Origin of the sequence: Mesorhizobium sp. M1329, assembly GCF_040318035.1 — a bacterium.
Classification (GTDB): Bacteria; Pseudomonadota; Alphaproteobacteria; order Rhizobiales; family Rhizobiaceae; genus Mesorhizobium.
This window is the reverse complement of record NZ_JAMYLN010000018.1, coordinates 1-57,059: the sequence shown is the minus strand read 5'-3', so window position 1 is coordinate 57,059 and position 57,059 is coordinate 1. Positions and strand designations below refer to the sequence as shown.

Here is a 57,059-nt window from a genome sequence, read left to right as displayed (position 1 = left end):
AGATGATCGGCATGGCCGCACCATGCCAGATTTTGTTCACGGTTTGAACCCGGTTTTTGCGGGCGATTGTATGGTTGACAAACCCAAGGTGCGGATTCGTTAAGGACGAGACAGGCCGGCACCGATTTGACTCGCTAATCCCTGACTAAAGCGTACTGAAGGAACGTCGCTGGCCAATTTGAACGGGCGCCTGGCGCTTGGAAGAGTCGATCACGCTTTCGCCCCACAAGGGAAAAGCAAATGTCACACGACACTTCAATCGACCCCAGGCAGCTTTCAATGCTCGCTACCGTGCTCAAAGGCTACTGCGACGAAGCTGGAATCCCCGAATGGCACCCCGCACGGCAACACTTCGGGCGGCGTCTCATGAGCCTGTTCCAATCCGGAGTAATTGAGCCTGACGCTCTGAAAGCCAAGATGAACGATGGCTATGAAGATTGGCTAGGCGAGATCGGCGCAACCGGTCCTTTCATACCGCCCAAACTATCGTCCGAAGACCGTCTCGTAGGCGACAATATCTTGCCCGGATCGGCTCGTAGAGGCAGACCAGCAGGCTGACGCTACCCACCCTTAGGGGTCCCTTAGGGGGGAAACGAAAACGCCGCTCGACCGGAAGGGAGCGGCGTTTACCAAGTGTGGTGTCCTACTCTAGACGAAACCCCGATTGGTCGGGGTCGTCGGATTCGCACCGACGTTTCCAGCTTGTTCGCTATCATTTTGTAGATAGTGATCGCCCATCGTCCTTACAAGCGCCATCGGCGCTACCCAGCCGTAGGGGAATGGCTAGGCGATTACCTGGCTGACAAACCTATCTGCAAAATACTGTGGAGCGGTCGCCACAAGGCCCGCTCTTCCACAAGGCGGGCCGCTCGCGTTATGAATGCGGTTCCTACTGGTGAGGGGAGCTATGTTTTCGCGAGGCGTCGCGGTTGATCTAATATTCACCGCTGCATGCCCGATAGTGGTCGCAGCGTAATCAAAAAGGTGGCGAAGCATGGTTACTGAGAATGCAAGTTTGACGGTCGAGCAGACTAGGCTCAATAGGATGCTCACGCGGGGCGTCGTATTTTCCGTCATTTGGCTCGCCGGTTTCGGGTCTTCTTATGCACTCTATCAGGGGCTTCTGGCGCGACGGATGATAAAAATGAATCCCGTACTTCGGGGAAATGGCCGCGCCTGGTGGTGCATCATTGTGGGAGGGCTTGGGGCCGCAGTCTTATGTGCGATAGTTGGCGCCGGCATTTTCAACGCCATGACACAACCCTAGGTCTGCCGATCCGGTGTGGGGCCATATTGATGTGTAGGTCCCGTTCAATGAGTGCTTCCGGCGTCATCCTCCCATCGTTGGCCGTCATTTTCCGCCCGAAAGTTTGAAGCTTGCTGATTCATATCCTGTTCTGTCGCCGGGCCGCCCCAGATATGGCAACTCAGATTTGCCATTGTCATCGACCCAGCCCTCTAGCTAACCGGAATCATGCCCTCCAGAGCAATGATCCTCGTCTTTGCGCAGCGTTCGCGGATGACTTTGAGGCGGCCGTATTCCGGAGAGTCGTACCATGCCAGGAGGGACGCCATATCAGGGAATTCGACAATGACGAGGCGATGAGGTTCCCAATCGCCTTCCAGAACTTTGGTGGCTCCGCCGCGAGCGATGTACCTGCCCCCGTAGCGGGCTTCGGTTGCCGGCACGTCACGGCGGTATTCCTCGAAAACGGCGGCGTCGGTGATGTCGACATCGGCAATGAGATATGCGGCCATTGACTTTACTCCCCTTGGGAAAGGCAATTGAAACAGGTCTATTAGCGGTCCCGCAACTAAGCCACCGGTACTACGCCTCGGAAACGGACTCGCGTTCTCCCGGATTGGGGCGCTTAACTGTCTTGGTGGGGGCAGCTCTGGGAGGAGACGAACCATGCCGATGTATCTCACGCGATTCAGCTACAGGCCCGAAACCTGGGCGCGCTTGATGGATAATCCCGAGGATAGACGCGAGGCTGCCCGTTCTTACATCGAGTCGGTCGGCGGCAAGCTGCACGGGTTCTGGTATGCCTTCGGAGAGTACGATGGCTGGAACCTGTGGGAGGCGCCGGACAATGTATCCATGGCATCCGTCATGCTCGCCATCGGTGCGGGAGGCGCGCTCAGCTCGTACGAGACCACCGTCCTGTTAAGTGTCGAAGAGACGATGGAGGCGCTGGGGAAAGCCAAGTCGATCCGGTATCGCCCACCGGGATCGTGACCGCCGCCCGCGCTTTGCGGAGTGTCGAAGGCTGGGCAACGCTTGCTCTGGAACGGCGCACGTTCCTACACCTTTGCGCAAAAAATGTCCGCTGCACCCTCTTGGCAGCGCCGGCAGCTTGCGCTTTCAATGTCGGCCACGGGTTACAGCATGACGGAAGATGACGACCGGAAATCGGCGACGCCGGAGGAAATCCGCTCGGCCATCAAAGGATGGGCGGTGCTTGGGGCAATCATCGTTGCCGTGTTTGGTGCCGCCTACGTCATGATCGATAGTTGAATGGCCGACGCTCCTGGTCGCCCCGATGGACTGCCTGAAAAGATCGGCACGGTCCTTGGTGCATTGGTTGGTGATCGGCACGTTCGGGCTTCTGGCCTGGATCGTACTTCGCGGCGTCCTTTATTAGACCCGGCCCGTCAGGATTATCTCCTGCAGCGGCCGCGTCTCAGGCCGATCTCCTCGAAGGGGCGGATGGTCTTGGCCGGCAGGCCAGAGCGCCGGGCAGCGCCACCGACGTTCACGGCGATTTCCTCGTCTCCGGCTCTTGTTCTTGGCCCATTGATTTTGCAGCATAATCCTGCGGGGGCTGTTGCCGAAATGCCATAGTCGCAGGTTTACCAGCACGCAAGCCCAAGGATATAGGCATCGCCCGCTTGGCAAGCAAAGCAAATGCCAGCATGAATGAAGATGAAAAAAGCGGCCGACTCGAGCCGCTGTTGTTTGGGCAGGCATCGGACCTTTTCATGCGCATGAAGTCACTTGCAATCGTCGCGGCCCTGGCGCTGTCGACGGCTGTCGCCGGTTGCAGCACCATCGGCTCGCAGATCTTCACCAACAATTACGGCGCGGTGACCGACGCCGGCTATCACCTGCCGCGCGTTCCGATCGAAAAGGTGCCGTTCAAATACCGCCGGCAGATCGTCGATTACGACACCAAGGAAAAGCCGGGCACCATCATCGTCGATACGCAGAACAAGTTCCTCTATTTCGTCATGGGCGACGGCGAAGCGATGCGCTACGGCATCGGCGTCGGCCGTGAGGGTTTCGAATGGCGCGGCACCGCCCATATCGCGCTGAAGCGCGAATGGCCGACCTGGACGCCGCCTTCGCAGATGATCAGGCGCCAGCCGGAGCTGGCCAAGTTCGCCGGCGGCATGGAGCCGGGATTGAAGAACCCGCTCGGCGCGCGCGCCATGTACCTGTTCAACAAGGGCGGCGACATGGGCTACCGCCTGCATGGCAGCCCGGAATGGAATTCGATCGGCAAGGCGATGTCGTCGGGCTGCATCCGGCTGATGAACCAGGACATTATCGACCTCTACGACCGCACCTCGGTCGGCGCCAAGGTCATTGTGATATAGAACCCTTATACGCGGACCGTCTAGGCAACAACACAGACGTCGCAAACAGAAAACCGGGCACTTTGGCCCGGTTTTTTGTTGTCTATCGATGTTGACGAAGAAACGGCGCGTCAGGAGACCTGTTCGACATGCTGCACTTCCGGCACAAAGTGTCGGAGCAGGTTCTGGATACCGTGCTTCAGCGTCGCGGTCGACGACGGGCAGCCGGCGCAGGCGCCCTTCATGTGCAGGAACACTGTGCCGTTCTCGAAACCGCGGAAAGTGATGTCGCCGCCGTCCTGGGCCACCGCCGGGCGCACCCGCGTATCGAGCAACTCCTTGATGGTGACGACCAGCTCCTCGTCGGCCTTGTCGTAGAATTCGCCGGTCTGGCTGGTCTCGGCGGCGGGGCCGGCTTTGGCCATCACCGGGGCACCGGACATGAAATGCTCCATGATGGCGCCGAGGATAGCCGGCTTCAGATGCTGCCAGTCGGGGCCGTCCTTGGTCACGGTGATGAAATCGTAGCCGAAGAAGACGCCGGTGACGCCGGGGATCTCGAACAGCCGGCCGGCCAGCGGCGAAGCCGTCGCGGCACTGTCGGCATCGCGGAAATCGGCGGTGCCTTCTTGCAGCACTTCCTTGCCGGGCAGGAATTTCAGCGTCGCCGGGTTTGGCGTCGACTCGGTCTGGATGAACATGGCCGTCTCCGTGCCCGTTTCGGGCAGCTAGTTTGGAATAATTCTAATTAGGCTTTATCCGCCCGACATTCAAGCGAAAGGCATCGCGGGAACGGCTGGCGGGCGGAATGTTTTGCTAACTCGCTGAAACGATTGGAGATGTGTTGAGATTCAGGTCAGGCCGAGTCGAAAATGGTGGGTTCCGAGAACCGGAGCGGAGCGTACTTTTGGGTACGTGAGCACCGGAAGCGGAGGAAGCCGCCATTTGCAGGCCGGCCTCACCTGAATATCAGCGCATCTCAGGCGAGGCTGTCGATCTCCTCGTCCGACAGGTTCTGCGGCACCACCGTGACCGGGATGGGAAAGGCGGCGCCCTTGCCGGCGACCGCGCCGACCAGCGGCCCGGGTCCTTCCTTGCCGGCGCCTGCCGCCAGCACCAGGATGGCGATGTCCTGGTCTTCCTCGATCAGCTTGTGGATCTCTTCGGTCGGCTTGCCCTCGCGAACCACCAGCTCCGGCTCGATGCCGAGCTTCTGGCGCACCTTGTTGGCGTAGCTGTCCAGTGCGGCGCGCGCCGTGGCGTTCGCCTCCTCGCGCATGATCTTCTCGACGCCCAGCCAGTGCTGGAAATCATCCGGCTCGATGACATAGAGCAGCACCAGCACGCCGCCCGTGCTTTGCGCCCGCTTCGAGGCGTAGGCGACGGCGCGCTCGCATTCGGGCGTGTCGTCGATGATCGCCAGGAACTTGCGGCGATGACCGGCTTCGCGGCTGAGGCGTTTGGAGACCATATTCACCCTGTTCGATGGTTTCGGTCGCAATCTGCCACCGCCACAGCCCGCCCGCAAGCGACCGGCGGCTGTGGCGATATTGGTGCAGCTCAGCCCTGCAGCAGACCGATAATGTCGCGCACGGTCTTCATCGTCGCTTCGGCCAATGCGCCGGCACGCTCGCCGCCATCCCGCAGCACCGCGTCGACATAGGCGCGGTCGCCGGAGATGCGGCGCATCTCGCCGGCGATCGGCGCCAGCTTTTCCACCGCAAGGTCGGCCAGTGCCGGCTTGAACACCGAAAACTGCTGGCCGCCATATTCCGTCAGCACCGCCTCTTTCGATATTTCGGCGAGGCCGGCATAGATGCCGACGAGGTTTTCCGCTTCCGGCCGGCCGGCAAGCCCGTCCAGTTCGCCGGGCAAAGCCTCCGGATCGGTCTTGGCCTTGCGGATCTTCTTCGAAATGGCATCGGCATCGTCGGTCAGATTGATGCGCGACAGGTCCGACGGGTCGGACTTCGACATCTTCTTCGAACCGTCGCGCAGCGACATGATGCGCGCCGCTGGGCCGCCGATGACCGGCTCGGTCAGCGGGAAATAGCCGTTCACCGTCTCCTCGCCGACCTGCATCTCGACGCCGACGCCAAGCGATGCGATGCGGTCCGAAAAGTCGTTGTTGAATTTCTGCGCAATGTCGCGGGTCAGTTCCAGATGCTGCTTCTGGTCGTCGCCGACCGGCACATGGGTGGCGCGGTAGACGAGGATGTCGGCGGCCATCAGGGAGGGATAGGCGAGCAGGCCGAGCGAGGCGTTCTCGCGGTCCTTGCCGGCCTTGTCCTTGAACTGCGTCATGCGGTTCATCCAGCCGATGCGCGCCACGCAGTTGAAGATCCAGGCAAGCTCGGCGTGCTGCATCACCCGTGACTGGTTGAAGACGATGTGCTTGGTCGGATCGATGCCCGAGGCGAGAAACGCCGCGGTGATCGAACGCGTCTGGTCCTGAAGATCCTCATGGACGAGCTGTGCGGTCAGCGAATGCAGGTCGACGACGCAATAGATGCAGTCGGAGGTGTCCTGCAGGGCGACGAATTTCTTGATGGCGCCGAGATAGTTGCCGAGATGCAGATTGCCGGTTGGCTGAACGCCGGAAAAGACGAGCGGCTTGAAGGGGGACTGGTTGAGGTCGGTCATGGTGTTTCCCTGGCTTGTGGAGGGCCGTTTCGCGCGCGGCGAAAGTCTTGCGACGGCGCGCTTATGGACGAGAGCGAGGAGACGATCAAGAGGGGCGTTGGCCAGGGCGCGCAGGGCTTTGGCCTTGGCCGAACAGAAGGCTGTTTGAGGGGATGGCGCCGACCAGAAACAAAAACCCGCCTCGGCGGGCGGGTCGCTGGAGCCAATTAGCACCATACCGAAATTAGTAGCATAGCTGCCGGCACAAAGCAAGAACAAAATTGGCGCTGACGAATTTTCCGCCTCATGAATCCGGAGATTGCTCCTTGACCGGCTGGGATCCCTTCCGGCCGATATTGCGGCGGATCATGCCGAAATCTGCGCCGCCGATGGCGAAGGCGGTGACGAAGTAGAGCAGCGCCCCGCCGGCGACGAGCGCAAGCAGGGTTACCGCCTTGATCACCAGAGGCGAGCCGGAAGCCAGCCTTGCGGCGAACCAGTGTTCGGCAAAATAGAGCGCCGCCGCCATCACCGCCGCCGACAGCACCAGCCGCGGGATGCGTTTCATGAGCGGCACGTCGCGGCCCCAATGGCCGCGCCGGATCAGCACGGCGAGCAGCATCGCCGCATTGACCCAGCCGGCGACGGCGGAGGCAACGGCAATGCCGGGCGCGCCCATCGTCGGAAACAGCGTCAGTGCCGTCGTAATGTTAATCGCCACCGAGATGGCGGCGAAAATCATCGGCGTGCGCGTGTCCTCGCGGGCGAAATAACCAGGGGTGAACGCCTTGATCAGCACGAAGGCCGGCAGGCCGAGGCCGAAGATCGCCAGGATTGCCGCGACCGTCGGCGTCGAATTGTTGGCGGCAAAGGCGCCGCGCTCATAGACCAGCCGCACGATCGGCTCGGACATGACCAGCAGTGCGGCGGCCGCCGGCAAGGTCATGAACAAAGTGAACTCGACCGAGCGGTTCTGCAGATTGGCGGCCTCGACCAGATTGCCCGATTTCAGCGCCCGCGACAGTTCCGGCAGAAGCACGATGGCGACGGCGACGCCGACGACGCCCAACGGCAGCTGGTAGACGCGGTCGGCATAGGCCAGCGACGACACCGCGCTGTCCTGCGCCGACGCGATCGCCGTACCGATCAGCTGGTTGATCTGGGTGATGCCGCCGGTGATCGCCGCCGGCAGCGCCAGGATCAGCAGCCGCTTGACGTTCGGCGTCATCTTCGGCCGCCGGAAGCCTATCGAAATGCCGGCATGGCGCACCGCCGCCCACACGATCGCCAGCTGCACCAGGCCGGCCGCCAGCACGCCCCAGGCCAGACCGAAACCGACGGTGCGGGCATCCGAACCCTTGTACCAGGCATAGGCAAGCACGGCGATGAGGATGACGTTGAGGAACACCGGCGCCACCGCGGCAGCGAAATAGCGGCGCAGCGAATTCAGCATGCCGGCCATCATGGCGCTGAGCGACATGCAGATCAGGTAGGGGAACATGACGGTCGCCAGTGCCACCGTCGTCTCGAATTTTCCCGGCGTGTCGGCAAAGCCCGGCGCCACCAGGTAGCGCACGATCAGCGGCATCGCCAGTTCCATGGCGATGGTCAGCGCCAGAAGCGCCGTGAACAGGACGCCGAACACCTCTTCGGAAAAGCGCTTGGCGCCGTCGGTGCCGTGCGTCTCGATCTCCTTGGCGAACAGCGGCACGAAGGCGGCATTGAAGGCGCCTTCGGCGAACAGCCGGCGAAAGGTGTTGGGGAACTGGAAGGCGGCGTTGAAGGCGTCGGCGATCGGCCCGGTGCCGAGTGCGGCAGCCATCAGCATCTCGCGGCCGAAACCGAGGGCGCGGCTCATCAGCGTGCCGGAAGCGACCGTGGCGAATTTCTTGACAAGGCTCATGCGCTTGAAGACTGCCTGTGCGATTGGGGCAAATGGAAGGTAACAGTCACTCGGCGGCCGTTTTGGTCTTGCCGCGCTCGGACGCCGTGCCATCGAGCACCGCGATCAGCCTGTTGCGGATAGTCGCGGTGCGCGACGGGCTGTCGATCTTCTGGCCGGTGAGATCGGTGACGTAGAATGTGTCGATGACCTTTTCGCCGAAGGTGGTGATGTGGGCCGAGGCGATGTCGAGCGACAGGTCCGACAACATGCCGGTGATCTCCGACAGAAGGCCCGGCCTGTCCAGCCCCTCGACCTCGATCACCGAGAAACGGTTCGACAGCGTGTTGCGGATCTCGGCGCGTGGCGGGATACGGAAAACCTTGGCGCCGCGCCGTGGCTTGGTGCGCTTCTCGATCATTTCGGGCAGCCAGCTCTTGCCCGACAGCACATCCTCGATCAGTCGGCCGACACGCTCGGCGCGGCGGCGCTCGTCCTCGTCGCGGTCGAACTCCCTCGAGATCAGGATGGTGTCGAGCGCCCGACCATCCGAGGTGGTGAAGATCTGCGCGTCGACGATGTTGCCGCCGGCCGCCGCACAGGCGCCGGCAATCACCGAAAGCAGGCGCGGATGGTCCTGCGCCAGCACGGTGATCTCGGTCACCGCCTCGAACTGGTGGGTTTTCACCATTGTGGCGAGCTTCTTGCCGGCGTGATCGGCCTCGCGGATGAATTCGGCATGGCGCACCTGGTCGGGAAGATCGACCGCCAGCAGATAATTCTCGTAGTGCTGGCCGACATAACGCTTGCGGGCCTTTTCCGGCCAGTCGGCAAGCGCCTCGGCCAGTTGCTCGCGCGCCGCCGCCGTCCGCTTGGCGCGCGACACCTCCGAAAACCCGCCGGTCAACAAAAGCTCGGTCTCGTAGTAGAGCGTGCGCAGCAGCTGGCCTTTCCAGCCGTTCCAGACCCCAGGCCCGACACCGCGGATATCGCAGACGGTAAGCACAAGCAGCATCTTCAGCCGCTCCACCGACTGCACAATGGCGGCAAAATCCTCGATCGTCTTGCGGTCGTTGAGATCGCGGGTCTGTGCCGTCATCGACATGACGAGGTGGTTCTCGACCAGCCAGGCGACCGTTTCGGTGTCAGCCGGCGAGAGCCCCATATGCGGGCAGATGCGCCGGGCGATCCTGGCGCCGGCTTGCGAATGGTCTTCCGGCCTGCCCTTGGCGATGTCGTGCAGCAGCACGGCGACATAGAGCGCCTCGCGGCTCTTCTTCAGCCCCGGCATCAGCGAGTGGGAAAGCGGATGGACCTTTTCGCCGTCGCCGCGTTCGATCTCGGCCAGCACGCCGATGCAGCGGATCAGGTGCTCGTCCACCGTGTAGTGGTGGTACATCGAGAACTGCATCATGGCGACGATCTTGCCGAAATCCGGGATCAGCTTGGCCAGCAGTCCGGCCTCGTTCATGCGCCGCAAATTGAGCTCGGCGTTGCGGTCCGAGGTCAAGATATCGAGGAACAGCCGGTTGGCCTCTTCGTCGCGCCTGAGCGCCTTGCCGACGAGGCCGAGCGAGCGGGTCAGAAGCTTCAGCGCATCGGGGTGGAATTCCAGGCCGTGCTTGTCGGCGAACCAGAACAGCCTGAGGAGATTGACTGGGTCGCGTTCGAACACCTCGTCATCGGCAATGTTGATGCGGTGGTTGTCGACGATGAAATCGGCCGTGCCGGCGAGCTTGCGCTTGCGTCGCGAAAAGGTGAGAAAGATGCGGTTGAAGCCCGGCACATGCTTGGCCTGCTCCTCCTCGAGCGCGGCGCAGAAAATGCGGGTCAGGTCACCGACGTCCTTGGCGACGAGGAAGTAGTGCTTCATGAAGCGTTCGACCGCCGACAGGCCGGGATGGGTGGTGTAGCCGAGCCGCTCGGCGATATCGCGCTGGATGTCGAAATGCAGCCGCTCCTCGGCCTTGCCGGTGAGGAAATGCATGTGGCAGCGCACCGCCCACAGGAAGTCCTCGGCCTTCTGGAATTCCCGGTATTCGGCGTCGGTAAAGACGCCCTTGTCGATCAGTTCCTCGCCGGTGCGCACCCGGTAGAAATATTTGGCGATCCAGAACAGCGTCTGCAGGTCGCGCAGGCCGCCTTTGCCGTCCTTGACGTTGGGCTCGACCAGGTAGCGGCTCTCGCCGGCCTTGGCGTGACGCTCGTCGCGTTCGGCGAGCTTGGCCTGGACATATTCGGGCCCGGTGGTGCGCACCACCTCGTGGTCGAAGCGCTGCAGAAGCTCGTCATAGAGCTTTTGCTCGCCCCAAAGGAAGCGCGCCTCCAGGATCGAGGTGCGGATGGTGATGTCGGTGCGCGACAGCCTGAGGCATTCGTCGATGTTGCGGGTGGCGTGGCCGACCTTCAGGCCGAGGTCCCACAGCATGTAGAGCATATATTCGACGATCTGCTCGCCCCATGGCGTCTGCTTGTAGGGCAGCAGGAACAGCAGGTCGATGTCGGACCCCGGCGCCAGCGTGCCGCGGCCATAGCCACCGACGGCGACGACCGCCATGCGCTCGGCCGATGACGGGTTTTTGACTCGATAGACATGGGTGGCAGCGAAATCGTAGAGCGCGCGGATGATCTCATCCATCAGATGCGACAGCCGGGCGGCGCAGGCGGTGCCGCTGCCGTCGTCCATCAGCATGCGTTCGGCGATCGCGCGGCCGTCGGCGAGCCGGCTTTTGAGCAGCTTGAGAACGCCGCTGCGCGCGGCCTTGCCCGAACCATCGCCTGCCGTGGCCGCGGTCAGTTCGGTCATCTCGCGGCGCAAGGCTTCGCCGTCGATTAGTTCCTCGAGCTTCAGGGATATTCTTGCCATGAATGCCGTTCGGCCTCGCCGTTTCGGCGGCGTCTATAGCGCGTTTTCGCGGCGCTGGGTATGGGGCGGACGGACGCGTTCTCCACGGCCGCCGACAGGACGATCATCTCGCGCCCGCGGTCGGTTCGGCTAGGGCTTAGGCGCGAAAAATAGAAAACAGCCCTTGACCTTCCAGTTACTGGAAGCACTACCTCCGCCCCAACATCGAAATACAGGGGCTTTCGGCATGACGCATTCCGATCACCATCATCACGCCCATGGCAATTGCTGCTCGGCAAAGGGCGCCTCCTCTGCTGCAGACGCCGTCGTCCGCGATCCGGTCTGCGGCATGACCGTCGATCCGGCCGCCGGCAAGCCGACGGCCGAGCATGGCGGCCATCGCTATCATTTCTGCAGTGAAAGCTGCCGTTCGAAATTCGTCGCCGAACCCCAGAAATATCTGACCGCAACCGATCCCGTCTGCGGCATGAGCGTCGACCGCGCCACGGCCAGGCACTTCTTGCGGCACGAGGGCCAAGGCTTCTATTTCTGCTCCGCCGGTTGCCAGGCGAAGTTCGAGGCCGAGCCGGCAAAATATCTCGGCGACAGGCCGGCGCCGCAGGCGATGCCGAAAGGCACGCAATACACCTGCCCGATGCATCCCGAAATCATCCGCGACAAGCCCGGCTCCTGCCCGATCTGCGGCATGGCACTGGAGCCGATGGGGGTGCCGACCGGCGACGAGGGACCGAACCCCGAACTGGTCGACTTCACCAGGCGCTTCTGGGTGAGCGCGGTGCTGTCCGTCCCATTGCTGGTCATCGCCATGGCGCCGATGCTCGGCCTGACGTTCCAGGCCTTCATCGACGACCGTGCGAAGGTCTGGCTGGAACTGGCGCTGGCCAGCCCCGTGGTGCTGTGGGCGGCATTCCCGTTCTTCCACCGCGGCTGGGATTCGATCCGCAATCGCAGCCCCAACATGTGGACGCTGATTTCGCTCGGCGTCGGTGCCGCCTATCTCTACAGCGTCGTCGCCACACTGTTTCCAGGCCTCTTTCCACACCAGTTCCGCGGCCATGACGGCACCGTGCCGGTCTATTTCGAGGCGGCGGCGGTAATCGTCGCGCTGGTGTTCCTCGGCCAGGTGCTGGAATTGCGCGCCCGCGAGAAAACCGGCTCGGCGATCCGTGCGCTGCTCGACCTGGCGCCGAAGACGGCGCGGCTGATCGGCTCGGACGGTTCCGAAAACGACGTGCCGCTCGAAACCGTCAAGGCCGGTGACCGCTTGCGCGTCCGGCCTGGCGATGCCGTGCCGGTCGACGGCATTGTGCTCGAAGGGCGTTCTTCCATCGACGAATCGATGATCACGGGCGAGCCGCTGCCGGTCGAAAAGACCGAAGGCGACAACCTCACCGGCGGCACGCTCAACAAGAACGGCTCGCTGATCATGCGCGCCGAAAAGATCGGCGCCGAGACGACGCTGGCGCGCATCGTCGAGCTGGTCGCCAAGGCGCAGCGTTCGCGCGCGCCGATCCAGGGGCTGGCCGACCGCGTCTCGTTCTACTTCGTCCCGGCCGTCGTGCTGGTTGCCATCATTGCGTTTATCGCCTGGGCGATCGTCGGACCGGAACCCAGCCTGGTCTTTGCCATCGTCTCGGCGGTCTCGGTGCTGATTATCGCCTGTCCGTGTGCGCTCGGCCTTGCGACGCCAATGTCGATCATGACCGCCACCGGGCGCGGCGCGCATGCCGGCGTGCTGATCAAGGAAGCGGCGGCGCTTGAGCGCTTTGCCTCGGTCGACACGCTGATCGTCGACAAGACGGGAACGCTGACCGAAGGCCGGCCGCGGCTGACCGACGTCATTGCCGTCGAAGGCATGGCACAGGACGAGCTGCTGGCGCTCGCCGCCGGTCTGGAAAAAGGCTCCGAGCATCCGCTGGCCGAGGCGATCGTCGAAGGCGCCCGCGAACGCGGCGTCAAAGTCCCGGACGCGAGCGGTTTCGAGGCGGTTACCGGCAAGGGGGTTTCCGGCACGGTTTCCGGACAGAAGGTGGCGCTCGGCAATGCCGCGATGATAGCCGATCTCGGCATCGATACGGCTTCGGTCCTGGCCAGCGCCGAGGCGCTGCAGGCCGACGGCAAGACCGTGATGTTCGCCGCTGTCGCAGGCAAGCTCGCCGGTCTCGTTGCCGTTGCCGACCCGATCAAGGCGACCACCGCCGAGGCGATCAAGGCGCTGCATGACAGTGGGCTGAAGATCGTCATGGCGACCGGTGATAACGAGCGCACCGCCAAGGCCATCGCAGCCAAGCTCGGCATCGACGCGGTGCGTGCAGGGCTCTTGCCCGAACAGAAGAACGCGCTGGTCGAGGAGTTGCGCGCCAGCGGTGCCGGCGTCGCCATGGCCGGCGATGGAGTCAACGATGCGCCCGCACTTGCCGCCGCCGATGTCGGCATCGCCATGGGCACAGGCGCCGATGTTGCGGTCGAAAGTGCGGGAATTACGCTGGTCAAGGGCGATCTCAACGGCATCGTCAGGGCCCGAATGCTGGCCCGCGCGACGATCCGCAACATCCGCCAGAACCTGTTTTTCGCTTTCCTCTACAATGTGCTTGGCGTGCCGGTAGCTGCCGGCGTGCTTTATCCGCTCACCGGCACGCTGTTGTCGCCGATGATCGCGGCAGCGGCGATGAGCCTGTCTTCGGTTTCGGTGATAGCCAACGCATTGCGGCTCAGGACGTTGAAACTCTGAGTAAAACTTCCAGATAGACCCTGTTCGAAAAAGGAGACAATGAATGACCTTGGCCAAGAAGATCGTGCTTTTGATGATGGCGGCGGGAATGCTGCTTGCTGTTTTCCTCGAAAGCGTTCCGGCACAAGCCGAGGAGATGAAGCACGACATGGGCGCAATGGGCGCGCAGAGCCCCTCGACCGAGGGCTACAAGGCGGCGATGGACAAGATGCATACCGACATGATGGCGATCGAATATTCCGGCAATGCCGATGTCGATTTCGCCCGCGGCATGATCCCGCATCACCAGGCGGCCATCGACATGGCCAAGATCGAGCTCGCCAATGGCAAGGATCCGGAAATGCGCAAGCTGGCCGAAGCGGTGATTGCCGCGCAGCAAGCCGAGATCAAGCAGATGCAGGATTGGCTCGCCGCCCATCCGGTGAAGTAGGCGTCACGCTATCAGAGCGAATCCGGGGAAGAGGCTTCACCTGGATTCGCTTTGGCGGCTATGATGTCGCCTAACTGGAGCATGCCATGCCATCGACGATACGAACGACCACCCTGCCGTGCGGCGAAGCCGTGCCGGTGCTCGGCCAGGGCACCTGGAAGATGGGCGAAGACCGCCGCCGCCGTGGCGACGAGGCCAATGCCCTGAAACTCGGGCTGGATCTCGGCATGACGCTGATCGACACCGCCGAAATGTATGCCAGCGGCGGCGCCGAGGAGGTGGTGGCGGAGGCCATCGCCGGGCGCCGCGACGAGGTTTTCCTGGTCTCCAAAGTGCTGCCGTCCAATGCCTCGCGCACCGGCGTGAAACGGGCCTGCGAGAACAGCCTGAGGCATCTCGCCACCGACCGCATCGATCTTTATCTGCTGCATTGGCCGGGCAGCGTGCCTTTGATGGAAACGGTAGAGGCATTCGAAGCGTTGAAGGCAGCCGGCAAGATCCGCCACTGGGGCGTCAGCAATTTCGATACCGGCGAGATGGAGGAGCTGGTCCGGTTGCCGGCCGGCGGCAATGTCCAGACCAACCAGGTGCTCTACAATCTGTCGCAGCGCGGCGTCGAGTTCGACCTCGCCCCGTGGAGCCGGCAACGCGGCATGCCGCTGATGGCCTATTCGCCGGTCGATCAGGGGGTATTGGCGCGCAACGCCAGGTTAGATGCCATCGCCGATCGCCACGGTGCGACGCCGGCGCAGATCGCGCTGGCCTGGGTGATGGCACAGGACGGGGTGATCGCCATTCCCAAAGCTAGCCGCCCGGAGCATATCCGGCAGAATGTCGCGGCGTTGGACATCGAGCTCACGAGCGGAGATTTCGCCGAAATTGACCGCGCCTTCCAACCGCCGAGGCGGAAGCGTGGTTTGGCGATGATTTGAGGGGGAGGACCAGAAACTGAGGTTGCGTTCCTTCACACCCCCCTCTGTCCTGCCGGACATCTCCCCCGCAAGGGGGGAGATTGGCAGCTTGATCGACAGCACGTCTTCTTCGGCGTTGGAAGCTAGCGAAGGCAGTCATGACATCCGATCTCCCCCCTTGCGGGGGAGATGTCCGGCAGGACAGAGGGGGGTGTGAAGCAACGCCATCAGACGAACAATAGCCGAGACTACTTCCCAGCCATCCCCCTCAGCCGGTACAGCGCCTCCAGCGCCTCGCGTGGCGTCATCTCGTCGGGATTGATCTCCGCTAGCGCCGCGCCCAGCCCATCACTCTTCGCCGGCTTCGACGCTTCCCGCTGCGCCGCCACGGAAAACAGCGGCAGGTCGTCGACCAGGCGGTTGGCCTTGCCCGAAACCTCGCCGGCTTCGAGCTGGTGCAGCACTTCCTTGGCCCGGCCGACGACGGCTTCCGGCAGGCCGGCCAGCCGCGCCACCTGGACGCCGTAGGAACGGTCGGCGGCACCCTTGCCGACCTCGTGCAGGAAGACCACGTCGCCTTCCCATTCCTTGACCCGCATGGTGACGTTGGAGAGCCGCGGCAGTTTTCCGGCGAGCGCCGTCATCTCGTGGAAATGCGTGGCGAAGATCGCCCGGCAGCGGTTTTTCTCGTGCAAATATTCGACCGCCGCCCAGGCGATCGACAGGCCGTCGAAGGTGGCGGTGCCGCGGCCGATCTCGTCGAGGATGACCAGTGCGCGTTCGCCGGCCTGGTTGAGGATCGCCGCCGTCTCGACCATCTCGACCATGAAGGTCGAGCGACCGCGCGCCAGGTCGTCGGAGGCGCCGACCCGCGAAAACAGCCGGTCGACGACGCCGATATGGGCTGATGCCGCCGGCACGAAGGAGCCGGTCTGGGCAAGGATGGCAATCAGCGCGTTTTGCCTGAGGAAGGTGGATTTGCCGCCCATATTGGGACCGGTCAGCAGCCAGATCGCGCCGGCCTTAGCATCGCCTTGCGGCGACAGATCGCAATCATTGGCGACGAACGGGCCTTCGCCGGAACGCCGCAGCGCCTGTTCGACCACCGGATGGCGTCCACCGGCAATCTCGAAGGCAAGGCTGGCATCGACCAGGGGGCGGCACCAGGCCTCGCTTTCGGAAAGCAGGGCAAGTGCGGCCGAAACGTCGAGCACGGCGAGCGCTTCGGCGCCGGCGCGGATCCTGTCGGCCTGGCCGACGACTTCGGCCGTCAGCGCCTCGAAGGCGGCAAGCTCGATCGCCAGCGCCCGGTCGGCGGCGTTGGCGATCTTGGTTTCCAGTTCTGCGAGTTCCGTGGTGGTGAAGCGCATGGCGTTGGCCATCGTCTGGCGATGGATGAAGCGCGCCTTGGCGCCGTCGCTGCCGGTCATCAGCGCATGGTGATTGGCGGTGACTTCGATATAGTAGCCGAGCACATTGTTGTGCCTGATCTTCAGCGAGCGAATGCCGGTCTCGTCGATCAGCGAGCGTTCCAGCCCGGCGATGACCTTTCGCGACTCGTCACGCAACGCCCGCATCTCGTCGAGTTCGGCGTGGTAGCCGGAACGGACGAAGCCGCCGTCGCGCTTGAGCAACGGCAGCTCGTCGCCGAGCGCCTGTGCCAGATGCGTCGCCAGCTCACCGGGCAGTGCCTTGATAGCTCCCAACGCCGCGGTCAGTTCGCCCGGCAAGGCGGTTTGCCCGAACAGTTCGGCGATGGCGCCGGCCGCTTCGAAACCGGCGCGCAGCGCGCCGAGGTCGCGCGGGCCGCCGCGGTTGAGCGCCAGCCTGGACAGCGCGCGCGGCATGTCGGCGACGCTCTTCAGGCTTGCCCGCACCGCCTGGCAGAGGCGCGTCTCGGAGCGGAAGAACGACACCGAGTCCAGCCTTGCTGCGATTGCCGCCGGGTCGGTCAGCGGCGCCATCAGCCGGTCGGCGAGCAGCCTTGCGCCGCCACCGGTCACCGTGCGGTCGATCGCCTTGAACAGCGACCCGTCGCGGCTGCCGGACAGCGTGCGCAGCAGCTCCAGATTGGCGCGCGTCGCCGGGTCGATGAACAGGGTCGAACCCTGCTCCTCGCGCTGCGGCCGCGACAGCGGCGGCCGCTCGGCTTTCTGCGTCTTCTCGACATAGGCGATGACGCCTGAGATCGCCGACAGCTCGGCGCGCGAAAATGTGCCGAAACTGTCAGGCGTCGCCACCTCGAAGAAGCGGGCGATACGGCCGGCAGCGGATGCCGAATCGAACAGCGACGGCGGCTGCGGGCTGGCGACGCGGCCGAGCACGTCAAATACCGGTTTCAGCTCCGGGTCGTAAAACACCGGCTCGGCGACGATAAGCTCGCGCGGGTCGACACGGAAGAGATCGGCGAGCAGCCGGTCGGCGGTGGTTTCGGCGACGCGGAAGACACCGGTCGAGATCTCGATCCAGGCCAAGGCGAAAGCGTGATCACTGCTGCCGCCCTTGACCCGTCCCAGCGCCATCAGAAAACTCGATTCCGACGGCGCCAGCAGTTTGTCCTCGGTGATGGTGCCTGGCGTCACCAGCCGGACGACGTCGCGGCGCACCACCGATTTGCCGCCGCGCTTCTTCGCCTCGGCCGGATCCTCGATCTGCTCGCAGACGGCGACGCGGAACCCCTGGCCGATCAGCTTCTGCAGATAATCGTCGGCGGCATGCACCGGCACGCCGCACATCGGGATGTCGAGCCCCTGGTGCTTGCCGCGCTTGGTGAGCACGATGCCGAGTGCCCGGCTCGCCTTCTCGGCATCGTCGAAGAACAGCTCGTAGAAATCGCCCATGCGGTAGAACAGCAGCGAATCCGGGTTCGCTGCCTTGATCTCGATATACTGCTCCATCATCGGCGTCGCCGGCGCGACGGCCGGCGTGGCGTTGTCGCTTCGAATGGGCGTCTCGTCGTTCAAGAAGCTGCTTCCAAAATTTTGCAAGCCATGCTTGGCGGTTTACAGCGGCGAAGTGTAGCCTTAATCCCGAACCTTCCACAAAAGAAAGCATGCGCACCTATCGCAAGCGGTGCCGTACGGGCGAGGAAACCAAAAGTACCATGGCCAAGAAAACCGAAAGCAACGGGCCCTCCGTCAGCGCCCAGGAGGCGTTGGAATTCCATGCCATGGGGCGTCCGGGCAAGCTGGAGATCGTCGCCACAAAACCAATGGCGACCCAGCGCGATCTCAGCCTTGCCTATTCGCCGGGCGTCGCCGTTCCGGTTCTCGCCATCGCCGAGGACCCGAGCCGCGCCTTCGACTACACGGTTCGCGGCAACATGGTCGCCGTCATCTCCAACGGCACCGCCATCCTCGGCCTCGGCAATCTCGGCGCGCTGGCCTCGAAGCCGGTGATGGAAGGCAAGGCGGTGCTGTTCAAGCGCTTCGCCGATGTCGATTCCATCGACCTCGAGGTCGACACCGAGGATGCCGACGAATTCATCAACTGCGTGCGCTTCCTTGGGCCCTCGTTCGGCGGCATCAACCTCGAGGACATCAAGGCGCCGGAATGCTTCATCATCGAGCAGCGGCTGCGCGAGCTGATGGACATACCGGTCTTCCATGACGACCAGCACGGCACCGCCATCATTTCGGCCGCCGGCCTGATCAATGCGCTGGAGGTCACCGGCCGCGACATGAAGACCACCAAGATGGTCTGCAACGGCGCGGGTGCTGCCGGCATCGCCTGCATCGAATTGATGAAGGCGATGGGCTTTGCGCCAGAAAATATCATCCTGTGCGACACAAAGGGCGTGGTCTTCCAGGGCCGCACCGAAGGCATGAACCAGTGGAAATCGGCGCACGCCGTGAAAACCGGCGCGCGTTCGCTGGCCGAGGCGCTGGACGGCGCCGACGTGTTCCTCGGCCTCTCGGCCAAGGGCACGCTGACCACCAAGATGGTGCAGTCGATGGCCAAGAACCCGATCATCTTCGCCATGGCCAATCCCGACCCCGAAATCACGCCGGAAGAAGTCGCCGAGATCCGCACCGACGCCATCATGGCGACCGGACGGTCCGACTATCCCAACCAGGTCAACAACGTGCTTGGCTTCCCCTACATTTTCCGCGGCGCGCTCGACGTGCGGGCGACCACCATCAACGACGACATGAAGATCGCCGCCGCCCGGGCGCTGGCGGAACTGGCGCGCCAGGACGTGCCCGACGACGTCGCCGCCGCCTACCAGGGAAACCGGCCGAAATTCGGCCCCAACTACATTATCCCGGTGCCGTTCGATCCGCGGCTGATATCGGCGATCCCGATCGCGGTCGCCAAGGCGGCGATGGACTCCGGCGTCGCCCGCAAGCCGATCCTCGATCTCGACCGCTACGCGCAGGAGCTTTCCGCCCGCCGCGACCCGATCGCCTCGACGCTGCAGCGCATCTACGACCGCGTCCGCCGCCAGCCCAAGCGCATCGTCTTTGCCGAGGGCGAGGAGGAGCAGGTGATGCGCGCCGCCGTCTCTTATGTGAACCAGCGGCTCGGCACCGCCATCCTGCTCGGCCGCGACGACATCATCAAGGAAAACGCCAGGAACGCCGGCATCGACCTCGGCAAGCAAGGCCTCGAGATCATCAATGCGCGGCTGTCGCGGCGCAACTCCGTCTACACCGACTATCTCTACGAGCGCATGCAGCGCAAAGGCTTCCTGTTCCGCGACTGCCAGCGGCTGATCAACAACGACCGCAACCATTTCGCCGCCTGCATGGTGGCGCTGGGCGATGCCGACGGCATCGTCACCGGCGTTACCCGCAACTATTCGACGGCGCTCGACGACATCCGCCGCGTCATCGACGCAAGGCCCGGCCACTGCGTCATCGGCGTGTCGATCGTGCTGGCGCGGGGTCGCACCGTGCTTGTCGCCGACACCGCCGTGCACGATATGCCTAATGCTGTCGAGATCGCCGACATAGCCGAGGAGGCCGCCGGCTTCGCCCGCCGCATGGGCTACGAGCCGAGGCTTGCCATGCTCGCCTATTCGACCTTCGGCCATCCGCAGGGCGAGCGCTCCGAGCGCGTCCAGGAAGCGGTGCGCATCCTCGACAAGCGCCGCGTCGATTTCGAATATGACGGCGAGATGGCCGCCGACGTGGCGCTCAACGCCCGCGCCATGGCGCAGTACCCGTTCATCAGGCTGACCGGCCCGGCTAACGTGCTGGTCATGCCGGCTTTCCACTCGGCCTCGATCTCGACCAAGATGCTGCAGGAGCTCGGCGGCTCGACCGTCATTGGCCCGCTGCTGGTCGGCCTGAACAAGCCGGTTCAGATCGTCTCGCTGAACGCCAAGGATTCGGACATAGTCAATATGGCAGCGATTGCGGCGTATAGCGCGGGGGCTTGAGCGGCGGGGCAGCAGCAGCGCCTCTCCCTTCTCCCCTTGTGGGAGAAGGTGGCCTCGCGAAGCGAGGTCGGATGAGGGGTGTTCCCGCTTGGCGCGGCAGCGCTCCGCGCTGCGCGCCGATCCACCTTCTCCCACAAGGGGAGAAGGAAGAGGTGTCGCTACAGCAATCCTGCCTGCTCGGCCTCGCGGCGCAGATTCTGGTGTGGCCTTGGGCCGATCTGCTGGATGACCAGCCCGGCCGCCAGCGAGCCGAGATCGCCGCACTGCTTCAGGCTGCGGCCTTGCGTGTAGCCGTAGAGGAAGCCGGCGGCGTAGAGATCGCCGGCGCCGGTCGTGTCGACCAGCTCGCGGATCCTGGTGGCCTCGATGGTGACGGTCTCGTCGCCGCGGACGATGACCGAGCCCTTTTCCGACCGAGTGACGGCGGCGATCTTGCAATCCTTGCGGATCTGCGCCAGCGCCTCGTCGAAGGACGCGGTCTGGTAGAGCGACTTGATCTCGTGGCTATTGGCAAAGACGATGTCGACGGTGCCTGAGCGCATCAGGTCGAGGAACTCGTCGCGATAGCGGTCGACACAGAACGAGTCCGACAGGGTCATCGACACTTCGCGCCCGGCGGCGTGGGCGAGCTTGGCCGTCTGGCGGATCGCTTCCTTGGCGCGCGGCGGGTCCCATAGATAGCCCTCGAAATAGGTGACCGCGGCGCCCGACGCCTTGTCGGCCTCGACGTCCTCCGGGCCGAGCTCGATGCAAGCGCCGAGATAGGTGTTCATCGAGCGCTCGCCGTCCGGCGTGACGAAGATCATCGAGCGCGCCGTCGGCGGTTCGCCGTTGAGCGGCCTGGTGTCGAAGGCGACGCCCTGGGCATGGATGTCATGCGCATAGATTTCGCCGAGCGCGTCGTTGGAGACCTTGCCGAAGAAGGCGGCGCGACCGCCGAAGGAGGCGACGCCGGCCGCCGTGTTGCCGGCACTGCCCCCCGAGGCTTCAATGGCCGGGCCCATGCGGCTGTAGAGCAGTTCGGCGCGCCGCGTGTCGATCAAATTCATCGCGCCCTTGATGATGCCGTTGGTCTCCAGGAACGCCTCGTCGCACTGGGCGATGATGTCGACGATGGCATTTCCGATACAAAGCACGTCATAGTCCGGCATCAATTCATGTCTCCGCCAAAAAACCACCGGCTTTCTGCCACGCCGGGCGCGGGCGGGTCTAGCGGTTTGATGCGGCTTTGCCTAGTCGCCAATGCGGCGATCCGACGAATGTCAGCATCGCGACCATCGTTGGATGGCGGCCGAAGCATTTCCCGCGTGCCTGGCTTACAAGCATGATGAGCGATGCCCAGAGGTTCCCGCCGGCCATGTCCATGAAAACCGACACCAGGATCGAGCTGGTGCTGCTCGTCATATTGGCGGTGCTGTGGGGCGCGTCCTACAGCTTCATCAAGGTCGGCGTCGCGACGGTCCCGCCGGTGACGCTGATCGCCGCGCGAACCCTGATCGCGGGTGGGATCCTGTTTGCCCTGATCCGCTGGCGCGGTTTGGCCTTGCCGGGCGATGCCGCAAGCTGGCGCCGGTTTGCATTCCAGGCATGCCTCAACAGCGTCGTGCCGTTCACGCTGATCGCCTCGGCCGAGCGCTCACTGGACGCCGGGCTGGCCACGATCCTGAATGCGACCTCGCCGATCTTCACCTTTTTGCTGACCGCCCTCATCACCCGCCACGAACCGGCGACCATGCGCAAGCTGTTCGGCGTCGCCGCGGGAATAGCCGGCATATGCCTCGTTGTCGGCGCCCCGGCGCTAGGCGGCCTCGGACAGCAATTGTTGCCGCAACTTGCTGTGGTCGCGGCGACGATCTGCTATGCCGGCGCGGCCGTTTTCGGCCGCGGCTTCAGGGGGCTCGACCCGATGGTGCCGGCCGCCGGTTCGATGCTCTGCGGCGCCGCGATGCTGATCCCGTTGAGCCTTGCGTTCGACCGGCCATGGACCCTGGCGCCATCGACAGCTTCGGTCCTTGCGCTGCTCGGGCTTTCGGTGTTTTCGACCGCACTGGCCTTCTCAATCTATTTCCGCCTCCTCCATACGCTGGGCTCCGTCGGCACTACCTCGCAAGCCTATCTGCGGGTGCCGATCGGCGTCGCTATCGGAGCCGTGTTCCTTGGCGAAAGCCTTAGTCCCAGCGCGTGGTGGGGAATGGCCCTGGTCGTCGCCGGCGTGGCGGCGATGACCATTCCCCAGGCGAAGGTCGCGCGCTAGGCGCTTGCAGCCTGCGCTGTCGCCGCCTATTCCGGAGATATCAGCCACGAGCACGTTTGACATGCAATTGGAAACGCCGTGATCCTCGACGCCGCCCGCGCCGCCTTGAGCCGGCTGTTCTCGCCCGAATTCCGTTCCGTGTTCGTGAAGACGCTGGGGCTGACTTTGCTGGCGCTGGCGGCGCTGTGGTTCGGGATCAAGAGCCTGTTCGAATGGCTGGCCTGGCCATGGATCGATGCATGGCTGCCGGCGCTTCCCTCCTGGGCCGGATGGCTGGGCGCCGTCGTCGCCGGCATCGGCCTTGCGCTGGGCTTGGCTCTTTTCATCGCGCCGGTGACGGCGATCATCGCCGGCCTGTTCCTCGACGACGTCGCCGAAACGGTCGAGCGCACCGACTATCCCGACGATCCGCCCGGCCGCGCCGTTCCGGCGCTACGCTCGCTGGTGCTGGCGATCAGGTTCTTCGGCGTCGTCATCCTCGGCAATATCGTCGCCCTGCTGCTTCTGCTGGTGCCGGGCATCAACATCGCCGCTTTCTTCGTCGTCAACGGTTATCTGCTCGGGCGCGAGTTCTTCGAATTCGCCGCCATGCGCTTTCGCCCGGAGGCCGAGGCCAGGGCGCTGCGCAGGAAGCACGCGGTCACCGTATTCCTGGCCGGGCTGGTCGTCGCCGCTTTCCTCGCCGTGCCGCTGCTCAACCTTCTGACGCCGCTGTTCGCCGCCGCAATGATGGTGCATCTGCACAAGGCGATCTCGGCGCGGGAAAGGAGCTAGCGCAGCAGGAAACCCCTGCCCATTTCATCATCGTCCTCGACGATGAATTCGGCTCGGCCTGAGTAATAGGCGCGGCCGCCGACTCGGGCGATGATGGCGTCATGCGCCCCGGCCGTGGCCGTGCGCGCGACCGCGCCGGAAAAGCGCGAGCCGGCGATGCTCTCGAACAGCCGCGTCCGGCCAATCTCGATCTGGCCCTTGGCGTGCATTGCCGCCAGCCGCGCGGTGACGCCCGAACCGGTCGGCGAACGGTCGACCTCGGCTTCGGCGAAAACGCAGATGTTTTTGGTCGGCGTATCGGAGAACGCATCCTGTCCGTCGGTCAGGATGGTGCCGTAGAGAAAGGCGAGATCGGCATGGTCGGGATGCGACAGCGGCAATTCGGCCTTGAGCTTGTTGGTCAGCGCCGTCGCCGCATCGACGAAATCGCGCACCCGGTTCCTGCCGAATTCCAGCCCGAACTGGCGGCAGTCGGCGAGCGCATAGAAGGCGCCGCCATAAGCGATGTCGAAGCCGACCGGACCATAGCCCCGGCAGATCGATCCGCCGGTCGCGGGCGAACAGAAACGCCGGCACGCTTTCGAAGGACACCGCACCGGCCTTGCCATCCGTTACCTCGACCGCAGCCGAAATCAGCCCGCATGGCGCCTCGATATTGACGGTCGTCAGCGGCTCGCGTGGCGCCACCAGCCGCTCGTCGACGGCGTAGCGGCCGAGCGCGACGATGGCGTGGCCGCACATCGTCGAATAGCCCTCATTGTGCATGAACAGCACCGCGAGGTCGGCGCCCGGCAGGTCGGGCTCCACCAGTAGCGCGCCATACATGTCGTAATGGCCGCGCGGCTCGAACATCAGGATCTTTCTGAGATGATCGAGATGGTCGCGCACATAGGCGCGCTTTTCGAGGATCGTGCCCTTGGGAATGTTGGGGTAGCCGCCGGTGACGATCCGCAACGGCTCACCGCCGGTGTGCATGTCGACGACGGTGAGCGTCATTCGCCGGCCCCGACCTAGGCTGAAGATTTGGCAAACAGCGCCTGCAGCTTGCCGAACGGCATGGCGGCGCGGGTGAAGCCGAAGGTGCCGTCCTGCTGGATCTCGCGCGCCGCGGTCTCCAGCATGCCGAAGGCGAAATTGGTGAGCCATGGGCCGAGCGAGACGCGCTTTACCCCCGCCATGGCAAGGTCGGCGATGGTGAAGCCGGGCCTGGCCATGACGTTGACCGGCTTGGTCAGCGCCGAGCAGACGGTTCGCACCATCTCAATGTCGCCCAGCCCCGGCGCATAGAGCACGTCGGCGCCGGCCTTCTCGAAGGCCTGCAGCCGCTTGATCGTATCGTCGAGGTCGGGCTTGCCCCACAGAAAATTCTCGGCCCGCGCGGTGAAGACGAAATCGCGTTTCAGCGCCCGTGCCGCTTCCGCCGCCGCCGCGACGCGCTCGACGGCATGCGCAAAATCATAGATCGGCTTGTCGGGCTCGCCGGTATGGTCCTCGATCGAGCAGCCGGCGAGGCCAGCCGCCTCGGCGGCGAAGATGGTCTCGCCGGCACTTGTCGCGCTGTCGCCCTTGCCCCTTTCGAGGTCCGCCGAAACCGGCAACCCGGTCGCCGCCGCCACTTCACGGCAATGATGGATCATTGCCTCGAACGTCACCGCGCCATCGGGCAGGCCGCGCGAAAAGGCAAAGCCGGCGCTGGTCGTGGCCAGCGCCTTGAAGCCGAACGAGGCCAAGAGCTTGGTCGTGCCGACGTCCCAGGAATTGGCCATGACGAAGATCGAGGCATGCAGGTCGCGAAAAATCTTGCCCTTGTCCATGGATGCTCCCCTCCAGTGCAGAATGTGAGGCAAATTCTAGCCCGGCGGAACGCGCCGGGCAAACAAATGCGGTTGGTTCAGAAGCGTTTGGCGTTCTCATCTGCCAATCGGTCCAGCGCGTCGGAATCCTTGACGTAGTGCGAAGCGTTTTTGTCCCAATGATAGGTGACGGAAATGTCGCGCGAAGACGCCTCTGGCGGCTGCTGGCCGTCGCAGCTTTCTTCCCCCGGCAGCGTCGCGCCGGTCACCGTGACCTTGATGGCTGCATAGGGCTGGCCGTCGGCGATCGCCTGGAACGCCGCATTCTGCGTCCTCCTATGGGTGCAGAGGTTTTCGTCGAACGTATAGATCATGTCGATCAGCTCGAACCTGTCGTTGCGGACCATGATCAGCGGCGTGATCCCATAGCCCTGGCTCGAATTGAAATGGATGCTCATGCTGATGATGGCGTCGTCACCAGGCCCGATCGGCAGCTTGCCCGGATCGCGAAGAGAGGTGATGCGGTCGACGGCGACATTGACCGCGTCGAGCAGCGCCGGCTTGCCGGTGACGTCGTAGAGCGCCAGCACGGCATAGCCCTCGGCACTGTCGGGCGAGTCGCCGAGGTCGAACAGCATGGCCAGCCGCTCCTTGCCGCCGGCCTTGATGCCGAGCACGCCGGCATTGGAAAGACCCGACGTCACCGGCGGCGAGCCGTCGTAGTCCGGTCCAGCGACGTGACGCATCTCGATCGGCGTCGAACCCCGGAAAAAGCCGTCCTTGTCCGCGGCCAGATCGGGAATGACCATCCTGGCGAGGTCGAGATAGGTGACATCGCCGTGGCCGGGGAGAGCGCTGCCGAGCTCCGGGAAGCTGACGGCCTCAGCGCTGGCCGCCGTCCAAAGACAGGGCAACAGCAGGCAGGCAAAGAGGAAACGAAGCAGGGAGAAGGTCATGCGCGCGCTCGTTTATGTCGGGCGCGCGCAAGCTAGCACAAGCAGCTGCAACATACAGCGCAGCTTGAACAAAGGCGATCAGTGGATCGGCACCAGCCCGGCCAGTTCACGCATGTCGTCGAACAGGATACCGCCGGCTTCGATCAGTCCATTGCGATCGGAAAGCGGGTCGCCGTGGTAGGAATAGACGCGCATGCCGGCGGCGATGCCCGCTGTCGTCCCGGCGACGCTGTCCTCGATGACGATGCAGTCGGCGGGCGCGAAGCCCATTGTCGCTGCTGCATGCAGGAAGAGGTCGGGGAACGGCTTGCCACGCGAGACCATGGTCGAGCTGAACAGCGCATGCTCGAACAGCGGCAGCAGCCCGGTCTGGCCGAGCGTGATGTGCATTTTGGACACCCGTGCCGACGAGGCGACGCAGGTGGCGATGCCGGCGGCGTGCACGGTTTCGATGAACTCGCGAACGTAGGGGATGGCCTCGACGCCATGCGCGAACAGGTCCGGCAGGCCGGCGTTCCAGCGCTCGACGAAATCGGCGCCGAGGCTGACGCCGGTCGCCTCGACTTCCTTCTGCACCGAGACCATGCTGCGGCCGGAAAAATTCTTGCGGCAATATTCGAAGCTGGCCGGAAAGCCGGCCGCGGTCAGCCACTCGGCGAGGCGCCGATTGGCCAAGTTCTCGGTATCGACCAGAACCCCGTCGCAATCGAAGATGACGAGTTTGGGTATTTTCATCAAGCGGTGCCGGTCGATCCGAAGCCGCCCGAGCCGCGCACAGTGCCGCCAGCCAATGTGCGCTCCTCGACGGTCGCCTGCGTCACCGGGGCGAAGACGATCTGGGCGATCCGCATGCCGCGTGTCACCGCGAAATCCTCGTCGCCGAGATTGATCAGCAGCACCTTGACCTCGCCGCGATAGTCGCTGTCGATGGTGCCCGGGGTGTTGAGGCAGGTGAGCCCGTGCTTGAAGGCGAGGCCGGAACGCGGCCGGACCTGGCCTTCGACGCCCTCCGGAATTTCCAGGATCAGCCCGGTCGGCACCAGCGCGCGCTTTCCCGGCAGAATCAAGAGCGGCCTGTCGTCCGGGACGGCGGCGCGCAGGTCCATGCCGGCGGCGCCCGAGCTCTCATAGGCAGGAAGCGGCAATCCCTCGCCATGCGGCAGCCTGACGAAGCCGACAGCCGGACCGATGACGGAGGTAGGATAAAGTGCTGCGCGCATGAGGCTGATCCTATCGTCGCGAACGCCGGTTCAGTCAACTCGGCGGCAATGCTATCAACGGCTTTCTTTCAGCACAGTTCCGCTTCAGCGCAGGTCCATCGGAACGACCGTGGTCTCCTTGATCTCCTCCATGACGAAAGAGGCCGAAACGTCCGACAGCGCCACCTTGGCGATCAGCCGCTGGTAGAGCCGGTCATACGCCTTCACATCGGCGACACGGGCGCGCAGGACATAGTCGAGATCGCCGGACATGCGGTAGGCGCCGGTGATCTCGGCAAAGCCGGTCACCGCCGCCCGGAATCTTTGCAGCCAGTCGGGATCGTGGTTCGAGGTGCGGATCAGGATGAACACGGAGAGGCCGAGCCCAAGCTTGTCGGCGTCGACCAGCGCCACCCGACCGGTGATGATGCCGTCTTCCTCCAGCCGCTTGACCCGGCGCCAGCAGGCATTACGCGACAGCGATATTCTTGCCGAGAGCTGGTCGACGGACAGCGTGCCGTCGCGTTGCAGCTCGGCCAGCAATCTCCGGTCTATTTCGTCGATTTCCGGCATCATGTGGGATGATTGTCCCAAAATTCGGCCTGAGACAAGGACAATTTGAGACCGATCAACCGAACAGCCGTGGCAGGATATTCATGGCCGGCTCTTCATGCCGGCAGGAGGGATCGACATGACAGCACGGCTCGCAAGACTTTTCACCTCTCACCCGGCCGCGGTCGGCGAGAGCTATTTCGGCCATATGGCTTTCGCCGCATGGTTCTCGTCGCGATTGTTCATGGCGGCCTTTGCCGCGCTCATTCATGCTTTCTTGCCGTTTCTGTTCGAGACCACGGCAAGCGGCATCATCCGTGAGCTCTATAAGCGGACGCACAACAGGGGACGGTAAGCCGTAGAGGCGCCGATCGCGGCGAGGCCGCTGGACAGCGCCGACGGTCAACGGATCCCGGCAGCGCAATCCCGATCAAGCGCCGCCATCGTCGAAATGCCGAGCCAGGCTTGAAGCTACGCGCCAATCCGCCATTTTGAGGAGCGCGGCGCGATAGCCCGGAGCAGTCACGATGGATATCGTCTTTTCCTCGACCACCAAACTGGCCGCGGCCATCCGCGACCGTGCGGTTTCCGCAATAGAGGTGCTGGACGAGCATCTGGCGCAGATCGACAGGCACAATGCGGCGGTTAACGCCGTCGTAACCCTCGATCGGGACGGTGCGCGGCAACGCGCCGGCGAGGCCGACGAAGCGCAGGCGCACGGCGAGGCCCTTGGGCCGCTGCACGGCGTGCCTTTCACACTCAAGGACACGCACGAAACCGCTGGCATGAGAACCACCGTCGGCTTCCCGCCCTTCGCCGACTATGCCCCGAGAGCAGACAGTCCGGTCGTTGCCCGGCTGAAGGCGGCAGGCGGCATACTGGTGGGCAAGACGAATGTGGCGACAATGCTCGGTGACTGGCAGTCGAGCAATCCGCTGTTCGGCCGCACCGGCAACCCCTGGAATCTCCAGCGCACCGCCGGCGGCTCCAGTGGCGGTGCGGCGGCGGCGCTCAGCACCGGGATGACGCCGTTCGAGGTCGGCACCGACATGCAGGATTCAATCCGGCTGCCCGCTGCATTTTGCGGCGTCTACGGCCTCAAGCCGACCGAGCACCGCGTCTCGCTCGCCGGCGCCTTCCCCGATCCAGGCGGGGCGCCGCGCAGCGTGAGGCTGATCTCCTGCCTCGGACCGATGGCGCGCAGCGTCGAGGACCTGGCGCTGATCTACCGCGTCATTGCCGGGCCGGATGGAAGCGATACAGACCTTGCGCCGGTACCGGTCGAAACCATGCCGGAGCTGGATCTCAAAAATTTGCGCATTGCCGTCGCGCCGTCCTTTCCGGGCTTTCCGGTGGCCGGCGAGATCAGCGCGGCGGTCGAAAGCCTGGCTAAAGAGCTTCAGGCCGCGGGCGCCATCGTCGAGGAAGCCAAATTGCCGGAGCTCGACCTGCACGACGACCTGAAGCAAGGCGGTGCGCTGATCGGCATGATGCTGGAGGCGGCGCAGCCCGGACCACCGGAGAAGCCGACGCCGGTCTCGCGCTGGTTCGAGGCGCTCGCCCGCCGCGACCGCTCCATCCTGGCGTGGGAACGGTTCTTAGACGGCTGCGACGCCTTGTTGTGCCCCGTCGCCATGGTCACCGCGTTCCCGCATTGCGAACCGGGAACGCCGATCGAGGTCGACGGCGAGAAGCAAAGCTACTGGATGCTGCCGGCCTATGGCGCGGTGTTCAACTACAGCGGCCATCCGGCACTGTCGCTGCCCTGCGGACAGGACAGCAATGGCCTGCCCATCGGACTACAGCTTGTTGGCAAACGCTGGTCGGAGTCGTGCCTGCTCGGGATCGCCAGGGCAATCGAGCCGCTGACCGGCGGCTTTCGCCGCCCGCCCGGCTATTGAGTAAACCGCCCCAGCCCGTAGGAATCAAGCAGCGGATCGCGCTCGCCGTCGAGGACTTCGCGGGCGGCGAACAGGCCGACGGCCGGGGCCAGCGTGATGCCGGAATGCATGACCGCGACGTAGACGCCGCTCGTGCCTGCGGCGCGGCCGATGATCGGAAAGCCATCGACCGGCGTCGGCCGGTAGCCAATGGTGTGGAAATCGAGTTCCAACCCATCCGCGCCGCGCAGCATCGCCTTCATCGCCGCAAACAGGTCGCGGGCGGTCGCCGCGGCATCCATGCCGGGATCGGCGCCACCGAAATCCGAGCCGGCGATGATGCGGCCTTCCGCCGTCTGGCGCATATGCAGGCGATCGCCGATCACCAGGCCGTTGAGCAGCTTTTCGGTGGGGCGCGAATGCACGACCAGGCCGGGTGGCGTCTCGATCGGCAGTGCTATCCCGGCTGTTGCCGCTAGTGCCGGAGAGCCGGCTCCGGCCGCGATCACCACCTCGTCGGCAGCAATCCGCCCGCCGGATGTATCGACGCCGGCAATCCTGCCGTTGGCCTGCACAAGCGCGGTCGCGGTAACTCCCGTCAGCAGCCGCGAGCCGCGCCGCTCGGCGTCAACCAGCAGTGCTTGCGTGGCAGCGACCGGCTCGGCGACACCTTCCTCGGCGACATGAAGGGCGAAATCGGGAAGCTCGGTCAGATTGGGCTCGATGCGCGCCGCTCCGGCACGGTCGACACGCTCGATGCCGTAGCCCCAGGCGGCGTGCTCGGCCGCATAGGCCTCAAGTTCGGCACGCGGCAGGTCCCAGCACAAGCCACCGCACCACTGCAACGGGATGCCGGGCACCTCGTTCGCCAGCCGCGTCCATTCGGCCATCGACCGAATGCGCAGCCGGAAATAGACCTCCGGGTTGCCCCAGCTGGCATTGATCCAAGCAAAGGAATTCGGCGTCGCGATGCCGCCGGCGCCGCTGCCGGCAATGACCGTCACCTTTGCCCCGGCCCTGGTCAGGTGCCAGGCGATGGAGGCGCCGATGATGCCGGCGCCGATGACAATCACTTCTTTCGCCGCTGTCACGCTTCACTCCTCGGTCCAACGCGACCACTGCGATGCCATTGCCAGTGGGTTCTGCCAAGAGCACTCGGTATCAAATATGCCTCTTGACTTTAATACGTACGTACGTATTGTATCGCTATGGCCAGACATTCACTTCGCGAAAAACTTCTCGACGCCGGTTTCAAAACCATCTGGAGTTCCGGCTATTCGGCCGCCGGCGTGCGCGACATCGTCGCCGCGGCCGATGCCCGCCCGGGGTCCTTCACCAATCATTTTGCCTCCAAGGAGGCGTTCACCGGCGAGGTGCTGGACCGCTATTTCGCCTATGTGAACGGTTTGGTGGAGCAGGCCCTTGCCCGGGACGGCACGCCCCCGGTCGGGCGCTTGCGCCGCTATCTCGAAATCATCACGTCGAAGCTGGAGGCGCATGATTGGGCACGGGGCTGCATGATCGGCAATCTCAGCCTCGAGACGGCGGCTCACAGCGAGGCGCTGAGGCTGCAACTCGTCGCCATTTTCGAACGCTGGCGTAAGCCCTTCGCCGAATGCATCGCCGAGGGCCAGGCGGCCGGCGACATCACCGACGCGTTCGATGCCGAGGATCTCGCCGATTTCCTGTTGAGTTCCTGGCAAGGCGCGATGCTGCGCATGAAGGTGGAGCGCAGTCCCGGACCGCTCGAGCGTTTCAAGAATATCGTCTTCAAAACAGTCTTCGTAAAAAGGAGCTGATCCGATGAACCCGAAACTCGAAAAGCGCACAATGTTGCCGCGCTCGCAAGTCGCGGTACTCGATTCCACCATCTCCTATGTCGAGGCAGGTACGGCCGGCCCGACGGTGCTCTTCCTGCACGGCAACCCGACGTCGTCCTACATCTGGCGCGACATCATCCCGCATGTGGCGCCGTTCGGCCGCTGCATTGCGCCCGACCTGATCGGCTATGGCCAATCCGGCAAGCCGGACATCGACTATCGCTTCTTCGACCACGTCCGCTATCTCGACGCTTTCATCGAGACGCTTGGCATCACCGACATGGTGGTCGTCGCGCAGGACTGGGGCACCGCGCTCGCCTTCCATCTCGCCGCACGGCGGCCGCAGCGGATCCTCGGCCTCGCCTTCATGGAATTCATCCGCCCTTCCGAGAGCTGGGACGATTTTCACCAGCGTCCGCAGGCGCGCGAATTGTTCAAGGCAATGCGCACACCCGGCGTCGGTGAGAAGCTTGTCCTGGAAGACAACGTCTTCGTCGAAAAAGTGCTGCCGGCTGCTGTGGTGCGCACGATGAGTGATGAGGAAATGGCCGCCTACCGGGCGCCGTTCCCGACGCCGCAATCGCGCAAGCCGATCCTGCGGCTGCCGCGCGAACTGCCGATCGAAGGCCAGCCCGCCGATGTCGCCGCCATCAGTGAGAACGACCATCGGGCGCTCCGGCTTTCCTCCTACCCGAAGCTGCTTTTCTCAGGCGATCCGGGCGCCCTCGTCTCGCCGCAGGCGGCACGGGAATTCGCGGCGGGCCTGAAGAACTGCCGGTTGATCGATCTCGGACCCGGCTCACATTATCTGCAGGAGGACCATGCCGACAGGATCGGCGCCGCGATTGCCGAGTGGATTCCCGAGGTGGCCTCCCAGAGCCGTGCGGCCGAACCGGCCTGACGCCGGAACGTGAACCGCCGGCAGCGGCAGCCGGAGAGGTCGACAGCACTGCACTCCGCTGCTAGAAGCCCGGCCTCACACGGAAATCCTGAAAAATGTCCGAAATGATTACAGAAGCGGTATCGCGCCGCCGCACTTTCGCGATCATTGCCCACCCCGACGCCGGCAAGACCACGCTCACCGAAAAACTGCTTTTGTTCGGCGGCGCCATCCAGCTTGCCGGCGAGGTCAAGGCCAAGAAGGACCGCATCCAGACCCGCTCGGATTGGATGAAGATCGAACGGGAGCGCGGCATTTCGGTGGTCACCTCGGTGATGACCTTCGAATACGAGGACACCGTCTTCAACCTGCTCGACACGCCCGGCCACGAGGATTTCGCCGACGACACCTATCGCACGCTGTCGGCGGTCGACAGCGCCGTCATGGTGATCGACGCCGCCAAGGGCATCGAGCCGCGCACGCTGAAACTATTCGAGGTCTGCCGGCTGCGCGACATCCCGATCATCACCTTTGTCAACAAGATGGACCGCGAAAGCCGCGACCCATTCGACATCCTCGACGAGATCGAGCAGAAGCTGGCGCTCGATACAGCGCCGATCACCTGGCCGATCGGCCGCGGCAAGACCTTTTCCGGCACTTACCATCTGGCGCTGAACGCGGTGCGCAAGGGCGACGCCGAGAAGGAGCGCACGCCGGTCAATGGACCCGATTCCAACCGGGTCGCCGGCCTGTTGCCGGAGAACGAGCGCGAGGCTTTCATCGAGGAGCTGGAGCTGGCACGCGAGGCCTGCCGCCCGCTCGATCTGGAAGCCTTCCGCGAAGGCCATTTGACGCCGGTCTATTTCGGCTCGGCGCTGCGCAATTACGGCGTGCGCGACCTGATCGAGGCGCTCGGTGCCTATGGGCCGCCGCCGCGCGCGCAGGAGGCCGACAGCCGCAAGGTCGAGGCGACCGAGGACAAGATGACCTCCTTCGTCTTCAAGATCCAAGCCAATATGGACCCCAACCACCGCGACCGCATCGCTTTCGTCCGCGTCTGCTCCGGCAAGCTCGAGCGCGGCATGAAGGCCAAGCTGGTGCGCACGGGAAAACCGATGAGCCTGTCGGCACCGCAATTCTTCTTCGCCCGCACCCGCGTCACCGCCGACGAGGCGTTCGCCGGCGATGTCGTCGGCATCCCCAACCACGGCACGCTGCGCATCGGCGACACGCTGACCGAGGGCGAGGAGATCCTGTTTCGCGGCGTGCCGAATTTCGCGCCTGAAATCCTGCGCCGCGTTCGCCTCGGCGATGCCATGAAAGCCAAGAAGCTCAAGGAAGCGCTGCACCAGATGGCCGAGGAAGGCGTCGTGCAATTGTTCTCGCCGGAGGACGGTTCACCGGCCATCGTCGGCGTCGTCGGCGCCCTGCAGCTCGACGTGTTGAAGGAGCGCCTGAACTTCGAATACACGCTGCCGGTCGATTTCGAGATGTCGCGCTTTTCCGTCTGCCGCTGGATATCGGCCGACGACAGGGCCGAGCTCCAGCGCTTCATCGAGGCGCATCGCGGCGACATCGCCCGCGATCTCGACAACGATCCGGTGTTCCTCGCCCAGCACGCTTTCTCGCTTAACTACGAGGCCGAGCGCTGGAAGGCGATCCGCTTCGCCGCGGTCAAGGATTATCAGGTCCGCGACAGAGCGGCTTGACGCGCCCCTTCCCTTCTCCCCTTGTTGTGGGAGAAGGCAAGAGCGCGTTCGTTCACCCCTTGGCTGCCTCTTCGATCTTGGCGATGTCGATCTTGCTCATCTGCATCATCGCCTGCATGACGCGGCCGGCCTTTTCCGTGTCGGGGTCCAGCAGCAGCCTGGGCAACTGCTCGGGAACGACCTGCCAGGAGAGGCCGAATTTGTCCTTCAGCCAGCTGCACTGGCTGGGCTCGCCACCGCCAGCGATGAGCCTGTCCCAGAAATAGTCGACCTCCTCCTGCGTCTTACAGTCGATGGAGAGCGAGACCGCCTGGGTGAACTTGAATTGCGGCCCGCCGTTGAGCGCCTGGAACTGAACGCCGTCGAGCTCGAATGAGACCATCAGCACCTTGCCCTCATTATCGCCGCTGCCCTTGGGCCAGCGCAGCACGCTCAGCACCTTCGAATTCTTGAAGATGGAGATGTAATGGTTCATGGCCTCCTCGGCCTGGTCGTCGAACCACAGGCAGGGGGTGATCTTTTGCATTCTCTTGCTCCTCGGGCTGGTTTTGGGTTTGTTTTCATTCGCAAAACGGCTGGCTGGCGATTGATGCCCGGTCCCGCCGTCTGCCCAAGGACGCTTGAGCAAAACACGATCCGACAGCACCTCTGACTTTTTTACGGTCTGGGCCGGCTGCGTCTTCGGCTGGCCGCTCGTTCCGCACCCTGGCGCAGCGCAAAATTGTGGCCAGACCAGAGCGTGGCGTCTATAAGGCCTGCGGCTCATTCCGGTTTTCCGCGCCTGTCCGGCGCGACGCAGACAGCAAGGACAGTTCAATGCCCGCCTACCGTTCCCGCACCACCACCCATGGCCGCAACATGGCCGGCGCCCGCGGCCTTTGGCGCGCCACCGGGATGAAGGATTCGGATTTCGGCAAGCCGATCATTGCCGTGGTCAATTCCTTCACCCAATTCGTGCCCGGCCATGTCCATCTGAAGGATCTCGGCCAGTTGGTTGCCCGCGAGATCGAAAAGGCCGGCGGCGTCGCCAAGGAGTTCAACACCATCGCCGTCGATGACGGCATCGCCATGGGCCATGACGGCATGCTCTATTCGCTGCCGTCGCGCGAATTGATCGCCGACTCCGTCGAATACATGGTCAACGCGCACTGCGCCGACGCGATGGTCTGCATCTCGAATTGCGACAAGATCACGCCCGGCATGCTGATGGCGTCGCTGCGCCTCAACATCCCGACTGTCTTCGTCTCCGGCGGGCCGATGGAGGCCGGCAAGGTGGTGCTCGCCGGCAAGAGCCAGGCGCTTGACCTGGTCGACGCCATGGTGGCGGCCGCCGACGACAAGATCTCCGACGAGGACGTCAAGATCATCGAGCGCTCGGCCTGTCCGACCTGCGGCTCCTGCTCTGGCATGTTCACCGCCAATTCGATGAACTGCCTAACCGAGGCGCTCGGCCTCTCGCTGCCGGGCAACGGCTCGACGCTGGCGACGCATGCCGATCGCAAGCGCCTGTTCGTCGAGGCCGGCCATCTGATCGTCGATCTTGCCCAACGCTATTACGAGCAGAACGACGACACCGCGCTGCCGCGCAGCATCGCCTCGAAGGGCGCCTTCGAGAACGCCATGACGCTCGACATAGCCATGGGCGGTTCGACCAACACCGTGCTGCACATCCTTGCCGCGGCACATGAGGGCGAGGTCGACTTCACCATGGAGGACATCGACCGGCTGTCGCGGCGGGTGCCAGTGCTGTGCAAGGTTGCCCCGGCCAAGGCAGACGTTCATATGGAGGACGTCCACCGCGCTGGCGGCATCATGGCGATCCTCGGCCAGCTGGATAGCGCCGGGTTGATCAACCGCGACCTGCCGACAGTGCACACCGCAAGCCTCGGCGAAGCGCTGGACCATTGGGATATTTCGCGCACCTCCAGCCAGAATGTCCGCGATTTCTTCCTGGCGGCACCCGGCGGCGTGCCGACGCAGGTCGCCTTCAGCCAGGACCGCCGCTGGGACGAGCTCGATCTCGACCGCGAGAAAGGTGCTATCCGCTCGGCCGAACATCCTTTCTCAAGGGACGGCGGCCTTGCCGTACTGAAAGGCAATCTGGCGCTCGACGGCTGCATCGTGAAGACGGCGGGTGTCGATGAATCGATCCTGAAATTCACCGGCCCGGCAAGAGTGTTCGAAAGCCAGGACGCCAGCGTCAAGGCAATCCTGTCGAACGAGATCAAGGCCGGCGATGTCGTCGTCATCCGCTATGAAGGGCCGCGCGGCGGCCCCGGCATGCAGGAAATGCTCTACCCGACCAGCTATTTGAAGTCGAAAGGCCTCGGCAAAGCCTGCGCGCTGATCACCGACGGGCGTTTTTCCGGCGGCACCTCCGGCCTGTCGATCGGCCACGTCTCGCCGGAAGCGGCGGAAGGCGGGCTGATCGGACTGGTCATGGAAGGCGACACGATCGAGATCGATATCCCCAACCGCACCATCCGGCTGGCTGTCGACGACGCGGAGCTCGCCGCCCGCCGCGCGGCGATGGAGGCCAAGGGAACGGCTGCCTGGAAGCCTGAGGAAAAGCGCAAGCGCAAGGTGACGACGGCCTTGCGCGCCTATGCGGCGATGGCGACAAGTGCCGCCAAGGGGGCGGTGCGGTACGTACCGGAATAAGTGTGCTTCTTCAAAGGGGATGACGGCGGATGGATTTTGACCTTGTGGTGCGCGGCGGGACGCTGCCCGACGGCAGGATCGCCGATATCGGCATCGTCGGCGAAACGATCGCAGCGATAGAGCCTGAGCTGAACGTCAGCGCCGGCACGGCGATCGATGCTCATGGCAATCTGGTCTCGCCGCCCTTCGTCGATCCGCATTTCCATATGGACGCCACGCTTTCGCTCGGCATTCCGCGCATCAATGTCTCGGGCACGCTGCTGGAAGGCATCTCGCTGTGGGGCGAGCTGAAGCCGCTTCTGACCCACGAGGCGGTGCGCGACCGCGCGCTTGCCTATTGCGACTGGGCGGTGTCGATGGGCCTGCTCGCCATCCGTACCCATGTCGATGTTTGTGACGACCGCCTGCTGGCGGTCGAAGCGCTGCTCGACGTGAAGAAGACGGTCGCCCCCTATATCGACCTGCAGCTGGTCGCCTTCCCGCAGGACGGGTTTTACCGCTCGCCGACGGCGCGCGAAAACACCGTCCGCGCGCTCAACCTGGGCGTCGATGTCGTCGGCGGCATTCCGCATTTCGAGCGCACAATGGCGGACGGCACGCGCTCGGTGACGGAACTCTGCGAGATCGCGGCCGAACGGGGGCTGCTGGTCGACCTGCATTGCGACGAGACCGACGATCCGCTGTCGCGCCACATCGAGCAGCTTGCCTATGAGACGCAGCGGCTTGGATTGCAGGGCAGAGTGGCCGGCTCGCACCTGACATCGATGCATTCGATGGATAATTACTACGTTTCAAAGCTATTGCCGCTGATTGCCGAGGCCGGCGTTTCGGCAATCCCCAATCCGCTGATCAACATCATGCTGCAGGGCCGCCACGACACCTTTCCCAAGCGCCGCGGCCTGACCCGGGTCAAGGAAATGCTGGCGCACGGGATCCGCGTCGGCTGGGGCCAGGATTGCGTGCTCGACCCCTGGTATTCGCTGGGCACCGCAGACATGCTCGACGTCGCCTTCATGGGCCTGCATGTCGCGCAGATGTCGAGCCCGGCCGAGATGGCGCGCTGTTTCGACATGGTCACCAACGTCAATGCCGCCATCATGGGCCTAGACCACCTTGGCCTTGCCGTCGGCAAGCGCGCCAGCCTGGTCGTTCTCGATGCCGGCAATCCGGTCGAGGCGCTGCGGCTGCGCCCCGAGCGTCTCTGCGTCATCGCCAGGGGCAAGGTGGTGGCCGAGCGGAGCCGGCAGGACACGCGGCTTTCGATCGCCGGAAGGCCGGGCACAGTGAACCGGCGCCACGCTTAAAGCGCGTCGCGCTCGACCGGCCTCATGCGACGCGCTTTAAGTTCCTGTTTTGATGCATGTCGTTGTCGCAAAATCGCTGCACACTTTTGCGCGACATGCATTAGTCCAGCCGATTTCCGGCGCTGGTCTTACCGAATTCTCGATTTTCGCCTCGTCACGGCCGCTGCTTGCGACTACGACGCGGGTCACCGTAGCCACGGCGAGGAACCGGTAACGGAATGGCGCAGCCCGCATCCCAGAACTCAACGATCAGGAACGTGCTGCTGGCCGGTATCCTGCTGATGCTCGCCGGCGATTTCCTGTTTGCGTTGAACGACGCTATGGGCAAGTGGCTGGTCGCCAGTTTTTCCGTCGGCCAGGTCGTGCTGATCCGCTCGATCGGCGCTTTTTTCATACTCGGGCCGATGATTGCTCATCAGGGTGCGGCCAAGCTGTTTCGCATGGAGCGGCCGGAGCTGCAGCTGCTGCGCGTGGTGATGACGACGCTCGACACGGCGCTGTTCTACGCGGCGGTCGTCTATCTGCCGCTCGCCGATGTGATGAGCTTCTACATGGCCGGGCCGATCTATGTGGCGGCGCTGTCGCACTTTTTGCTCGGCGAAAGGGTCGGCTGGCGCCGCTGGGCGGCTATCCTGGTCGGTTTCTGCGGCGTGCTGATCATGCTGAAGCCGTCTTCGGCCGCGTTCTCGCTGTCGTCGATGTTCGCGCTCGCCGGCAGCATTTCCTTTGCTTTCGCCATCATCCTCAATCGGCGGCTGCGCGGCACCAGCGACACTTCGCTTGTCACCTGGCAAACCATCGGCACGCTGCTGGTCGGCGCTGCGTTGACCCTCGGCACCTGGAAGACGCCGTCCTCGCTGGATTTCGGCGCCATGCTGCTTCTCGGTATCGTCTCCTGCGGCGCGCATCTGATGATCACCCGGGCGTTGAAGCTGGCACCGGCCTCGACCTTGGCGCCGCTGCATTACAGCCTGCTATTGTGGGCAGTCGTCTTCGGCCTCGCCTTCTTCGGCGATGTGCCTGGACCGCGCATCCTGATCGGCTCGGCCATCGTCGTGCTGGCCGGCCTGTTCATTTTCCATCGCCAGAAGGTGGTCGACACCGTGCCGCCCGAAAATGTGCCGAAGGGTGTGAATTAACCCCGGCGCACCGCCGCCAGATGCCTTGAAAACTCCGGCGTCTCCATCAGCGTCTTGCAGCGCGCAAACCGGCCGTCGGCATAGGCGCGAAAGTCGTTGGCCGGATTTTTGTTGGCAAGCTGGATCAAGCCCCACAGCGTCCACAGCAGGTCGCACATCGCCTTGTAAATGACGATGCGGGCGCGCTCCGCCGGTCTCGGCTCGCCGCCGAAATAGGCCAGCATCATTTCCTCGTCCTGCGCGGCGTCGAATTGCCCTTCGACGCTGAGGTCACCGAGATCCCAGAGCGGATCGTTCATGCCGGAATATTCCCAGTCGACGATCCACATCCTGTCGCCCGTGTCGAGAAAGTTTTCGCATAGCGGGTCGCAGTGGCAGGCGACGATCGGCAGAGGACGAGCCGCAAGCGCCGAGCGCACGGTTTCCGCCTCGCCGACCACATCGTGGTAGCCGGCAGGCAGGGCGACGTCCTTGGTCGACAGAACTTTCAGATAATCGTCGATCATCGCAAACAGCTCGAAGCGGAAGGGGAACACCGCGCCGGATGTGTGCAGCTTGCGAAAGGCCTTGCCGGCCCGTGCCGGGCTGCCCGGTCGGGTCTTGAATTTTTCCGGCGACATCGTCTCGGCGCCGGCGATGAAGCGGGTCACCAGCACGCCAGTTTCGGCATCGACATGCAGCACTTCCGGGCTGACGCCGGCCTTCGCCGCCTCCCGCGCCGCCACTGCCTCGTTAGCGCGGTTGATGTATTCCTCGGTACCCTTGCCGGGGATGCGCAGGCAGAAATCCTTGCCCCTGAAGACGAGGTTGGTTAGGCCGCCGAGCCGTTCCAGCGGGCCGTCATAGCCGGCCAGCATCGGAATGGCCGCAAGTGCGGCGCGTGCCTGGTCATCCGCCATCGCTTTCGCTCCTTTGCCCGTGTTATTGCGACGATGACGGTTCCACAGTTTTCGCCGTTTGGCTATGATCGCGTTGCGGATCGATACCAGGCGACGGAAAGCGATGACGGACAGCAAACAGCAGAGCGCGCTCGCCGCAGCCTATGCGGCGAAGCGGCCGGAAGACGTAGCCGCGCTCTACGACAGTTGGGCAGGCACTTATGACGCCGACATGTCGGCGGCCGGCTATCGCCATCCGACCATCTGCCTTGCCTTGCTGGCCCGCCATCTGCCACGCGGCGCCGCTCCTCTGCTCGATGCCGGGGCCGGCACCGGGCTCATCGGCGAATGGCTTGCCATCACCGGCTATCCGCAGGTCGAGGCCCTCGACATCTCGGAAGGCATGCTGGCGCAAGCCGCGCGCAAGGGCGTCTATTCGGCGCTGCACTGCCTGGCGCTTGGCGGACCGCTGCCTTTCGTGGACGATGCCTATGCCGGGATCATCTCAGCCGGCGTCTTCACGTCCGGCCATGTCGGAGCCGAAGGGCTGGAGGAGTTGATCCGCATCTGCCGGCCGGGAGGGGTAATCGTGCTGACCGTGAAGAACACGCTGTGGGATGCCGGGTTTGCCGCCCGGATCGCCGAACTCGAGGCGCAAGGCAACGTCACCCGCGCCGAGGAGACGCCGCCCTATGTCTCGATGCCGGGCGAGGCCGATACCGTGCCGAGCCGGGGGCTGGTGCTCATCGTGAACTGAGGCTGAAAATCGGAAGGCTCTACGCCTTCACCTTTGCTCCTGCCGGATCGTAAAGCGGCTCGAGGTGGATCTTAGCCGGCGTCCGTTCCATTGCCACCACCAGCTCGTAATCGCCGGAGGTGAGGAAATCATCGCTGACGCCATCCGCATTGCGCACATAGCCGTAGCCGATGTTCTTGCCGATGGTGTAGCCATAGCCGCCGCTGGTGAGATAACCGACCGCCTCGCCGTTGCGCAGGATGGTCTCGCGCCCGAGCAGCACGACATCCGGATCATCGACCGTGAAGCCGGCAAAGCGTTTCCTGAGCGTCGAGCCATCGAGCTTTTCAAGCGCCCGCCGGCCGAGGAAATCGGTGTTCTTCCTGAGCTTCACCGCCCAGCCGAGGCCGGCCTCCTGCGGCGTGTCGTTGGGTGTGATGTCGGCGCCCCAGGCGCGGTAGCCTTTTTCCAGCCGCAGCGATTCCAGCGCCCGGTAGCCGACCGGGCGGATGTCGTGGACAGCGCCCGCCGCCATAAGCGCGTCGAAAACCTCGCCCGTCGCCGCGATCGGCGCATGCAATTCCCAGCCTAGTTCGCCGACATAAGTGATACGCAGCGCCCGCACGGCGTGGCCGGCAATGACAATCTCGCGAACATGGCCGAACGGAAAGGCGGCGTTCGAGACGTCGGCATCGGTCACCGCCGACAGCACGTCACGGGCGCGTGGCCCCATCAACGACAACGTGCCGAAATCCTCGGTGACGTCGGTCAGCGTCACGTCGAACTCCCTGCCGATATGATCGGCAATCCAGGAGAAATCATGCTTGCGGAAACCGGTGCCGGTGACGATGTAGAATTTCTCCTCACCGAGCCTCGCCACGGTCAAATCGGCCTCGATGCCGCCGCGCGTGTTAAGGAGCTGCGTGTAGGTCAGCCGGCCGACCGGCTTGGCAACGTCGTTGGCGCAGATCCAGTCCAGCGCCTTCAGCGCGTCCACTCCGGTCATTTCGTATTTGGCAAACGACGACTGGTCGAAAATGCCGATCTTTTCGCGCACATGGCGATGTTCGTCACCGACGGGTGAAAACCAGTTCTGCCGGCCCATCGAATAGACGTCTTTCGGCTCGACACCTTCCGGCGCGAACCAGTTCGGCCGCTCCCAGCCGAGTTTCGAGCCGAACACGGCGCGATGTTTTTGCAGCCGCTCGTATAGAGGCGAGACGATGCGAGGCCGGCCGCTGACATATTCCTCATGCGGGAAGCCGATCGTGTAGTGCTTGCCATAGGCTTCCAGCGTGCGGTCGCGGACCCATTGCCGGTCGCGATGCAGATCGGAGAAGCGGCGGATGTCGACCACCCACAAATCGAGCGGCGCCTCGCCGTCGACGACCCATTGCGCCAGCACCCAGCCGGCACCGCCGCCGGATGCGATGCCGAAGGCATTGAAGCCGGCGCCGATGAACATATTGGGGCATTCCGGCGCCACGCCGAGGACGAAATTGCCGTCCGGCGTAAAGCTCTCCGGCCCGTTGATCATCTGCTTGACGCCGGCATTGGCGAGCGCCGGGACACGCTCGATCGCCTGGCTCATATGCTGCTCGAAATGATCGTAATCATCGTCGAACAGCCGAAACTCCCAATCGTCCGGCACATCGCCGCCCGGCAGACCGGTCGTCCACGCCTGCGGGTTCGGCTCGTAGCCGCCCATCACCAGCCCCCCAACCTCCTCCTTGAAATAGGTGCGGCGGTCGGGATCGCGAATCGTCGGCGCGTCGGTCGCCAACCCGTCGATTCTCTCGGTAATGATGTACTGGTGCTTCACCGGCTGCAGCGGCACGTTGATGCCGGCCAGCGCACCGACCTGCCGCGCCCATTGCCCGGCGCAGTTCACCACCTTGTCGCAGGCGATATCGCCCTTGCTGGTCTTCACCGCGGTGATGCGGCCGTCTCTCATTTCGAAGCCGGTGACCCGCACCTCCTCGAATAATTTTGCGCCATGCATGCGCGCGCCCCTGGCCAGCGACTGGGTGATGTCGGAAGGGCTTGCCTGACCGTCGGTCGGCAGCCAGGACGCGCCGACGAGGTCGCCGGTTTCCAGCAGCGGCCACATTTCCTTGACCTCGGCCGGCGACAGCAGATGCATGTCCATGCCGAAGCTCTTGGCCGTCGTTGCCAGCCGCTTATACTCGGTCCAGCGGTCGGCATTGGTGGCGAGGCGCAGGCAGCCGGTCATCTTCCAGCCGGTGGCGAGGCCGGTTTCGGCTTCCAGCCCCTTGTAGAGATCGACCGAATATTTGAGCACGCGCGTGATCGATGCCGACGAGCGCAGCTGGCCGACCAGCCCGGCAGCATGCCAGCTCGAGCCCGAGGTCAGCTTGCCCTGTTCGAGCAGCACGATTTCGGCCTTGTGGTCGCGCGCCAGATGATAGGCCGTCGAACAGCCGATGATGCCACCGCCGATGACGACGATCCCGGCCTGGGCGGGCAAGGTCATGTCCGCGTCCCGTATTTTGTCCTGTAGTTTTCCAGGGCCGCTTCGAGCCGCGCCAGGTTTTCGTCGGCGTAGGCGGCGTAGTCGACGCCGGGCGCATCGAGGTAGAGCTCGGAAACCATGCCCCACATCGCCTCGCGCAGCAGCGACGCGCATTGCATGGCGGCGTGCGAGCGCCGTATCGCTTCGTCCGGCTCCTTCATGAAATAGGCGGTTAGGAAGGCGAAGGACTCCTCGTCGCTCATGCCGGCGTTCGACGCTGCGCCGGCAAGGTCGAACATCGCGGTGTTGAAGCCTGCATATTCGAAATCGATGAGCCACAGCCTATGACCGTCGTCGATTATATTAGCCGGCAAGAGGTCATTATGGCCGAAGACGATCGGCAGCAGCTTTTGCGCGCGCTCGAGCTCGTCCGCCAGCGTCAGCAGGCGCGGCAGTTCGCCCAGCTTGCGGCTGCGGCCTTCCTCCAGCGTGCGCGCATAGTCGCGAATGACGTGGAATACCCAGAACATGAAACCGGCGCCGGAAACATGACCGGGCATCTCCCGGTGGAAACCGCGCAGCAACGCGGCAACGCGGCCGAGATCGGCGCGCACATCCTGCGCGACATAGGCCTTGGCGCCGAGATACTCCGTCACCATGACGCCGGGTCCGGTATAGTGGACGGCCGGAGCGAAGCCTGCCGCGTGCGCTGCCCGCGCGGTCATCATCTCGCGCTCGCGAAAGACGTGGTGGAACGGATAATCCTGGCCGATGCGCACGACATGCCGCCCGGCCGCGTCCTTGACCAGATAATTGGCATTGCTCAACCCGCCCGGCAGCGGCGCGATGTCGATGCTGCCGGTCCAGCAAGGCAGCGCACGGATGCGGTCTTCGACAGTCACGATCTCGTCCAACATTGGGTCAATTTTCCACGCATGTCACGGCTGGCCAGCGATGACAATCGGACGGAGGAATGGCGGCAACGCGAAGATCTCGTCGGTGCAGATCTCGGGATCGGTATCCCGCACCGCACCGACGAGCCCCTTTGTGCCGGGTTCTTCGACGCCGGCATCCGCCCCCGCGGATCCTGAATTTCGGCACCCTTGCACCCGACAGTTTCCCGGGCGTTCGGGCAGGCGATTTTTCGTGCGGCTCAGCCGTCGTCCTCCGTTCCGAGCCTGTCACAGCGATAATGTCGCGCCACGCTGGAGACGTTGTCAACGCGGAATTGTGGTATTTTCTGGTTTTTTGCCCGAATTTTGCTAAATTCCTTGGAGTTAGTGGCATTTATGCCGTAGAAACGGTCAATGGTGCAACAATCCGACCGGATGGAACCGATGCTCCACTCGAAGCGGCATGGCGAAATCCTGCGCCTCCTCAAGGAGGAAGGCACCGTCACCATTGCCAGCCTGGCCGATCGGCTGGGCGTCTCGCTGGAGACAGTACGCCGCGACGTCAAGCCACTGACCAGCGACGGTTCCATCCTCAAGATGCACGGCGCCGTCGGCCTGCCGTCGATTGCCGGCGAAGCGCCGTTCGAGCGGCGCATGCGCGAGAACGCCGATGCCAAGCGGGCAATTGCCCGCATGGTCGCCGCCACCATCCGCGACGGCGAATCGATCATGCTCGACACCGGCACCACCACCTCATTCCTGGCCCGGGAACTGCTCGGCCACCGGCGGCTGACGGTCGTCACCAACTCCTCCGACATCGCCCGCACACTGGCCACCGTCAACGGCAACAAGGTCTATATGGCCGGCGGCGAGCTGCGCAGCGATTCCGGTGCTGCCTTCGGCGTCTCGGCCATCGAATTCGTCAGCCGCTTTTCGGTCAGCCATGCGGTGATATCGACCGGTGCGGTGGATGCCGTCACCGGCGTCATGGACTATGATTTGGAAGAGGCCGAATTCGCCCGCATGGTGCTGTCGCGCGGCCAGCGTTCGCTTGTCGTCACCGACCACAGCAAATTCGGCCGCCAGGGCCTGGTTCAGGTCTGCGGCTTCGGCGGCTTTTCCGAACTCGCGACCGACCGGCCGCCGCCGCACGACATCGCCGCCACCCTCGCCGAGGCCGGCGCGCGGCTCAGCATTGCGGACGGCGGAAGCGAGGACTGAGCTCTATCGGGAGATCGGCACCAGCATCCCACTTCCCAGCGCCGCCTCTGCCGTGTTTAGTCCAGCCATGGCTTTCACCATCCGCCAATTGCAGTTCTTCATCGCGGTCGCCGAGCAAGGCACAGTGTCGGGCGCCGCCCAGAACCTGTCGATCTCACAATCCTCGGTCACCGAAGCGATCAAGGAGTTGGAGCACGATCTCGGCGTCGAGCTGTTCGAACGCCACCCGCGCGGCTTGAACATCACCCACAAAGGCCACCAGTTCCTGCGCCATGCGAGGAAGATCCTGGCCGACGTTTCCGATGCGCGCCGGGCCTTCTTCGGCGAACGGATCGCGGCAAGCGGGCGGCTGCAACTTGGCGTCACTTCGCTCGTCGCCGGCTATGTGCTTTCCGATCTTCTTGCCCGCTATCGCCGCGCCTATCCGGGTGTCGAAGTCTCTGCGATCGAGGACAATGGCGACTATCTCGAGCACCTGTTGATTGGCGGCAAGCTCGACATTGCCGTCATGGTCACCTCGAACCTGCGCGACCGCACCGCACTGCAGTCCGAAATCCTCGAAGTCTCGGCCTACCGGCTGTGGCTGCCGCTCGGCCATCCCTTGGCCGGTGCCGACATCATCGGCATCGGCGACATCGCCTCGGAACCGCTGATCATGCTGACCGTTGACGAGATCGAGGAGAATACCGGAAAGCTGCTGACGGCAATCGGGGCCAAACCGCATGTCGCCTTCCGCACCCGCTCGGTCGAAGCGGTGCGCAGCCTCGTCGCCACCGGCGCCGGCGTGGCGCTGCTGCCCGACCTTGTCTACCGGCCATGGTCGCTGGAAGGCGACCGCATCGAATCGCGCGATATTTCGGGGTCGTTGCCGGTCGTCCAGGTCGGCATGGTCTGGCGGCGCGGCTCCGGCCTGCCGCAGGCGGCGCGCGACTTCATCGGACTTGCCCAGTCGCAGCGCATGGTGCGCCAACGGCCCGAGAAGATCGGCCGCTAATGTATCGGAAAAACCGATATCGGCTTTCTGATAAATGAATTTGCGAAACCGGAAATTTCGCAGCACTTTTCGGTCAGGGAACAAAGCTGCCGCCGGAGCACGGCCTTTCAGCGCCGCGCATCCAACGTTAAACGGGCGCATGATCTTCTTCCGAAAAACCGAAACCGGTTTCGAGGTCATGCAAAATGGGAGATCGACGATGAATTCATTGCTGAAATCATGCACTGCCTTGACGGTCGCGCTGACCTTCTCCGGCCAGGCCATCGCCCAGGTCAAGGAGCTCGGCAAGGGCGAAGGCGAGGTCAATATCGTCGCCTGGCCGGGCTATATCGAGCGCGGCGAAACCGACAAGGCCTACGACTGGGTCACGTCCTTCGAAAAGGAAACCGGCTGCAAGGTCAACGTCAAGACCGCCAACACTTCCGACGAGATGGTCTCGCTGATGAACGAGGGCGGCTTCGATCTGGTCACCGCCTCGGGCGATGCCTCGCTGCGCCTGGTCGCCGGCAAGCGCGTCCAGCCGATCAACACCGACCTCATACCGAGCTGGAAGACGGTCGACGACCGGCTGAAGGATGCGCCCTGGTTCACCGTCGGCGGAGTCCATTACGGCGTCCCCTACCAGTGGGGGCCGAACGTGCTGATGTACAACACCGAAGTGTTCAAGGAGGCGCCGAAGAGCTGGAACGTGGTCTTCGAGGAAATGAAGCTTCCCGACGGCAAGTCGAACAAGGGCCGCGTCCAGGCCTATGACGGGCCGATCCACATCGCCGACGCCGCCAACTACCTGATGGCCCACAAGCCGGAGCTCGGCATCAAGGATCCGTACGAACTGACCGAGGACCAGTACAAGGCCGCGCTCGACCTGCTGCGCGTCCAGCGTACGCTTGTCGGACGCTATTGGCATGACGCCGCCATCCAGGTCGACGATTTCCAGAACGAAGGCGTCGTCGCCTCCGGTTCGTGGCCCTACCAGGTCAACACGCTGATCGCGGCCAAGAAGCCGGTCGCCTCGACTATCCCGGAGGAGGGCGTTACCGGCTGGGCCGATACCACGATGATGGAGGCCGATGCTGCCCACCCGAACTGCGCCTACATGTGGATCGAGCATTCGCTGTCGCCGAAAGTGCAGGGCGACGTCTCCGCCTGGTTCGGCTCGCTGCCGGTGGTGCCTGCCGCCTGCAAGGGCAACGAACTGCTCGGCGAAGAAGGCTGCAAGACCAACGGCTACGACAATTTCGACAAGATCAAGTTCTGGAAGACGCCGGTCTCGAAATGCGCCACCCAGAACGATCAGTGCGTGCCCTATTACCGCTGGGTGTCGGACTATATCGGCGTCATCGGCGGGCGGTGAGTTCGTCTCACCTACTAAGCTCGGCGCTGCCCCTCACCCTTACCCTCTCCCCGTGAAGAACGCGGGGTCGCCAGCGTTGGAGCGCCTCCCTTCCCCCCCGTCCGCTATACGGGGAGAAGGTGCCGGCAGGCGGATGAGGGGCGGCACAACCGCCTGAAATTTAATGAGCCTGACAGATCAGGACAGCCCATGACCTCCGCCGTTTCCTTCCAAAAAGTCTCCCGCCATTTCGGCAGCGTGCGTGCCGTCGACGCGGTCGATCTCGACATCGTGCCGGGCGAGTTCTTCGCCATGCTCGGGCCTTCCGGTTCGGGCAAGACGACGTGCCTGCGCCTCATCGCCGGGTTCGAGCAGCCGACGGCGGGCTCGATCTCGATCTTCGGCGAACGCGCCGAGGGCGTGCCGCCCTATCGCCGCAACGTCAACACCGTGTTCCAGGATTATGCGCTGTTCCCGCATCTCAACGTGCTCGACAACGTCGCCTATGGGCTGATGGTCAAGGGCGTCGGCAGATCGGAGCGGCAAAAGGCGGCGGAAGAGGCGCTGGCGCTGGTGCGGCTTCCCGGCTACGGCGCGCGTCGCCCTGGTCAACTTTCCGGCGGCCAGCGCCAGCGCGTCGCGCTCGCCCGGGCGCTGGTCAACCAACCCAAGGTGCTGCTGCTCGACGAGCCGCTCGGCGCGCTCGACCTCAAGCTTCGCGAAAACATGCAGGAGGAGTTGAAATCGCTGCAGAAGGCGCTCGGCATCACCTTCGTGTTCGTCACCCACGACCAGGGCGAAGCGCTGTCGATGGCCGACCGCGTCGCCGTCTTCAACGACGGCAAGATCATGCAGATCGGCACGCCGGAAGACATCTACCAGCGCCCCAAGACCCGCTTCGTCGCCGATTTCGTCGGCTCGTCCAACGTGCTGCCGCCGGATTTCGTCCAGCGCTATGCCGGCCAGCATCGCTGGGGCAGCCTGCGGCCCGAATCCATCCGTATTGGCCGGGCCAACGGCGAAGGCGTTGCCGCCCGCCTCGTCTCGACCAATTATCTCGGCGCCACGACAAGACTGGCACTCGATGCAGAGGGCTTGCGGCTGCATGCCATCGTGCCGGCGGGTGCTGCCTTGCCCCGGGAGGGCGAGGCGGTGGTGCTCACCTTCAACCGCGAGCATTTGCATTTGATGGACGAGCTGGGATGAGGGCCGGGTTTGAAGCGGGGTATGCGTCCGAGGTTGGCGCCCTACGGCACCCCCCTCTGTCCTGCCGGACATCTCCCCCGCAAGGGGGGAGATTGGCCGTTACCACTGGCTTCGCCAATCTCCAACATTGCAGAACTGGCGGGGCAGACAAGCTGCTGATCTCCCCCCTTGCGGGGGAGATGTCCGGCAGGACAGAGGGGGGTGTGAAGGATCTCGGCCTTTCCACCATTGATCCAATCAACACGATAGGCGCGTCATGACCATCGCCGCGCTCAACTCCAGTCCCGCCCCCGCCATCCTGCCGGGAAGCGGCGGCTTGCGCGGCGCGCTGTCGGATCTCTTCTGGCGCCGGCCGCAACTCCTGCTTCTGCTCATGCTGCTGCCGCCGGTTCTGTGGCTCGGCATCGTCTATATCGGCTCGCTGTTCGCGCTGCTTTTGCAGAGTTTCTTTTCGATCGACGAGTTCTCCGGCCTGATCAACCGGCAGTTCACGCTAAAGACCTATGGCGACCTGCTGCAGGCCGCCAATCTCGACATCATCCTGCGCACGGTGACAATGGCGGCGCTGGTGACGTTCGCGTCGGCGGTCATCGCCTTTCCCATCGCCTATTATGCGGCGCGCTATGCGCGCGGCCGTTGGAAGGCGCTGTTTTATCTCGGCGTCATGCTACCGCTGTGGTCGAGCTACCTGGTCAAGATCTATGCCTGGAAGCTGATCCTGGCCAAGGAAGGCATCCTGACGTGGCTGCTGGCCAAATTGCATCTTCTATGGCTGCTTGATGCCTGGCTATCGCTGCCGGTCGTCGGCGGTAACTCGCTGTCGGTCTCCTCAACCGGCACCTTCATCGTCTTCGTCTATGTCTGGCTGCCCTTCATGATCCTGCCGGTGCAGGCCGCACTCGAGCGCGTGCCGGGCAATTTGGTCGAGGCCTCGTCCGATCTGGGAGCCTCGCCCGGCCAGACCTTCCGCAACGTGCTGTTCCCACTGGCGCTGCCCGGCATCGTCGCCGGCTCGATCTTCACCTTCTCGCTGACGCTCGGCGACTACATCATCCCGCAGATCATCGGTACCTCGCGGCTGTTCATCGGCCAGGCCGTCTATTCGCAGCAAGGCACTGCCGGCAACATCCCGCTTGCCGCCGCCTTTACCGTGGTGCCCATTGTCATCATGGGCTTCTATCTCTGGGGCGCCAAGCGTATGGGGGCTTTCGATGCGCTCTGACCGTGGCCCATCCGCGCCTCTCGGCCTGAAGCTCGCTGCCACCGGCGGCCTGCTCTTCCTGCACCTGCCGATCCTGCTGATCTTCGTCTATGCCTTCACCATCGAGGAGAAGAGCTTCGTCTGGCCGCCGCCGGGCCTGACCACGCAATGGTTCGCCGTCACCTGGAACCGGCCCGACGTCTGGCAGGCGCTGTCGCTGTCGGTGCGCGTCGCGGCGATCTCGACCGCCATCGCGCTGGTCCTCGGCACGCTGTGCGCCGCGGCCGTGTCCCGCACAAAATTCTTCGGCCGCGAAACCATCTCGCTGCTGGTCATCCTGCCGATCGCGCTGCCCGGCATCATCACCGGCATTGCGCTGCGCTCGGCCTTCGCGCTGGCCGAAATCCCGTTTTCGTTCTGGACGATCGTGCTCGGCCACGCCACCTTCTGCGTGGTCGTCGTCTACAACAATGCCGTCGCCCGTTTCCGCCGCACGTCCGGCTCGATGATCGAGGCGTCGATGGATCTCGGCGCCGACGGTTTCCAGACCTTTCGGCATGTCGTGCTGCCCAACATCGCAACCGCGCTGCTGGCTGGCGGCATGCTCGCCTTTGCGCTGTCCTTCGACGAGGTCATCGTCACCACCTTCACCGCCGGCCAGCAGCAGACGGTGCCGATCTGGATGCTCGAAGAGTTGATCCGTCCGCGCCAGCGTCCGGTCACCAATGTAGTGGCGATGGTCGTGGTGCTGGTGACGCTGCTTCCCATCCTCGCTGCCTATTACCTGACCCGCGACGGCGACCAGATCGCCGGTTCGGGCAAATGATCTCGTTCATAAGGGAGAGACTTCCATGGACACGCAGATGCTGATCGGCTCGAAATTCGAAAAAGGCACCGAGACCGAGGAACCGATCCTCAACCCGAAGACCGGGGCGACCATCCTCAATCTGCCCGAGGCCAGCCCAGCGCAGATCGAAGCGGCAGTGCTTGCCGCCGAAAAAGCCTTCGTCACCTGGTCGCGCACCACGCCGGCGCAGCGCGCCGGCTATCTCCTGAAGATCGCCGATCGCATCGAGGCCGCGGCAAAGGATTTCGCGGCGCTCGAGGCGCTGAACTGCGGCAAGCCGATCAATGCCGTGCTCAATGACGAGATCCCGGCGATCGTCGACTGCTACCGCTTCTTTGCCGGCGCGGTCCGCTCGATGCCCGGCCAGGTCGCCGGCGAATACATTCCCGGTCACACCTCGATGGTCCGCCGCGACGCCATCGGCGTTGTCGCGTCGATCGCGCCGTGGAACTATCCGCTGATGATGATGGCCTGGAAGGTGGCGCCGGCGATTGCCGGCGGCAACACCGTCGTCTTCAAGCCGTCGGAACAGACGCCGCTGACCGCGCTGAAGCTGGCTAAAATCCTTGCCGAGATCCTGCCGGAAGGCGTCGTCAACGTCGTGCTCGGCCGCGGCGACAGCGTCGGCAACACGCTGATCAACCATCCGAAGGTCAACATGATCTCGATCACCGGCGACGTCGCCACCGGCAAGAAGGTGCTGCAGGCCGCCGCCAAATCGGTCAAGCGCACGCATCTCGAGCTCGGCGGCAAGGCGCCGGTCATCGTCTTCGATGACGCCGATCTCGGTGCGGTGGTCAACGGCCTGCGCGCCTTCGGCTATTACAATGCCGGCCAGGACTGCACCGCCGCCTGCCGCATCTATGCCGGCAAGAAAATCTACGACAAGCTCGTCGCCGACCTCTCCGCTGCGGTCTCGACCATCAAATATGATCGTCCTGACGATACTGAAAACGAGATCGGCCCGTTGATCTCGCGTCGCCAGCGCGACCGCGTCTCAAGCTTCGTCGAGCGCGCCTCTGAGCTCAAGCACATCGAGATCACCACGGGCGGCAAGCCTGGCGAGGGCTCCGGCTTCTTCTACCAGCCGACCGTCGTTGCCGGCGCGCTGCAGGAGGACGAGATCGTGCGCCGCGAAGTGTTCGGCCCGGTGGTCTCGGTCACCCGCTTTTCCGAAGTCGACGAAGCGGTGAACTGGGCCAATGACTCTGACTACGGCCTGGCGTCGTCGGTGTGGACCAAGGACGTTTCGCGCGCCATGGCGACGGCGGCCCGGCTTCAATATGGCTGCACCTGGATCAATACCCATTTCATGCTGACCAACGAGATGCCGCATGGCGGACTGAAGCAATCCGGCTACGGCAAGGACATGTCTCTCTACGCGCTGGAGGACTATACAGCCGTCCGCCACGTCATGGTTGCGCACGGGTAGCGCCCGCGAGGAGACGGGGCCTATTCTTCCGCCTCCTCCGCTTCGCCTGCGGCCGGCGCCACCAGCAGCACAGCGGCGCCGAGGAGCGCGGCAATGAAGGAGCCGGCGAGGATGCCGACCTTGACCGCGTCCTGCAGAGCGACGTCGCTGGCGAAGGCGAGCAGGCCGATGAACAGGCTCATGGTGAAGCCGATGCCGCACAGCAGCGAAATGCCGACCATATGCAGCCAGCCGGCATTGACCGGCAGATCGGCGAAGCCAAGCCGGATGGCAAGCGCGGAAGACCCGAACACGCCGACCAGCTTGCCGGCGACGAGACCGGCGGCGACGCCGAGCGTCAGCGGCTCGGCCAGGGCGGCAGCGCTGAGGCCGCCAAGCGAGACACCGGCATTGGCGAAGCCGAAAATCGGGATGACGAAAAAGGCGACGATTTTGTGCAGGCCGTGTTCGAGCCGGTGCAGCGGCGAATGGTCGAGATCGTGGCCGCTGCCCGGCGATATCTTCAATGGGATGGTGAGGGCCAGCGCAACGCCAGCGAGCGTCGCATGGACGCCCGATTTGAGCACCAAAACCCACAGAACGATGCCGAGCACGATATAGGGCAGCAGCGTCAGCACCCGCATGCGGTTGAGCACCACCAGCAGCGCGATGACGGCGAAGGCGGCGCCGAGATAGGCGAGCGACAGGCCGCTGGTATAGAACACCGCGATGATGAGCACGGCGCCGAGATCGTCGATGATGGCGAGCGCGGTGAGGAATATCTTCAGCGAGCCCGGCACGCGGCTGCCGAGCAGCGACAGCACGCCGAGCGCAAAGGCGATGTCGGTGGCGGTCGGAATCGCCCAGCCGGACAGAGCGGCTGGATTGTTGCGGTTGATGGCGACGTAGACCAGTGCCGGCACTGCCATGCCGCCGGCGGCGGCGATGCCGGGCAGCACGCGGCGCGGCCAGGTCGAGAGCTGGCCGTCGAGCATCTCGCGCTTGATCTCGAGGCCGACCAGCAGGAAGAACACCGCCATCAGGCCGTCATTGATCCAGTGCGAGACGCTGAGCGGTCCGAGATAGGCATGGAGGGCGGAGAAATAAGCCTCGCCCAGCGGCGAATTGGCGACGATCAGGGCCAAGGCCGCCGCAGCCATCAGGATGAGGCCGCCGGCCGCCTCGCTGTCGAGGAATTCGCGCAGCATGGAGACCAGCCGCTTTTCGTCCTGCATGTCGCCTCCGTCGTATCAGCGGCAAGGTCCGACACCGCCAAGCGATGATGCGCAAACAGCGCTGGCCGGGCAAGCCTGTAGTCAGAGCCCTTTAGCGCGGCGCGCGCTTGGCGAGGATGCGTTGCAGCGTGCGGCGATGCATGTTCAGGCGGCGTGCGGTTTCCGAGACGTTGCGGTCGCACATTTCGTAGACGCGCTGGATGTGCTCCCAGCGCACGCGATCGGCCGACATTGGATTTTCGGGCGGCGCTGCGCGTTCGCCCGCGGTGCGGGTCAGAGCCGCAAAAATGTCGTCGGCATCGGCCGGCTTCGACAGATAGTCGATGGCGCCGAGCTTTACCGCCGTCACCGCAGTGGCGATGTTGCCGTAGCCGGTGAGGATGATGGCGCGGGCATCGTCGCGCTTCTCGCGAATGGCAGCGACGACGTCGAGGCCGTTGCCGTCGGCCAGCCGCATGTCGACCACCGCATAAGCCGGCGGATTGGCGCGCGCCTTGGCAACCGCCTCCTCGACGCTCTCCGCCGTCTCGACCACGAAACCCCTGGTTTCCATGGCGCGGGCAAGCCGCGTCAGGAACGGCTTGTCGTCGTCGACGATCAGCAGCGAGGTGTCCTCGCCTTCGACCATTGCGCCAATCGTTTCGTCAGTACTCATCGTGCTGAAAATCCTGCTGCCTGATTTTTACGCAAATATAGTTTCGCAACGCTATTGTCCAATTTAGGCCGTGTCGAACATGGTGGCCGAAGCCTGCTCGGGATTGAGGAAGACGCTGCGCGGCCACGATATCTGCACGATAGCGCCCTCGCCGGGCTCGCTCGAATTGCGGAAATCGAGCGTCGCGCCGGAGCGTTCGAGCAAGGTCTTGGCGATGAACAAGCCGAGGCCGAGGCCGCCGCCGGCTTCGGTGCCCTGGCGCGTTGACATATAGGGTTCGCCGATGCGGTCGATGATCTCCGGCGGAAAGCCCGGCCCGTCGTCGATGATCGAGAAGCTGACGGCGGCCTCATTCCATTTCCAGCGTATGGTGACGTTTTTGCGGGCAAAGTCGACGGCGTTCTCGACCAGATTGCCGAGGCCGTAAATGACGCCGGGATTGCGCCGGCCCACCGGTTCCGGGCCGATGCGCTCGCCCGGCCGAAGCTTGATCGAAATGCCGAAATCGCGGTGCGGCGCCGTCACTTCCTCGACCAGCGAGGTCAGCGGCAGACGCGAGAGGTGCACCTCGCTCTCGGAGGAAAGGCTGGTCAGGCGCTTCAGGATTTCGCGGCAGCGCTCGCTCTGCGAACGCAGCAGCTTCACGTCCTCGCCGTATTTCGGATCTTCGCCAAGCGCCTTCTCCATCTCCTTGGCGACAAGCGTGATGGTGGCGAGCGGCGTGCCGAGCTCGTGCGCGGCGGCCGCCGCGAGGCCGTCGAGGGCCGAGAGATGCTGTTCTCGCTGCAGCACCAGTTCGGTGGCGGCAAGCGCGTTGGCAAGCAGCCGCGCCTCCTCGGCCACCCGGAAGGCATAGATCGCGGTAAAGGCGATGGAGCAGAACACCGCCATCCATATGCCGGCGACATAGATGAACGGCATCGCCAATGGCGCGCCCTCGTACCAGGGCAGCGGCAGGTGGTAAAAGACCAGCAGCGTCGCCGCCACGATCACCAGCGCGCCGAGCATGGCCGTCAGCCGCAGCGGCAGCGACGTCGCAGAGACGACGACGGGCACGGTCATCAGCAGCGAAAACGGATTGGTGAGGCCGCCGGTCATGTAGAGCAGGCCGGCAAGCTGCAGGCTATCGAAGGTCAGGATGGCGAAGGCCGAGAACGGGGTAAGCCGATGCGCCGCCGGATAGCGGAAGGTCAGCAAAAGGTTCATCCAGGCCGAACAAGCGATCAGCGCAAAACACATGCTGACCGGCAGCGGAAATTTCAGCCCGTAAGCGACGACTAGCACGGTCAGGCTCTGGCCGACGATGGCAAGCCAGCGCAACCTGATCAGCGTGTTGAGGCGCAGCCGCTGGCTTTGCTGGAAGTCGGGTGCGTGCAGGATGTTTATCATGGCCAATGATTATAGAGGGGAAACAGCCGGAGGTCTTTTCCGAAAAACTGCCGAAGCTTGCCTTCCGTTCGGGATGACAGCCTCGAAGCATCAGGTACCGCGCGGCTTGGCGCGGCTGGTGGCGGCGGCGAGAAGCGGGTTCTCCGGCCAGACATGCCTGGGATAGCGGCCGCGCATGTCTGCCCGCACATCGGCCCAGGAGCCGCGCCAGAAGCCGGGCAGGTCGCGCGTCGTCTGGATCGGCCGATGCGCCGGCGACAGCAATTCGAGCGTCAGCGGCACAGTGCCGTTGGCGATCGCCGGATGCCGGTCGAGGCCGAACAGCTCCTGCACGCGCGCCGCCAGCACCGGCCATTCGCCGTCATAGCGGATCGGCAGCCGACTGCCCGACGGAGCGTCGAAGTGGGTCGGCGCCAATATGTCGATCTTGCGCTGCAATTCGTGCGGCACCAGCGTTATCAGGCCTTGCGAAAGCACGCTGGGATCAATCGCCGCAAAGGATGCGGCACCGGAAAGGAACGGCAGCAGCCAGTCGTCGAGGCGCTCGGCGAGCGCGGCATCGGAGACATCGGGCCATGGTGCGCCAAGGCCGCGATGCAGCCAGCCGAGCCGCTGCCGCAACATCTCCGCCTCCCTGTTCCACGGCAACAGGGACAGGCCGTGTTCGCGCAAGGCGCCGAGAATGGCGCTGTCTGCGTCGGCACCGGTCGGCGCCGGCAGCATGCGTTCGGACAGGGTGATGGCGCCGAGGCGAACCGTTTCGCGCACCCGCACCGCGCGCCTATCGCGGTCGAAGCTCGCCTCGCGGCGCGTCTCGATCCTTTCCGCCAGCACGGCACGGATATCCGTCTCATCGATGGCTGCCGCCGCAGTGATGCGGGCGTTCTGCGCCTTGCCCTGCAGGTCGGCGACGACGAGCCAGGTCTCGCCGGCCAGCGGATCGGAGGCGTCGAGCATGGCGCCCGAGCCGTTGGCCAGCACGAAGCGACCACGCTCGCCGCGCGCTTTGGCGACCCGATCCGGCCAGGCATGGATGAGGAGAGCGCCGGCATTACCCTCCCCCTTGAGGGGAGGGTCGGCGAGTGAGCCTTGCGCAGCAAGGCGAGGGAGACGGGGTGGGGTCGGCGATGGCGTGCCCGACCCGGGGGGGCCCCCCCCCCCGGCCCGCGCGGGCGCGCCCCCCCCCCCCCCGGGGGGGGGGGGGGGGGGGGGGGCCGGCGGCGGGGTGAGACTGACCCCCGCGCCCACCCGCCGAGCGGGGG

The 57,059-nt window shown here is 64.2% G+C and carries 49 protein-coding genes and 2 pseudogenes (1 of these 51 running past the window's edge); 26 read left to right on the top strand and 25 right to left on the bottom strand.

The features are described 5' to 3' along the window. A protein-coding gene (locus tag NKH21_RS19080; RefSeq protein WP_352866950.1) for an MmcB family DNA repair protein crosses the window boundary here: on the bottom strand, positions 1–13 show its 5' end (the start). It extends 488 nt beyond the left edge of the window; only the first 13 of its 501 coding nucleotides appear in the window; its start codon is at positions 11–13; the stop codon falls past the left edge of the window. Positions 14–1,458: 1,445 nt separating this feature from the next. Then, entirely contained in the window at positions 1,459–1,758 is a 300-nt protein-coding gene (locus tag NKH21_RS19075; protein WP_352665380.1) for a DUF1330 domain-containing protein, read from the bottom strand. Between the two features lie 154 nt (positions 1,759–1,912). On the opposite strand from NKH21_RS19075, the gene NKH21_RS19070 reads away from it, so the two are divergent. Together NKH21_RS19070 and NKH21_RS19065 are read left to right on the top strand one after the other, a co-directional pair. Continuing rightward, positions 1,913–2,239: a GYD domain-containing protein gene (locus NKH21_RS19070; RefSeq protein WP_352476054.1), complete on the top strand. Its 327-nt coding sequence runs from the start codon at positions 1,913–1,915 to the stop codon at positions 2,237–2,239. Between the two features lie 42 nt (positions 2,240–2,281). Then, positions 2,282–2,518, top strand: coding sequence for a hypothetical protein (locus tag NKH21_RS19065; RefSeq protein WP_352866854.1), 237 nt, complete (start codon positions 2,282–2,284; stop codon positions 2,516–2,518). Positions 2,519–2,685: 167 nt separating this feature from the next. Here the strand turns inward: NKH21_RS19065 and NKH21_RS19060 are convergent. Continuing rightward, positions 2,686–2,760: pseudogene (locus NKH21_RS19060) on the bottom strand (Cu(I)-responsive transcriptional regulator); the annotation flags it as partial. A gap of 222 nt (positions 2,761–2,982) precedes the next feature. Here NKH21_RS19060 and NKH21_RS19055 point away from each other — a divergent pair. Continuing rightward, entirely contained in the window at positions 2,983–3,600 is a 618-nt protein-coding gene (locus NKH21_RS19055) for a L,D-transpeptidase (RefSeq protein ID WP_352866852.1), read from the top strand. 110 nt (positions 3,601–3,710) lie between these two features. Here NKH21_RS19055 and NKH21_RS19050 read toward each other — a convergent pair whose 3' ends face one another. From NKH21_RS19050 to NKH21_RS19030, 5 genes are all read right to left on the bottom strand, one after another. Beyond that, positions 3,711–4,280, bottom strand: a complete 570-nt coding sequence (locus tag NKH21_RS19050) for a NifU family protein (protein ID WP_023676386.1) — start codon at positions 4,278–4,280, stop codon at positions 3,711–3,713. A 278-nt stretch (positions 4,281–4,558) separates the two neighbouring features. Further along, positions 4,559–5,050 (bottom strand): universal stress protein, encoded by a 492-nt coding sequence (locus NKH21_RS19045; protein WP_352469977.1) that lies wholly within the window; start codon positions 5,048–5,050, stop codon positions 4,559–4,561. 89 nt (positions 5,051–5,139) lie between these two features. Beyond that, a complete protein-coding gene (gene trpS / locus NKH21_RS19040) occupies positions 5,140–6,222 on the bottom strand; it encodes a tryptophan--tRNA ligase (protein ID WP_352866850.1) in 1,083 nt (360 codons plus the stop codon). Between the two features lie 283 nt (positions 6,223–6,505). After that, on the bottom strand, positions 6,506–8,104 hold the full coding sequence (murJ, locus tag NKH21_RS19035; protein ID WP_352866847.1) for a murein biosynthesis integral membrane protein MurJ: 1,599 nt from the start codon (positions 8,102–8,104) through the stop codon (positions 6,506–6,508). Between the two features lie 46 nt (positions 8,105–8,150). After that, positions 8,151–10,949 (bottom strand): [protein-PII] uridylyltransferase, encoded by a 2,799-nt coding sequence (locus NKH21_RS19030; protein ID WP_352866844.1) that lies wholly within the window; start codon positions 10,947–10,949, stop codon positions 8,151–8,153. Between the two features lie 226 nt (positions 10,950–11,175). On the opposite strand from NKH21_RS19030, the gene NKH21_RS19025 reads away from it, so the two are divergent. From NKH21_RS19025 to NKH21_RS19015, 3 genes are all read left to right on the top strand, one after another. Beyond that, the gene (locus NKH21_RS19025; protein ID WP_352866842.1) at positions 11,176–13,680 is read left to right on the top strand and encodes a heavy metal translocating P-type ATPase; all 2,505 of its coding nucleotides are present in this window, start codon (positions 11,176–11,178) and stop codon (positions 13,678–13,680) included. Positions 13,681–13,723: 43 nt separating this feature from the next. Beyond that, positions 13,724–14,110 (top strand): CopM family metallochaperone, encoded by a 387-nt coding sequence (gene copM, locus NKH21_RS19020; RefSeq protein ID WP_352866840.1) that lies wholly within the window; start codon positions 13,724–13,726, stop codon positions 14,108–14,110. An 86-nt stretch (positions 14,111–14,196) separates the two neighbouring features. Then, a complete protein-coding gene (locus tag NKH21_RS19015; RefSeq protein WP_352866838.1) occupies positions 14,197–15,042 on the top strand; it encodes an aldo/keto reductase in 846 nt (281 codons plus the stop codon). A 227-nt stretch (positions 15,043–15,269) separates the two neighbouring features. On the opposite strand, the gene mutS is transcribed toward NKH21_RS19015, so the two are convergent. After that, complete coding sequence (mutS, locus tag NKH21_RS19010; protein ID WP_352866948.1) at positions 15,270–17,921, bottom strand: DNA mismatch repair protein MutS; 2,652 nt, start codon at positions 17,919–17,921, stop codon at positions 15,270–15,272. Positions 17,922–18,124: 203 nt separating this feature from the next. Here mutS and NKH21_RS19005 point away from each other — a divergent pair, with 203 nt between their 5' ends. Next, on the top strand, positions 18,125–20,404 hold the full coding sequence (locus NKH21_RS19005) for an NADP-dependent malic enzyme (RefSeq protein WP_352866835.1): 2,280 nt from the start codon (positions 18,125–18,127) through the stop codon (positions 20,402–20,404). A 158-nt stretch (positions 20,405–20,562) separates the two neighbouring features. On the opposite strand, the gene NKH21_RS19000 is transcribed toward NKH21_RS19005, so the two are convergent. Then, positions 20,563–21,555: an adenosine kinase gene (locus tag NKH21_RS19000; protein ID WP_352866832.1), complete on the bottom strand. Its 993-nt coding sequence runs from the start codon at positions 21,553–21,555 to the stop codon at positions 20,563–20,565. Positions 21,556–21,767: 212 nt separating this feature from the next. On the opposite strand from NKH21_RS19000, the gene NKH21_RS18995 reads away from it, so the two are divergent. Continuing rightward, the gene (locus tag NKH21_RS18995) at positions 21,768–22,658 is read left to right on the top strand and encodes a DMT family transporter (protein WP_502911901.1); all 891 of its coding nucleotides are present in this window, start codon (positions 21,768–21,770) and stop codon (positions 22,656–22,658) included. 78 nt (positions 22,659–22,736) lie between these two features. After that, positions 22,737–23,432, top strand: a complete 696-nt coding sequence (locus tag NKH21_RS18990) for a sulfate transporter family protein (RefSeq protein WP_352866828.1) — start codon at positions 22,737–22,739, stop codon at positions 23,430–23,432. On the opposite strand, the pseudogene NKH21_RS18985 reads toward NKH21_RS18990, so the two are convergent. Then, a pseudogene (locus NKH21_RS18985) lies at positions 23,429–24,356 on the bottom strand (proline racemase family protein). The gene NKH21_RS18990 and the pseudogene NKH21_RS18985 overlap by 4 nt on opposite strands. Between NKH21_RS18985 and NKH21_RS18980 the strand changes: the two are divergent. After that, a complete protein-coding gene (locus tag NKH21_RS18980) occupies positions 24,300–24,446 on the top strand; it encodes a hypothetical protein (RefSeq protein ID WP_352866953.1) in 147 nt (48 codons plus the stop codon). The pseudogene NKH21_RS18985 and the gene NKH21_RS18980 overlap by 57 nt on opposite strands. Here NKH21_RS18980 and NKH21_RS18975 read toward each other — a convergent pair. The 5 genes from NKH21_RS18975 to NKH21_RS18955 form a co-directional block, all read right to left on the bottom strand. Next, entirely contained in the window at positions 24,443–25,246 is an 804-nt protein-coding gene (locus tag NKH21_RS18975; RefSeq protein ID WP_352866825.1) for an isocitrate lyase/PEP mutase family protein, read from the bottom strand. The genes NKH21_RS18980 and NKH21_RS18975 overlap by 4 nt on opposite strands. 77 nt (positions 25,247–25,323) lie before the next feature. Continuing rightward, positions 25,324–26,181 (bottom strand): hypothetical protein, encoded by an 858-nt coding sequence (locus NKH21_RS18970; RefSeq protein ID WP_352866823.1) that lies wholly within the window; start codon positions 26,179–26,181, stop codon positions 25,324–25,326. Between the two features lie 78 nt (positions 26,182–26,259). Next, the gene (locus NKH21_RS18965; protein ID WP_352866821.1) at positions 26,260–26,916 is read right to left on the bottom strand and encodes an HAD family hydrolase; all 657 of its coding nucleotides are present in this window, start codon (positions 26,914–26,916) and stop codon (positions 26,260–26,262) included. Continuing rightward, a complete protein-coding gene (gene dut, locus NKH21_RS18960) occupies positions 26,916–27,401 on the bottom strand; it encodes a dUTP diphosphatase (RefSeq protein ID WP_352866818.1) in 486 nt (161 codons plus the stop codon). The genes NKH21_RS18965 and dut overlap by 1 nt, the downstream gene beginning before the upstream one ends. Positions 27,402–27,485: 84 nt before the next feature. Next, positions 27,486–27,956, bottom strand: coding sequence for an Lrp/AsnC family transcriptional regulator (locus tag NKH21_RS18955; protein WP_352866815.1), 471 nt, complete (start codon positions 27,954–27,956; stop codon positions 27,486–27,488). Between the two features lie 115 nt (positions 27,957–28,071). Between NKH21_RS18955 and NKH21_RS18950 the strand changes: the two genes are divergently transcribed. Beyond that, complete coding sequence (locus NKH21_RS18950) at positions 28,072–28,287, top strand: DUF6356 family protein (RefSeq protein WP_352866813.1); 216 nt, start codon at positions 28,072–28,074, stop codon at positions 28,285–28,287. A 172-nt stretch (positions 28,288–28,459) separates the two neighbouring features. Next, positions 28,460–29,833, top strand: a complete 1,374-nt coding sequence (locus tag NKH21_RS18945) for an amidase (protein WP_352866810.1) — start codon at positions 28,460–28,462, stop codon at positions 29,831–29,833. Here NKH21_RS18945 and NKH21_RS18940 read toward each other — a convergent pair. After that, complete coding sequence (locus tag NKH21_RS18940; RefSeq protein ID WP_352866807.1) at positions 29,827–30,903, bottom strand: NAD(P)/FAD-dependent oxidoreductase; 1,077 nt, start codon at positions 30,901–30,903, stop codon at positions 29,827–29,829. The two genes, NKH21_RS18945 and NKH21_RS18940, sit on opposite strands and share 7 nt — an antisense overlap. Before the next feature lie 117 nt (positions 30,904–31,020). Here NKH21_RS18940 and NKH21_RS18935 point away from each other — a divergent pair, with 117 nt between their 5' ends. The 3 genes from NKH21_RS18935 to NKH21_RS18925 all read left to right on the top strand — a co-directional run bounded on the left by NKH21_RS18935 (position 31,021) and on the right by NKH21_RS18925 (position 34,221). Continuing rightward, positions 31,021–31,611 (top strand): TetR/AcrR family transcriptional regulator, encoded by a 591-nt coding sequence (locus NKH21_RS18935; protein WP_352866804.1) that lies wholly within the window; start codon positions 31,021–31,023, stop codon positions 31,609–31,611. 4 nt (positions 31,612–31,615) lie between these two features. After that, positions 31,616–32,533 (top strand): haloalkane dehalogenase, encoded by a 918-nt coding sequence (locus tag NKH21_RS18930; protein ID WP_352866802.1) that lies wholly within the window; start codon positions 31,616–31,618, stop codon positions 32,531–32,533. 95 nt (positions 32,534–32,628) lie between these two features. Next, complete coding sequence (locus NKH21_RS18925) at positions 32,629–34,221, top strand: peptide chain release factor 3 (protein ID WP_352464310.1); 1,593 nt, start codon at positions 32,629–32,631, stop codon at positions 34,219–34,221. Positions 34,222–34,273: 52 nt separating this feature from the next. Here NKH21_RS18925 and NKH21_RS18920 read toward each other — a convergent pair whose 3' ends face one another. Further along, positions 34,274–34,747 (bottom strand): VOC family protein, encoded by a 474-nt coding sequence (locus NKH21_RS18920; RefSeq protein ID WP_352866799.1) that lies wholly within the window; start codon positions 34,745–34,747, stop codon positions 34,274–34,276. Positions 34,748–35,037: 290 nt separating this feature from the next. On the opposite strand from NKH21_RS18920, the gene ilvD reads away from it, so the two are divergent. The 3 genes from ilvD (at position 35,038) to NKH21_RS18905 (ending at position 39,325) form a co-directional block, all read left to right on the top strand. Further along, positions 35,038–36,882 carry a dihydroxy-acid dehydratase gene (gene ilvD / locus NKH21_RS18915; protein WP_352866797.1) on the top strand — a complete coding sequence of 615 codons (1,845 nt, stop codon included), beginning with the start codon at positions 35,038–35,040 and terminating at the stop codon, positions 36,880–36,882. A gap of 29 nt (positions 36,883–36,911) precedes the next feature. Then, positions 36,912–38,186, top strand: a complete 1,275-nt coding sequence (locus NKH21_RS18910) for an amidohydrolase family protein (protein WP_352866794.1) — start codon at positions 36,912–36,914, stop codon at positions 38,184–38,186. 218 nt (positions 38,187–38,404) lie between these two features. After that, the gene (locus NKH21_RS18905) at positions 38,405–39,325 is read left to right on the top strand and encodes a DMT family transporter (protein WP_352866792.1); all 921 of its coding nucleotides are present in this window, start codon (positions 38,405–38,407) and stop codon (positions 39,323–39,325) included. Here NKH21_RS18905 and NKH21_RS18900 read toward each other — a convergent pair. Next, positions 39,322–40,224 carry a phosphotransferase gene (locus NKH21_RS18900; RefSeq protein WP_352866789.1) on the bottom strand — a complete coding sequence of 301 codons (903 nt, stop codon included), beginning with the start codon at positions 40,222–40,224 and terminating at the stop codon, positions 39,322–39,324. The two genes, NKH21_RS18905 and NKH21_RS18900, sit on opposite strands and share 4 nt — an antisense overlap. Before the next feature lie 103 nt (positions 40,225–40,327). Between NKH21_RS18900 and NKH21_RS18895 the strand changes: the two genes are divergently transcribed. Beyond that, complete coding sequence (locus tag NKH21_RS18895) at positions 40,328–40,960, top strand: class I SAM-dependent DNA methyltransferase (protein ID WP_352866786.1); 633 nt, start codon at positions 40,328–40,330, stop codon at positions 40,958–40,960. Positions 40,961–40,979: 19 nt separating this feature from the next. Here NKH21_RS18895 and NKH21_RS18890 read toward each other — a convergent pair whose 3' ends face one another. Both NKH21_RS18890 and NKH21_RS18885 read right to left on the bottom strand, forming a co-directional pair. Continuing rightward, the gene (locus NKH21_RS18890) at positions 40,980–43,433 is read right to left on the bottom strand and encodes a GcvT family protein (protein ID WP_352866783.1); all 2,454 of its coding nucleotides are present in this window, start codon (positions 43,431–43,433) and stop codon (positions 40,980–40,982) included. Further along, positions 43,430–44,314 carry a phosphotransferase gene (locus tag NKH21_RS18885; protein ID WP_352665480.1) on the bottom strand — a complete coding sequence of 295 codons (885 nt, stop codon included), beginning with the start codon at positions 44,312–44,314 and terminating at the stop codon, positions 43,430–43,432. Before NKH21_RS18885 ends, NKH21_RS18890 begins: the two co-directional genes overlap by 4 nt. Before the next feature lie 435 nt (positions 44,315–44,749). Here NKH21_RS18885 and NKH21_RS18880 point away from each other — a divergent pair, with 435 nt between their 5' ends. The 7 genes from NKH21_RS18880 (at position 44,750) to NKH21_RS18850 (ending at position 52,539) form a co-directional block, all read left to right on the top strand. Beyond that, on the top strand, positions 44,750–45,526 hold the full coding sequence (locus NKH21_RS18880; protein ID WP_352866781.1) for a DeoR/GlpR family DNA-binding transcription regulator: 777 nt from the start codon (positions 44,750–44,752) through the stop codon (positions 45,524–45,526). Between the two features lie 67 nt (positions 45,527–45,593). Continuing rightward, the gene (locus tag NKH21_RS18875) at positions 45,594–46,520 is read left to right on the top strand and encodes a LysR family transcriptional regulator (protein WP_254816127.1); all 927 of its coding nucleotides are present in this window, start codon (positions 45,594–45,596) and stop codon (positions 46,518–46,520) included. Between the two features lie 199 nt (positions 46,521–46,719). After that, entirely contained in the window at positions 46,720–47,874 is a 1,155-nt protein-coding gene (locus NKH21_RS18870) for an ABC transporter substrate-binding protein (protein ID WP_352866778.1), read from the top strand. Positions 47,875–48,063: 189 nt separating this feature from the next. Then, positions 48,064–49,059, top strand: a complete 996-nt coding sequence (locus NKH21_RS18865) for an ABC transporter ATP-binding protein (protein WP_352665413.1) — start codon at positions 48,064–48,066, stop codon at positions 49,057–49,059. Positions 49,060–49,315: 256 nt separating this feature from the next. Continuing rightward, positions 49,316–50,281, top strand: a complete 966-nt coding sequence (locus NKH21_RS18860; protein ID WP_352665414.1) for an ABC transporter permease — start codon at positions 49,316–49,318, stop codon at positions 50,279–50,281. Continuing rightward, positions 50,271–51,086, top strand: coding sequence for an ABC transporter permease (locus tag NKH21_RS18855; RefSeq protein ID WP_352665415.1), 816 nt, complete (start codon positions 50,271–50,273; stop codon positions 51,084–51,086). Before NKH21_RS18860 ends, NKH21_RS18855 begins: the two co-directional genes overlap by 11 nt. Before the next feature lie 25 nt (positions 51,087–51,111). Next, on the top strand, positions 51,112–52,539 hold the full coding sequence (locus tag NKH21_RS18850) for a gamma-aminobutyraldehyde dehydrogenase (protein ID WP_352866775.1): 1,428 nt from the start codon (positions 51,112–51,114) through the stop codon (positions 52,537–52,539). Positions 52,540–52,559: 20 nt separating this feature from the next. On the opposite strand, the gene nhaA is transcribed toward NKH21_RS18850, so the two are convergent. The 4 genes from nhaA to NKH21_RS18830 all read right to left on the bottom strand — a co-directional run. Beyond that, positions 52,560–53,753: a Na+/H+ antiporter NhaA gene (nhaA, locus tag NKH21_RS18845; RefSeq protein WP_352866772.1), complete on the bottom strand. Its 1,194-nt coding sequence runs from the start codon at positions 53,751–53,753 to the stop codon at positions 52,560–52,562. A 91-nt stretch (positions 53,754–53,844) separates the two neighbouring features. Next, positions 53,845–54,408, bottom strand: coding sequence for an ActR/PrrA/RegA family redox response regulator transcription factor (locus NKH21_RS18840; protein WP_023676342.1), 564 nt, complete (start codon positions 54,406–54,408; stop codon positions 53,845–53,847). 63 nt (positions 54,409–54,471) lie between these two features. Next, the gene (locus tag NKH21_RS18835; RefSeq protein WP_352866770.1) at positions 54,472–55,797 is read right to left on the bottom strand and encodes an ActS/PrrB/RegB family redox-sensitive histidine kinase; all 1,326 of its coding nucleotides are present in this window, start codon (positions 55,795–55,797) and stop codon (positions 54,472–54,474) included. Between the two features lie 90 nt (positions 55,798–55,887). Continuing rightward, positions 55,888–57,059: ATP-dependent helicase C-terminal domain-containing protein (locus NKH21_RS18830; RefSeq protein ID WP_502911900.1), on the bottom strand; the 1,172-nt coding region annotated here is incomplete at its 5' end.

What these genes read in the sequence shown, in the direction of transcription:
- NKH21_RS18870 (WP_352866778.1), top strand. Translation starts at nt 46,720, where the DNA reads ATGAATTCATTGCTGAAATCATGCACTGCCTTGACGGTCGCGCTGACC.
- NKH21_RS19030 (WP_352866844.1), bottom strand. Translation starts at nt 10,949, where the DNA reads ATGGCAAGAATATCCCTGAAGCTCGAGGAACTAATCGACGGCGAAGCC.
- NKH21_RS18875 (WP_254816127.1), top strand. Translation starts at nt 45,594, where the DNA reads ATGGCTTTCACCATCCGCCAATTGCAGTTCTTCATCGCGGTCGCCGAG.
- NKH21_RS18945 (WP_352866810.1), top strand. Translation starts at nt 28,460, where the DNA reads ATGGATATCGTCTTTTCCTCGACCACCAAACTGGCCGCGGCCATCCGC.
- nhaA (WP_352866772.1), bottom strand. Translation starts at nt 53,753, where the DNA reads ATGCAGGACGAAAAGCGGCTGGTCTCCATGCTGCGCGAATTCCTCGAC.
- NKH21_RS18975 (WP_352866825.1), bottom strand. Translation starts at nt 25,246, where the DNA reads ATGGACAAGGGCAAGATTTTTCGCGACCTGCATGCCTCGATCTTCGTC.
- NKH21_RS18880 (WP_352866781.1), top strand. Translation starts at nt 44,750, where the DNA reads ATGCTCCACTCGAAGCGGCATGGCGAAATCCTGCGCCTCCTCAAGGAG.
- NKH21_RS18920 (WP_352866799.1), bottom strand. Translation starts at nt 34,747, where the DNA reads ATGCAAAAGATCACCCCCTGCCTGTGGTTCGACGACCAGGCCGAGGAG.
- NKH21_RS18970 (WP_352866823.1), bottom strand. Translation starts at nt 26,181, where the DNA reads ATGACCTTCTCCCTGCTTCGTTTCCTCTTTGCCTGCCTGCTGTTGCCC.
- NKH21_RS19075 (WP_352665380.1), bottom strand. Translation starts at nt 1,758, where the DNA reads ATGGCCGCATATCTCATTGCCGATGTCGACATCACCGACGCCGCCGTT.
- NKH21_RS18965 (WP_352866821.1), bottom strand. Translation starts at nt 26,916, where the DNA reads ATGAAAATACCCAAACTCGTCATCTTCGATTGCGACGGGGTTCTGGTC.
- NKH21_RS18995 (WP_502911901.1), top strand. Translation starts at nt 21,768, where the DNA reads ATGAAAACCGACACCAGGATCGAGCTGGTGCTGCTCGTCATATTGGCG.
- NKH21_RS19005 (WP_352866835.1), top strand. Translation starts at nt 18,125, where the DNA reads ATGGCCAAGAAAACCGAAAGCAACGGGCCCTCCGTCAGCGCCCAGGAG.
- NKH21_RS18980 (WP_352866953.1), top strand. Translation starts at nt 24,300, where the DNA reads ATGATCGAGATGGTCGCGCACATAGGCGCGCTTTTCGAGGATCGTGCC.
- NKH21_RS19000 (WP_352866832.1), bottom strand. Translation starts at nt 21,555, where the DNA reads ATGCCGGACTATGACGTGCTTTGTATCGGAAATGCCATCGTCGACATC.
- NKH21_RS18855 (WP_352665415.1), top strand. Translation starts at nt 50,271, where the DNA reads ATGCGCTCTGACCGTGGCCCATCCGCGCCTCTCGGCCTGAAGCTCGCT.
- NKH21_RS19070 (WP_352476054.1), top strand. Translation starts at nt 1,913, where the DNA reads ATGCCGATGTATCTCACGCGATTCAGCTACAGGCCCGAAACCTGGGCG.
- NKH21_RS18865 (WP_352665413.1), top strand. Translation starts at nt 48,064, where the DNA reads ATGACCTCCGCCGTTTCCTTCCAAAAAGTCTCCCGCCATTTCGGCAGC.
- NKH21_RS18955 (WP_352866815.1), bottom strand. Translation starts at nt 27,956, where the DNA reads ATGATGCCGGAAATCGACGAAATAGACCGGAGATTGCTGGCCGAGCTG.
- NKH21_RS18930 (WP_352866802.1), top strand. Translation starts at nt 31,616, where the DNA reads ATGAACCCGAAACTCGAAAAGCGCACAATGTTGCCGCGCTCGCAAGTC.
- NKH21_RS18860 (WP_352665414.1), top strand. Translation starts at nt 49,316, where the DNA reads ATGACCATCGCCGCGCTCAACTCCAGTCCCGCCCCCGCCATCCTGCCG.
- NKH21_RS18950 (WP_352866813.1), top strand. Translation starts at nt 28,072, where the DNA reads ATGACAGCACGGCTCGCAAGACTTTTCACCTCTCACCCGGCCGCGGTC.
- trpS (WP_352866850.1), bottom strand. Translation starts at nt 6,222, where the DNA reads ATGACCGACCTCAACCAGTCCCCCTTCAAGCCGCTCGTCTTTTCCGGC.
- NKH21_RS18835 (WP_352866770.1), bottom strand. Translation starts at nt 55,797, where the DNA reads ATGATAAACATCCTGCACGCACCCGACTTCCAGCAAAGCCAGCGGCTG.
- NKH21_RS19055 (WP_352866852.1), top strand. Translation starts at nt 2,983, where the DNA reads ATGCGCATGAAGTCACTTGCAATCGTCGCGGCCCTGGCGCTGTCGACG.
- murJ (WP_352866847.1), bottom strand. Translation starts at nt 8,104, where the DNA reads ATGAGCCTTGTCAAGAAATTCGCCACGGTCGCTTCCGGCACGCTGATG.
- NKH21_RS18895 (WP_352866786.1), top strand. Translation starts at nt 40,328, where the DNA reads ATGACGGACAGCAAACAGCAGAGCGCGCTCGCCGCAGCCTATGCGGCG.
- NKH21_RS18890 (WP_352866783.1), bottom strand. Translation starts at nt 43,433, where the DNA reads ATGACCTTGCCCGCCCAGGCCGGGATCGTCGTCATCGGCGGTGGCATC.
- NKH21_RS18900 (WP_352866789.1), bottom strand. Translation starts at nt 40,224, where the DNA reads ATGGCGGATGACCAGGCACGCGCCGCACTTGCGGCCATTCCGATGCTG.
- NKH21_RS18905 (WP_352866792.1), top strand. Translation starts at nt 38,405, where the DNA reads ATGGCGCAGCCCGCATCCCAGAACTCAACGATCAGGAACGTGCTGCTG.
- NKH21_RS18840 (WP_023676342.1), bottom strand. Translation starts at nt 54,408, where the DNA reads ATGAGTACTGACGAAACGATTGGCGCAATGGTCGAAGGCGAGGACACC.
- dut (WP_352866818.1), bottom strand. Translation starts at nt 27,401, where the DNA reads ATGCGCGCAGCACTTTATCCTACCTCCGTCATCGGTCCGGCTGTCGGC.
- copM (WP_352866840.1), top strand. Translation starts at nt 13,724, where the DNA reads ATGACCTTGGCCAAGAAGATCGTGCTTTTGATGATGGCGGCGGGAATG.
- NKH21_RS19050 (WP_023676386.1), bottom strand. Translation starts at nt 4,280, where the DNA reads ATGTTCATCCAGACCGAGTCGACGCCAAACCCGGCGACGCTGAAATTC.
- NKH21_RS19045 (WP_352469977.1), bottom strand. Translation starts at nt 5,050, where the DNA reads ATGGTCTCCAAACGCCTCAGCCGCGAAGCCGGTCATCGCCGCAAGTTC.
- NKH21_RS18910 (WP_352866794.1), top strand. Translation starts at nt 36,912, where the DNA reads ATGGATTTTGACCTTGTGGTGCGCGGCGGGACGCTGCCCGACGGCAGG.
- ilvD (WP_352866797.1), top strand. Translation starts at nt 35,038, where the DNA reads ATGCCCGCCTACCGTTCCCGCACCACCACCCATGGCCGCAACATGGCC.
- NKH21_RS18925 (WP_352464310.1), top strand. Translation starts at nt 32,629, where the DNA reads ATGTCCGAAATGATTACAGAAGCGGTATCGCGCCGCCGCACTTTCGCG.
- NKH21_RS18935 (WP_352866804.1), top strand. Translation starts at nt 31,021, where the DNA reads ATGGCCAGACATTCACTTCGCGAAAAACTTCTCGACGCCGGTTTCAAA.
- mutS (WP_352866948.1), bottom strand. Translation starts at nt 17,921, where the DNA reads ATGATGGAGCAGTATATCGAGATCAAGGCAGCGAACCCGGATTCGCTG.
- NKH21_RS19025 (WP_352866842.1), top strand. Translation starts at nt 11,176, where the DNA reads ATGACGCATTCCGATCACCATCATCACGCCCATGGCAATTGCTGCTCG.
- NKH21_RS18850 (WP_352866775.1), top strand. Translation starts at nt 51,112, where the DNA reads ATGGACACGCAGATGCTGATCGGCTCGAAATTCGAAAAAGGCACCGAG.
- NKH21_RS19015 (WP_352866838.1), top strand. Translation starts at nt 14,197, where the DNA reads ATGCCATCGACGATACGAACGACCACCCTGCCGTGCGGCGAAGCCGTG.